Consider the following 57671-nt stretch of genomic DNA (forward strand, 5'->3'; position numbering starts at 1 on the left):
CGAGTCAGTACCTCCGGTCATCACCGGGAAGAATTCTTCTCTTCTGAGTTTGAAGTCAGTGGAGGGGCTCACCGTTTCGAATCTCGTCTTCGATGCTGCGGAGTGTCCGAGCGCGATCAGCATCGCTGGCTATTCGACCGGGACGACATTCAGGAATGTCACGGTTCGAAACATTGGCCAGCGGGGCATCCAGTGTTTCGGAGTGAGTGGACTCGCCCAGCAACCGGTGACTTTCGAGAATTGCCGATTTGTATCGGATCAGCAGCCGGTAGTTGCGATCCAATTCACATCGGAGTCGTCGATTGAAGCCAGCTTCTCCAGCACGCGACACGTCCGGATCAAGCAGTGCCGATTTCTTGGGCAGTTCGATTCGGATGTGCAGCTGAACGAAGACCTGGAAGACTTGATCGTCGAGCGATGCATTTTCCAAGGAGCTCAAGCTGCGATTCGGTTTGCAGGCAGCGAGCGATCCATCATGGGAGCTGTTATCAGCAACAACACCTTCTACCAATGTGCTCGGGGAATTGTGATTGAATCGGGACAGGTCGATCGGATCTCTGGCATGAGTTTCGTGCAGAATCTGTTTTTTGAGACCCCGGATGGCGAAGTGACCACCCGTTCACCCAATGTCTCGCTCGCCGAGATCGGAAAGAATGGCCCGCCCACTCGGTCGAACTGGTCGACGGGTTCCAAGCAATCCGCCTCAGAATGGCTGAACATCTTCGAAGATGCGGGGCGGCTCGATGTCGACGGTCTCGACTTTGTTTCGTTGGATCCAGAATCCGGCGATTTTCTGAAGCCGTCCAAACCCGATCTGCGGTCGCCGGTCGAGACTCCCTTCCGGGGAGCAAAGTTCATCGGGGCGGTCGAATCTCGCTAGACCCGCCTGATTTTGATCTGCTCGAGGCACGATGTCGTCGTGGATCAACATCGCTCTCTTGATCCCTGGTTTCGAGCGGCTTCTTCGAGGTGAAGTGCTGTCTGGGCTCGATGCTGATCTGATTACTCCATGACCCGGTGTGCATACTTTTCCAGCAAAATTCTTCTCAGAGAAACAGAGCTGCCCCTTCTATGACTGCTTCTTGAGGGGAGCGGCCAGAAAAAAGAGGAGACGCTTGTCCAGTTTTCGCGTTCTTGCAGAAATTACAAGAAATCCGCTTCTACACCCGACGACAGCAATTTTCAGGCAGCTTTTTGAGACGCGATCGAAGCGGGCACCCCGAATTTCAATCGCAACGTAGTCGTCAGCTCGGTCGGGGCGAAGGAACTTCCCCCTAAAATCAACGAGTCGGCATGGGACGTGCTAAATCGAAGGCGAAAGCATGGTAGGGCGCTCGCAATTCCTCGATCTGCCATCAAACGTTCCCCCATAAGAAACAGGGTCTTGGGTGAGTGAAGTGAATGCCAACATTGACTGTATTAACTCCGGTGATCTCGTAACACGCGTGAAATTGTCTCTCGGAAAGCTGAGCTATCATCAACTCGATGATGTGAGCTGCAGCATCGATGGAGGCAACCAAATCACGTTGTCAGGCAAGTTACGGTCCTATTACTTGAAGCAGATCGCCCAGACCATTGCCCAAAAAGTTCCGGGAGTTGCGTCCGTCCAAAATGACATTCTGGTTATGGATTGACGGCGTCGATTTCGCGAGGCTTGAAGAGCGAATCGTGCATTGAGTCGGAAGCAACCGCTTGGATATCAAAGAGGCTTCACTGATCTTCGTAGCCAAGGATGCGACGAGTTGGGCCCAAGACTTCGTCAGCGATTCCGAGAACTTTTGGATCCCGAAAGTTCTCGGAATTTCTCCAGACACCCGATTGCCCTGAACGGCGAAACTGAAGCTTTCCGGTCTTGGAGTAATTCTGGAAGTCATGTTTCTTGACGACTTCTTCAATCTCCGGATCTGCTCGTTCTGCAGAGATCAGTTCACAACACTTCTGCAATGATTGAACTGGTTCGGCCAGCAGTTCTTCATACGAAAGACGCAGTCGCTGCGTGCTCGGGAACCGATCGTAAGCTGAGGCAGCTGCTTCCATCGCATTCCGTATGTGTGACGCTGTCCGCCGCACATTGGCTTCCGACAGAGGATCTTCACTGTCGCCGAACTGTGTGTTCCAACTCCCCGGTTTTTGCAGATCGAGGTACGAGTCGAGAGTGTCGAACGGGTCGCGGACGAGGAAAATGAGTCGAGCAGTCGGAAAGAGTGGGTGAAGCCAGCCGAACAGCTCGGGAGTGTTCACTTCTTTTACGACGAGAGCGTGACGGCCAAAATCGGGATACCGATCCCCGACCATCTCGTAAAAAAGTTTCCGCAGCCCGCTGAGCCAGGTGCGCAGGTACTTTCGAGAAAAGAACGAGGCGTTTCGGTCGAGTTCTTCCGGCCTGTCCTGCAAGTGTTTCAGAAAGCGCCCGAAGTAAGGTTCGTGCCATCTGCGAATCCCAGGCAAATCTCCCAGCATCTCCGCGAGCCATGTGGAACCAGTTCGCCCGCTCCCGATAATCCAGGCCAAGCGGTGTTCTTGAGTTTCAGCGACATGAGCTTCGGAGAATTGCTCTCGCAAGCTGTTGATGAGTTGTTCCGCCCGATGGGTGTATAAGTCGGAGGAAGTCGTCTTTTCTTTAGCTCGAACAACGTTCGCGACCCTCGTCTCGGAATCTGTCACAAGTGAGTGAAAGTGTTGGACTCCTTCGTCTGGCGTTTCGAATTCAGCAACGCTCTCACCAAAGATCGAACCAACTTCGCTTCTCTTCGGCCCGCTCAGCAAAGCGGCGTGACCAAACGCTGTCACTTCGAATACCCTCGGATTCGGGGACTGTGCTGTTTCTGATGCTCGAAACAGGTTCAACACGACTTTGGAGTTGGCGTAGATTTCACACTTTTCAGCGAAGTCAATTGTTCCCGGACGCAGAGACACCATTTGAAACTTCGACAGTTCCTCATGCCCAGCGACGAACTTGCCAGCGATCAGAAAAGGAAGCCGGTGCTCTTCACAGTGTTCGGCAAATTGTATCAACCACGGGACACGGTCTTCGAACACAGTCCCAACAAATGAAAGGGCAAAGTGGGGATTCTCGAGTCGAGGCAGATCTGGAAACTCGGGTGATGCTGTCGGAAGGTATTGGACCCCGTCAACTGCACAAGTCCGTTCGTTCGAAAAGCGAACGCGGTAGACCTGCTCCGCCTGCGGAATCTCTTCGTAGGGATCGTCGGTTGCGACAAGCACCGTCGGAATTCCGGCATTCAGGATTGATCGCGGAACGCGGGCCCTCTTTCCTCGAAAATACAAACCGTCGATGAACACGACGCAATCAATTCGCTGATCGCAGTCCAAAGCCGTTCCAATGAGGTCCGAACAGACACCGTCCGGGCTGAGAACTTTCAGCATCGAAAATGTCGGATACGGGATGACTTCGATGCCCTGATACGACAAAGCAATTCGGTAGCCTTCCCAGACATCACGCGTCGAAAAATTCGCAGAGCCAGCAACGAGAAGTACTTTGGAAATTGCCACGTCGTGCGATCATTTCAGATTAGAAAAGTGGGCACCACTCGATTGACCGGTCACGAAGATTTTGAAGATTGCCTAAGGTGCCACATCGTTGTACGTGTAGGGAATGTGATTTCCGACGCCCCATTCTTGCAGTTGGGTCAACGTCTCAACCGGCTTGTCGATGGCATCTGTCTTGAGAGTCAGTCCATACAGCCCGGCGGCAGCCGTCGAGGTTAACGTCGTGTATTTGATGAAGTCACGTCGAGTCAATTCGGATGATTGAGCTTGGCCGCTGTCACTCTGTTGCGACTGTTCAGAGTTTGCGTCAGGTCGATCGGACGACTCTGAGTTCCGGTTTGCCATCGTTGCTGCCCTTCGTTCTTCAGACGCCTTCGAAGTGATCTCAAACCGGTTTCGAACTGAGAACTTGAACTCCTCAGATGAAATACAAATGGTTTGAGGACCCTTCCTCGATTGCGATGAAAGTTCCCGCTGATGCTCTCTGGCCGCAGTGATGATCGAGCAAGACATTCACTCAGGAAGAAAACATCGTCTTCAGAATGTCTTTCGAAGCATCAGAATTCAAGCGTAAGCGGCGAAATGGACTGATGCCTCCATCTCATTTCACGACCATTGTCAGAGTTGAGGCGAGCAAGACTGCGCTCACCAATCGAAGCTTCCCCCTAGGGAACGTCTACAGGATGAACTTACTCAAGTCTTCAAGCTGTGTGGCAGAAGCGAGCCGCTCGTTGACGTATTCGCGAGTCACGACAACCGTTTGCCCTTTCAAGTCCGGTGCATTGAAGCTGACATCTTCCAGCAATCGTTCCAGAACCGTATGCAGTCGACGAGCCCCAATGTTTTGGGTCGTCTGATTCATTTGGAAGGCGAGGTCAGCCAATGCGCTCAGGCCGTCTTCCTCGAAATTGACCTTCACCCCTTCGACTTCAAGCAGAGCGGTGTACTGCCGAGTCAGCGAACTCGCTGGTTCGGTAAGAATTCTCAGGAAGTCCTCTTTGGTCAGATCTTCCAATTCCACACGAATGGGGAATCGACCCTGAAGCTCCGGCATCAGATCGGAAGGCCGACTTCGATGAAAGGCCCCGGCTGCAATGAAGAGCATGTTGTCAGTCTTGACGTTGCCGTAGCGGGTTTGAACCGTTGTCCCCTCGACGATGGGGAGCAGATCTCTCTGAACACCTTGTCGACTGACGTCCGCATTCTTCGAGCCTTCCGAACCGCCAGCGACTTTGTCGATTTCGTCGATGAACACCATGCCGGAGTCTTCAGCGAGTCGGATGGCTTGTTCGTGAATCGCGTCAGGGTCCATCAACGCTTCGACTTCCTGATCGAGCAATAGCTCACGAGCTTCACGCACCGTCACACGCCGCTGCGACTGTTGCCGTGGCATGATCTTGTCAAACATGTTTTGAAGATTGACATCCATCTGTTCGGCGCCGAGATTCGAGAATACCTGGACGGGTGACTGTCGCTGTTCGAGGCGGATGTCGATTTCGCGATCTTCCATTTCTTTGGCAGCGAGCATTTCGCGAAACTTCTCGCGAGTCCGCTGATGACGTGCCTCCGCGTCGGCGTCTTCAGGCCAGTTTCGTTCGGTCGGCACCAGAAGGTCGAGAATTCGCTCTTCGACATTGGCTTTGGCACGTTTTAAGACAGCCTCACGTTTGTCGATTTTGACGAGCTGGATGGCCGATTCCACGAGATCGCGAATCATGCTCTCGACGTCCCGGCCGTAGTAGCCGACCTCGGTGTATTTGGTCGCTTCCACCTTGATAAATGGAGCCCCTGTGATACGAGCCAGACGGCGGGTGATTTCAGTCTTACCAACCCCGGTTGGTCCGATCATCATGATGTTCTTGGGGGTCACTTCCTTGCGAATTTCATCGGGAAGCCGTTTCCATCGCCAGCGATTGCGAAGTGCGATCGCGACAGCCCGTTTCGCGTCCGCTTGACCAACAATGTGTTCATCGAGTTTGGCGACGATCTCTTTAGGAGTGAATTCCAGCTGTTTTGAAATCTGTTCTGCTCGACTTAGCTCTGACACGTCAGTTCCTCAACAATTAACTCTTCATTTGTGTAGACATCGATCTCGGACGCGATCTTCAGCGACTCGCGAACGATCTCACCGGCTGCCAGGTCTGAATGTCGCAGCAGGGCGCGGGCAGCGGAAACTGCGTACGGGCCGCCTGATCCAATTCCAACAACACCATCAGTTGGGACGACCACATCCCCTTGTCCGGTGATCAGAAGTTGATGTTCTGAGCTGATCACAATGATCATCGCCTCAAGCTTCCGCAGCATTCTGTCCGTTCGCCAGTCACGCGCCAGTTCTGTCGCAGCACGCGGTAAGTTGCCAGGAAAGTCGCGAGCCTTTTCTTCGAACCGTTCCAACAGCGCGAAGGCATCTGCAGTCGATCCTGCGAAGCCGACAATCACCTCGTTGTTCAGGATTTTGCGAATCTTGCGGGTGTCGCGTTTGAGCACCATCTGTCCGTAGGTGACTTGACCGTCGCCCCCAATCGCAATCTTTCCGGCGTGCTTCACAGCCAGAATTGTTGTGGAATGAGTTTCAATTTTCTTCGACATGAACTCTTGTCCGGATTCAGAACTCGATGGGGCAATCAATGCTCAACCATAGAAAGGTACCACTCGCGCGGGAAGACATACGTCGCTGAGAATTTTCAGAAGCCGCACTCGCTAATTCGAGTTCTTTCAGAACGGCGATCTGAGGTTGACGGATCACTCGATTCGAAATAGAGAAAGAGACCGCGATCGAGAAATTGGAGTCAATGAGGATGTTTCGCCGACGTTTCTTGAGGTTTGAATTGCCGAATCGACTCCGTTGCGCCGTCGCTGTGCTTCCGATTCTGATTTGCACGAACCTGCCTGCCCAAATTCGAGAGTGGCCTCAATTCCGCGGACCAGCAGGGCAGGGAGTTGTGGACGATGTCTCGCTTCCGATTAAGTGGGATGAAGAAGATGGAGTCGTCTGGAAAGTCGACATCCCCGGTCTTGGTCACTCGTCGCCCGTGCACAACGGAGAGACGATCTGGGTCACCACCGCCACGGAAGATGGAAGAATTCTCGGTGCTGTCTCCATCAATGCTGCCACTGGATCGATCGAACAGAATCTGACGATCTTCGAACCGGATGCTGTTGAAGAGATTCACCACGACAACAGCTATGCCTCGCCGACTCCAGTACTGAGTGGAGACAGATTGTTCGCCCACTTCGGAACTTACGGGACAGCCTGTATTGATTGCCGTTCTGGAAGAAAACTCTGGGAGAGAACGGACCTTCCGGTGGAGCATCAGGGAGGGCCGGGGAGTTCTCCGGTGCTATACGAGGACCTGTTGATCATCACGTTGGATGGAGCACAGGAGCAGAAACTGGTTGCCTTGGACACGTCGGATGGATCGACTCGATGGACTCGAAACCGTTCTGCGCCCTTCCGGACAAATCCGATTACACATCGAGCGTTTTCAACTCCGCTCATCTGCGAATCAGGTGGCAAGCGACAATTGATCAGCACCGGGGCTGATCAATGTCATGCTTACTCACCGGACGACGGAAGTGAATTGTGGCATATCCGGTACACCGGATTTTCGAACGTGCCTCGCCCTGTCGTTATGGACGATACCGTCTTCATTTGCACCGGTTTCTTCCAACCGGAAATCTGGGCTGTCCCGACTAATGGCAGCGGCGAACTGGAAAGATCAAATCGTATTTGGAGTCATAAGAGTTCCGTGCCCGATACGCCGTCTCCTGTGGTGGTCGAATCCGATGACGCTGCCATTGTTGTGATGGTCTCCAATAAAGGAATCGTGACAGCTCTGGATGCGTCGACAGGGAAACAAGCATGGAAGCTCCGGATTGGGGGAAACTTTTCTTCGTCTCCAATTTCTGCAGGAGGCCTTCTGTACTTTTGCAGCGAAGAAGGTGTGACCAAAATTGTTGATCCACACCTCTCCAAACCGCGAATCATTCAAGCGAATCGATTGCCGGGCAGAATCATGGCTTCTCCCGTTGTGATTGATCAGGATCTCTTGATTCGAACCGAGAGCAGTCTCTACAGAATCTCGGATGAGGGAGATCGAAAGGACTGAGCAAAACGCGTCAGTTCAAAATCTTGACTCGCATCGATGGTGGACGTTCTTTAGCTGTTCGTTCGTAGGAAACAATAAAGCATCGATTCCCCAGAGATAACCGGTCGCCCGGCATCAAAGCTCCAGAAGTGACGCTGACATCATTCACGAGCACCTCTTGAAATTCGGTCGATGCCCGGACTTCGATTTGTCCTCCGATGTCATTCATTTCGCAAACGCTGTGAAACGATTCTTGATGTGTGCATGGGGCGCCTTCGGTGTCGATGCACAGGAGTGCTGGAAACTGGTCGAACCTCATGACTCTACCCGTCGAGTTCCCGCCGACTTCATAAAGCCTCAGTCTCATTTCTAAACCCCTTCAAACTTTGGTCGGTCGAGCACATTCAACGAGAATGCACATGCGGTGCCAAAACTGAATCGCTATGCCGAGAGTTCTTGCCTCGAACGGCATAGTTCATCTTTTCAAAGAGCTGGCAGAGCGGTCTGAAGATCAGAGTGCTTGAATCTCAGCCATGTTCGCCTGATGATGCGGCAATGCCCTTCTCACATCTTGATGGAAGCTTTAGGCTGCGACGGAATTCGTCCCGACAAGAGAGTGAAATCTCCAACTTGAATCACGAAAGACTGATGTGAAGATTTTCGCCCTGATGTTCGTGACGGCTGTTGCTGCGTTTGTGATTCCGGTCCAGGCCATCGTCAACGGTCGCCTCGGGGAATCCGTTCAGAATCCGTTTCTCGCCGCCGTGATTTCGTTCCTCGGTGGGACAATCGTGCTGACGTTTGCACTGTTGATCTGGTCGCGTGGACTTCCCACCGTTCCCAGCGAAGTGAGTATTCCCTGGTATCTCTACACCGGAGGGCTGCTCGGAGCGGTGTACGTGACGACAGTGCTCTGTGTTGTCCCAACGTTGGGGACTGCAAATGTCATCGCTGCTGCGATCGTCGGTCAATTGCTTATGTCGCTGTTTATTGACCAGCTAGGCATCCTGGGGGCTCCTCAAGAGCCGATTTCGCTCATGAAAGTCTGCGGTGCCGTTCTCTTGATCGTCGGAACACTTCTCATCCAACGAGGATGATCCTGAGCTCGCGAAAACAGAGCTTGAGGGAATTTTAGAATTCCGGATATATTCCGAAGCTGGACCAATCGTCGTCGGAATCATGGCGTCGATCTATTTTCGACTTGCTAGGGATGGCAATGAATCAGTCAGTGCGCGACGCAGGGATCATTCTCTTCGTAGCAGGAGTTGCGTTTCTCACCAACTTGGGAGGACCGCATCTCTGGGATCGAGATGAACCAAGAAACGCTGGCTGCGCTGCTGAAATGCTCGCTGCAAACGATTGGGTCAAACCTACTTTCAATGCAGAACTCCGAGAACACAAACCAGTGCTGACGTACTGGTTCATGATGATTTCGTATGCCATTTTCGGAGTGACGGAATTCTCCGCGCGACTTCCTTCCGCTTTGCTCGGCATCGGCAGCAGTCTGCTCACATGGCTGATCGGTCGAAGACTATTCGGAGCCCGCGCTGGTTTATGGGCGGGAGTGGCGATCGCAACAACGCTGATGTTTGGCGTGGCTTCGCGCGCAGCGACTCCGGATGCGCCGCTGATTTTCTTCTCGACATTAGCGATCGCGATTTACGTCGTCGGGACGACTTCAAAGACCGACTCGGAAACAGTTTTCGAAAAAGACTTTCCTGACTCATGGCCAGCAATTCTAGGGATGTATGCGGCCATGGGGATGGCGGTTCTCGCGAAGGGTCCGATCGGACTTGTGCTGCCGACCGCTGTGATTGGAATGTTCCTGCTGATTCGTCGACTCCCTGAAGGCTCATCCGATTCGCCTTCCACCTGGTCGGCAAGAATTCGAAAACTCGCAGCCCCGTTCGCCCCGGTTCACTTCTTGAAAACATGCTGGACGATGAAGCCCATCACCTGCCTGGCCTGCGTCGCAGCGATTGCACTTCCCTGGTACTTGTGGGTCCATTTCCGAACTGATGGCGAGTGGACTTACGGATTCTTCGTGAAGCACAACGTCGGTCGTGCGATGAACTCAATGGATGGGCATCGCGGAAACATCCTTTTCTACCCTGCGACACTGATTGTCGGATTCTTTCCGTGGTCAATCTTCTGGTTGATCACCTTGCTCGACGGATTGAAAGCGATTCGTCAGAACAATCGATATGCCGCCGGGTATCTGTTTGCGATTTGCTGGGTCGGGGTCTACGTGGCTCTGTTCAGCCTCGCGAAGACCAAACTGCCGAGCTACATCACGCCTTGTTATCCGGGCCTCGCGATTGCGACAGGAGCATTCATCGATCGATGGAATCGCGGCAGCTTCCAGATCGCACCTGTCTGGTCACGTCTGGCATTCGGTTCGGTGATGTTCGTCGGGACCGCAGTTCTGATCGGGATTCCGATTGCTTCAAGTCTGCTTGTTCCCGGCGAGATGGTTTTGGGGCTCCTTGGATTGATTCCACTCGTTGGCGGATTAGTCGCACTTCTTGCTTCAGAACGACAGCAAATTCAGCGAGCAACTTTCGCCACAGCAGTGACAGCGGTTTTGATGTCCCCAGCTGTGTTCGCATTTGCCGCGGACCGGATTGATCGACATCGCCGGGTCGATGAGATGGTCGATTCCCTTTACCAGAACGGATCTCCTGAGAGCGTGGATGTGATCAGTTTTCACAGCCCGGAATCGAGTTGGATTTTCTACGCGAAGCAACCGATCGAACGCTTTCGCGAACCGGAAGAAGCCCGCGATGCACTCTTCGGGAAAAACTCTCAGGGGCAGAGTCGTGTCCTGATGACAACGACCGACAAGCTGACTCAACTCCGCCCATATCTGCGTGAAAGTGAGATCGAGATCGACACAATGCCGTTCTTCCTGGAAGGGACGGATATCGCCATCGTTCGACCAATCGCGAAACCCGTTCAACAAGCTGGGGCCGAAGCCTCGACGATTCGGTAAGTTCGATTCTCGAATCGAATTATCAGCGCATGAAATAAGCAGGAGGACAAAATTCGTCCTCCTGCTTTTTCCGTTTTTCATCTACTGACCTGAGTCAGCTTTGATTCACAACTAGGAACGATCCGCCTGTGGAACATAGGCGTCGAGTTTCTGGCTGGCGAACATTTCTTTTCGAGTGTCCAGCTGCGAGAGTCGCAGTCGACCGTCGATCATAGGGACACTCACCCAGTTGTCACCGATGAGCGGACGGGCGTACTTCACAAAGTCATCTGTGACATCCGTTCCGCACTCGCTGATCCAGTTCGAAGGAAACTTTCGGTCCTTCTCTGCGACTTCGCTGAGCGGAGCTTTGTCGTATTTGACCTGGTAGTTGTCCCAGTCGGTCCGAAGAATTGTCGACATGTATCCGTGCTCTCTAGCACCAGCGAGAAGAGCAGCCTTTTGGCCGACATAGTACGACTCTTCAAGGTCAACGGTCGAGGCGTAGACCATGTCGTTTCTCTGGTGAGTCCCCGGAACGTTACACCGGGCAGCACCTTTGACAGCGAGGCCGCGATCGTTCAATGCGTTGGTGAGCATCTGTCCGACTGTAATCTTGCTTGAAGAGAATGTCGGATGCCCGAAGGAATCACGCACGATGAACTCTTCCGGAATTTCCAATCCAGTGATGGAAAGTCCTTCGCTGACGACCACGATTGCTCGACCGCGTTCTTTGAGAAGGTTGTTGACGTTCTCATGAATCTGGTCGATCGTGACTTCACGTTCTGCGAGATAAATCTGCAGAGGCATTTCACGATTTGGATCAGCCAGTCGCGCAGCTGCGGGGATGTACCCAATTTTGCGTCCCATGGCTTGCAGCACAAGCACAGGATCAGCGGGGCACGAGCCGCGATTTTCCTCGTTCGCCTGTTGAATGTAGTGAGCCCAGTATCGGGCAGTGGATCCGTACCCGGGGGTGTGGTCGACCAGTTTGAATTCGCTGTCACCGACATCGTTGTCGATTGTCTTTGGTCCCCCGAGTCCGCAGACATCGAGACCACGTTCGCGAGCCAGGTTGGCGACGGTGTAAGCGGTGTGCATCGAATCGTTTCCGCCGACGTAGCAGAAGTATCCAATGTCGTGAGCTTTGAAGACTTCCATGACGCGATCGAAGTCTTCGTCCTGTCCCGGCTTTAGTTTGTAGCGGCAGGTTCCGAATGACCCAGCTGCCGGAGTCGTCCGCAGCAAGGCGATTTCTTCGGCCGACTGCTTCGACAGGTCGAGCAGTTCTTCTTTGAGAACGCCTTCGATGCCGTGCCAGCCAGCGTAAACCGTTCCGATTTCGTCCATCTGTCGGGCAGTTTCAACAATTCCACGAACGGTATTGTTGATCACCGCCGACGGTCCGCCCGACTGGGCAACGATCATGTTCTTTGCCATGTTTTCTTTCCGTCTAGACCACTTTTATGGTTTCTGTGCATTCGCCTGAACTCAGTTTTTTCGATGAATTCTGCGTTTGCTCGTGCGAATCGCTGAAAACCAGAGATGAAGATGCTCGAGAGCACATTGCTCTTGCCTGTGCACTCGCCTGGACTGTTGAAGATGTTTTTCGTCCAGTTTGCTCGTGCGAAATTGCGCAGATCATTTCGAAAAATGCCCTGCCTCCGCATGCTCAGAGTCGTTGACTCCGGTTTTCACGAATCCTAACGAATGTCGAGACCGATGTGAAATGGACTCGATGTCTGTTCGAACGTGTTGGAATCATTGATGTTAACGCGACGGGTTGTGTCGATCGGGGAGGAGGATCAGTTCGAGTCGCATCAGGGAAACAGCGAGAGCGAGTCACTTTCACGGACTCACAAACTGATCGTAAAGTGTTCGATGGACTCATCGGCGTTTCTTGAATTGATCAATCACGACGGCCCCGAGGATCAGGAGTCCGAAGACGACTTTCTGTTCGTAGCTTTTGACTCCGGCCATATTGAGCCCGTTCTGGATGACGGCGATGATCATGGCACCGGTTAACGTTCCGAAGATTCGCCCTTCACCGCCGGCCAGACTGGTTCCACCGACGACTACTGCTGCGATGACTTGAAGCTCATAGAGTTCGCCAGCGTTCGGGCGTCCTCCTTCAAAACGTGACGCGTCGACCACTCCTCCAATTCCAGCCATCGTCGCGCAGATCGCATAGACTGCGATGAGAACCGCAGTCACCGGCACTCCGGAAAGTCGGGCTGCTTCCGCATTGCCTCCGACCGCGTACAAATACCGACCGAATGCGGTGTGACTCATGACATAGTGGGCGAGTGCATACAGCCCGAGCATCAACAGGATTGGAATCGGAATCGACAAGAACTCTCCGTTTCCCAATGTGGAGAACGACTGAGCTGTGATCTTGATCGCTTCCGGTGTGCCTTCGGTCGTGCCGCCACTCAGGTAGCTTTGATATCTCACCGCGAGGATCAGGGCGACGCCTCTCGCAATCATCATCGCTGCCAACGTCACGATGAAAGCTGGCACTCGAAAGAACGTGACCATCACTCCGTTGAACAGCCCGCAGAGCAGGCATGCGAAAACTCCAAGAAAGGCACAGAACGCCATCGTCATCACCGACGCGTTGGCCCCTCCAAGACTCTGCAATGCAATGGCAGTCACGACAGCCGAGACCGCCAGAATGCTTCCCACAGAGAGATCAATCCCGGCGGTAATGATCACCATCGTCATTCCAATGGCGATGATGGCAACGTCTGCGTTCTGATTGACAACGTTCAGAAGGTTTTCACGCGTCAAGAACGTCGGCCAGTAGTAACTCTTCGGAATGAAGACCTCGACGCCGGAGAGCGATGGGTAAGTCTCTTGCAGCTTGTCGAGGCTTTCTCTTCTGATCGGGCCAAACTGAGCGCCAGCATGATGAGTTGCGATCGCACCTAAGCTTTTTCCGGCAGCCCCGATCTCTTCCATCGCCTTGCGAAGGTCCGCTGGTGAACCAGACAGTGTGTCAAGAACTTCGACCTGATTCTTCTTCAACTGCTTCTCAAGAGCGGTCGCAAACTCGCGGTCGCCGACTGTGTTTCGAATGACGATCAGAACGTTCCCGCCCGGTCCGATCGAATCGGAAATCGTGTTACCAACTTCAACTCCAGCCGCTTCGGAAATCGGTTGCTGCTCCCCGTACGTCATGTAGCTGTAGTAAGCACACAGGAGAATCAGAACGAAAACGGACCCGTAGTTTGCCACGAAATTCGAGCGGAGCAGTCGATCCTGCATTTGTGAGAAAGCTTTCATCTTCTGAGGTCTTGCGAAGCAATTCCGATCAAATTTCTATCGAGGTCGGGGAAGGATTCTTTGAGCGAACGGGATTTCGAAACTCTTTGTTTCTGGATTGCAGCGATGAATTCATCAACTTGGTTTAACGTATTGCGAGATCCATAATCTGGACCTGTGTCGCGTTTTCGACATCAGAGATCTCTCCGGTCAGCCGCCCTTCGTGCATTACCAGAATCCTGTCAGCCATTCCGAGAACTTCAGGAAGTTCACTGCTGATCATGAGTATGGCTTTGCCTTCAGCGACAAGTTGATTCATGAGTTGATAGATTTCGTACTTGGCACCGACGTCGATTCCGCGAGTCGGCTCGTCGAAAATCACGACCTCGCTTTGCCGTTGAAGCCACTTCGCGAGAACGACCTTCTGCTGATTTCCGCCGGAGAGAGTACGGGCGGGCTGGTGAACGTCTGCGAGTCGAATATTCAGTTGCTCGCGATAGTTTTGAAAAGCACTTTCCTCACGGGCAGACTGGATTGCGGTCCATGCAGTCATTTCCCCCAGGTTCGGCAACGAAAAGTTATGCAAGACCGACTGGCTGACAACAAGCCCCTGTGACTTTCGGTCTTCCGTGAGCAGGCAAATTCCAGATGTGATCGCTTGTCGCGGATTGCGGATCGTAATCGGTTTGCCGTGAAGGGAGATTGTTCCCGCATCCAATGTGTCTGCACCGAAGAGCAAGCGGGCGACTTCTGTCCGCCCCGAGCCAATCAGCCCGGTGAGTGCGACGATCTCACCCTTTCGAATCGACAATGAGACTTCGTTGACTTTCGGGCGTCGCGTGAGCCCGGAAGCGGAAAGAGCGACATTGCCAATGTTTGATGTCCGCTTGGGAAACTCCTGATCGAGGGTTCGTCCGACCATTTGCTCGATCAGTCTCTCGCGTGACAATTGGGCTGTCGGCCCGGTCGAGACGTGTTTACCGTCGCGGAGAATCATGATTCGATCGCTGATTTCGAAGATCTCATTCAGCCGATGGCTGATGTAAATGACTGCGATCCCCTGATTCTTCAACTCGCGGATGACTCGAAAGAGTCCTTCGACTTCTTGGGGAGAGAGTGCCGCTGTCGGTTCATCCATGACGATCAGACGCGATTGAACCAGCAGTGCTTTTCCGATTTCGACGAGTTGCTGTTCCGCGATCGTCAGGTGCTTGCAGGGTGTTTCAAGCGGAATCTTTGCACCGAGTTGCTCGAAGACTTCTTGAGCGCGAGCGGTTTCCTGGCGTTGATTGATCCCCCCGAGGAGTGAAGGCTCTTGTCCGAGGAAGAGATTTTCGCGAACCGTCAGCGACGGAATGAGGTTGAATTCCTGATGGATCACCCGAATGCCCGCCTGAGCAGCAGCGGCGGGCTTTCCGGACTGCAACCGATTTCCATCGATGAAAATCGTTCCGGAGGTCGGGCTGTGAATCCCGCACAGAATTTTCATCAACGTGCTTTTGCCAGCCCCGTTCTCACCGAGCAGTGCGAGGATCTCTCCTTCAGCAAGATCAAGATTGACATCTTCCAACACTCTCACGGAGGCGAAGGACTTCGAAATGCCTTCCATCTTCAGTAGCGGAGAAGCGGACTTGTCGGCTTGTTTGGTCATGAATTCACTGGTGGAATCGACCACTTTCTTGGTTACTTAGTACTCGAGAGAACATGTTGTCGTTGACGTTCATCAACGCGGCTCAATTCTCTATTCAGATTCGTCCAGTGAATTTCGACAACGTCCACCCAGTGTTAATCGCTCCCCAATGGAGTTTCACAACCTGAAAACGGGATGAACACCCAATGATCAGTCCAGATCGGGATCAGCCTCGGCGTCTTTTTTCCGATATAATTCGGTTGGAATCAGTTGGACGCTTTCGAGCGTTTCGCCGTCAAAATACTTGATGACATTCTTGACGGTCACCTCTCCCATCTTCTCCGGGAACTGGATCGGGTCCGCGTAAATTCGACCCTCTTTGATCGCCTGCTTCCCTTCCTTCTGGCCATCAAAGCCAATCACCTTTACTTGGTCAGCTCGGTCGGACTGCTCGAGAGCAGTGCACGCGCCGAGCGCTGAGGGATCGTTGATGGCGAAGATTCCCGCCAGATTCGGATGCTGTTGAAGTGCGTCCAATGTCGCTGCATACCCTTCGTCGCGGAGTCCACCACCTTCAAGTTCCGCCACGACTTCAATTTTTCCATCCGTGCGATCGGTGTTGTATTCGTTGATTTCGTCAGTGAAGCCACGGACGCGCTCGACGCAGGAGTTTGCTTGTTTGAAGTGCAGGACGAGGACTTCACCACCATACTCACCGAGTGCTTCGATCATCGCTTGCCCAGCGAGTCGCCCTCCCTGGTAGTTGTCGGTGCCGATGTGGGCAGTGATGTCGACATCTTCAGCGACACACTGGAGATCACAGGTGAAGACCGGAATCCCCGCTTCATTCGCTTTCTTGATCGCTGGGCCAATCGCCACTCGATCAGCAGGATTGATGACAATCGCAGTGACGCCTTGGGCAATGTAGTTGTCGATGTGTTTGGACTGCGTGTTGACATCCCGCTCAGCATCGTTGACGAGGACAGTAAATCCATGCGATTTGCCAGCTTCGGTCATGCTGTCAGCGATGACTTTGAAAAACGGGTTCTTCAGAGTGAGTGCACTGAAGGCGATTGTCCCGCGAGACTCGCCCGGAACTCTGGCCGTCGTGTCGCCGTCGACAGTCTTTTCGGGAGTGGCAGCACGTTCTCCAGTACAGCCAATTGCCAGACACAAACAGAAGAGGGTGAAGACCAATGACCAACGGTGATTCATGAAATTCTGCTCCAGAAGCGCTCGGAATAACAGAATGACAAGATTAGATGAAAACCCTCAACGCATCCACCAACTTTGATTGTCTCATAGAGCGCACGAAGAAACCCCTGCCGGTTTTGCGTCCGACAGGGGTTTTTCACTGAGTAACACTTCGCATGCTGGAGTCGCGAAAACGCTGCTCCAACGATTATTCAAGCTTCGCTGACGATCAAGACCGTGAATCAGATTCCCTGATCGTTGAAATCGCTGCGAAACCGAATTTGCGATGCTTTAGACTTTTCCGAAGATGGTTTTGCCAACTGAGTGCAGGTCGTCGCACGCCTGAACGAGGCGCTGAGCGACTCCCTCTTCAGCCTTCTTCAGGTAAGAGCGAGGATCGTAGACTTTCTTGTTTCCAACTTCGCCGTCGATTTTGAGGACGCCTTCGTAGTTGGAGAACATGTGATCGACAACCGGACGGGTGAACGCGTACTGGGTGTCGGTATCGATGTTCATTTTGACCACGCCGTAGGCGAGGGTCTCTTCGAGTTCGTGACGAGGAGTTCCCGATCCGCCGTGGAAGACGAGGTCAAACTCTGCGTCTTTTCCGTATTTCGACATCACAGCTTCCTGACCACTTTTCAGGATGTCTGGACGCAAGCGGACTGAACCGGGCTTGTAGTGACCGTGAACGTTTCCGAAGGTCGCTGCGAACAGGAATCGGCCGATGGAGCTGAGTTCCTCGTGAACTTTCACCATGTCTTCTGGTGTGGTGTAAAGCTTGTCGTCGGGAACACTTTCCATGCTGGCCCCGGCAGCACCATCTTCTTCACCACCAACAACACCAGCTTCGACTTCGAGAATGATCTCGTTCTCAGCACAGAGTTTCAGCAACTCTTTGGAAAGCGCCATGTTTTCATCGAGAGGCAAGTTCGACGCATCGAGCATGTGCGATTGGAACAGGTTGCCATTTCCGGCAGCTCGACGATCTGCGGTTGCTTGGATCAATGGCTTCAGGAATGTGTCGACGGAATCTGGAGGACAGTGATCGGTGTGCAAAGCGACGAGAATATCGTATCGCTCAGCGAGTCGGTGACATGCTTCGGCGAGGACGATCGAACCCAGAACATTGTCGCCGACATTCAAGCCTGAGGCAAATTTTCCGCCGCCGGTGGACATCTGAATGATTCCATCCGACTTCGAATCCGCAAAGCCTTTGAGAGCAGCATTGAGGGTGACAAGCGAAGTAATGTTGACCGCTGGATAGGCATAATCACCTTCCTGGGCGGCGTCGAGCATCGCGGCATATTGTTGAGGTGTTGCGACAGGCATTGGTTTGGCTCCGAAGGGTTGAAATGAGTTGCGGTTCTGTCACAAACGACGTGAAACTCGCATTTGAAGTGGTCTTCATGATCAAGAACCCGATTGAAAAGTCACAAGAGTGAATGTTTCGTGCGGGGTGATTTGATCAGCTGAACGGCAATTGCAATTTGAAGCGACCGATTCTGAACCTCGAACTGTGGATACGGTTCGTCTTGGTCGCCCAAACCGCTATGTTAGTGACCCGAGACGACTGTCTCCAAGGATTTGACCGCATCAATCTTCTCAATCAAGCGAAATCCGATGCAATTAGGACTGATCAACTCCGCGTGGGCTCAAACCGGGCTCGAAACCGGCTGGGGAATCCGCAAAACGAAGGAGATTGGCTTCGACTGCATCGACATCTTCACCGATCCACTCGATATCGACCAGAAAGAACGCAAGCTCATTAAGTCAGAATGCGATCAGGTCGACCTGCCGATTCGCTCCATTTGCTGTGTCGCAACTGGCCTCATCGATTTCAATCCCAGCGTTCAGCAGTTTCATATCGACCGCTGCAAGAGCTTTCTCGAACTCGTCAGCGAATACGAAGCCGACAATTTGCTGCTTGTTCTGGGGGAATACATCTGGAATCAGGAAGTGATTCCGCCCGAAGAGCAGTGGCAGCTGGCGGTCGAAAGCTGTATGGAATTGGCCCACACAGCGGACGAGCTTGGAGTTCGGATTGCACTCGAGTTGGAACCGTTTCCGCTCTCGCTCCTCAATAGTGTCGACAGAATGGTTTCCTTCGTCGATGAGGTGGATCACCCTGCTGTCGGCGCCAATATCGATATCTCTCACATGCTCTTGGCTGGTGAGGAACCTGCTAAGTTGAGAAAACTCAAAGACAAGGCAATTCACGTCCATATTTCAGATTGTGACGGCAAGAAACATGGAGACCTGCCGCCCGGACATGGAGTTGTCGACTTCATTCCCTATCTCGAAGAGATTCGAGGGTTGGAAATCGATGGGGCGATCTCGATCGAACTGGAGTATTCGCCTGAGCCGGATAAAATTGAAGAGTGGGTTCGAGAAGCCTACGAAGCGACAGATCGCTTGATGCAGCAGGTAGGATTGAGAACAGAAAAATCGTGACAAAGGAACACTGAATCGTCTACACGTCTCGTTGTGAAAAACTCACGTAGATCGGATTGACTGAGGCTTTGACAAGCCCTGATCAAGTCGACTTGTGAGTGCTCACCAACGAGCAGCGTCGGTTCAGTCCTTCCGACACATCAATCACTGACATATTGCGGTAAAGACTTTCGAGTCAAAACATAAAGACCAAGGCATGCACAGCATCAAAAAAATTCTGGTTGGTGTCGACTTCAACGAGCAAACCGGGGAACTTCCGTTGCCGACACGGGAAGCCATCTCGAAGTCGATTCGGATCGCTGCAGAGACCGGTGCTGAGTTGACATTCATGTCTGTGCTGTCGGAAGACACGAAGTCGAGTGACCTCGTCATCGAAGAGTTGAGCGAACTCGACCCTCATCAGGTCGTGAGAGAACAACTCAAGCCATATCTTGAACAGTGCGAGTCGAAAAACGTTCAGTGCCGAACGAAAAACTGCCTGGGTCGCGCCTGGCAGGAGCTGATTAAAGAAGTTCTTCGCGAGGACACCGATCTGCTCATCATCGGGACACGAGAGAAAACGAGCGCACAAAGCATGCTTTATGGAAGCACTGCTTTGAAGGTGTTGCGTAAGTGCCCGTGCCCGGTTTGGGTCACGCGACCAGATGTCACTCCATTCGACGACTTCATCATTCTCGCAGCTGATGATCTCGGTGAGACAGGTAAGAGAGTTTTGGAAACATCCGTGGCGATTGGCCAGCTGATGAGTGCTCGCCTGGTAGTTGTCCACTCGGTCGATTTCCCACTGGAAGGAGCATTGAAGCGAACCGAAATCAGTGTGGAAGAAGTCGACAAGTATAAAGAGAAAGTTCGTACCGAAGCGGAAAAATCTGTGAACGAACGACTTGCTCAGACCGACTACCGCACTCTGGAAGCTGGAACTCGTGTCGTGATTCGATCTGGCCCGGCCGACACCATCATCGATCAGGTGGCGGAAGAAGAAGGTGCCGATCTTCTCGTGATGGGAACAGTTGGTCGCGGAGGAATTCCAGGATTTCTCATTGGCAACACTGCCGAGCGACTTCTGCGGGAACTTCAATGTTCGCTTCTGGCGATCAAACCGGACGGATTTGTCTGTCCTGTGAGCAAAGATTGATTAAGTTTTCAGAATTGTTTTCGTCGGTTCGAATCGCTGTTCATGAAGTCTGAACGGCGATTCTGGATTTAGATGTGAATCCGATTTGTCGGACGGCTTCGTGTCCTGTTCTGGTGCTAAGTCGTTTCGAGATAACGATCTCAGAGACGGAGGAATTCAGTCCAAGTTTTCTCTGAAATTGTGTGGGCAGGTTCTTGAATTTTCTGCGGAGTTTTGCAGGAGTTTCGCTCGAAACCGGACGCATCGTGCGCAACCGTTTGCGAACGGATCGATCCATCAAAAAGTTCATGAGAAGCGTTGCCCCGGGCCAGACCCAAAGCTAGGATCGAAGTGTTGGATCCATGATCTAACTCCCTCTGCGGTGTTCGATACCGGACAGTATTTTGTAGACCCGACTTCCAATCCGCAGGGAACCGCAACGGAGTGGCTGATTGTATCTCCTGGCTCTGTGAAAACAGAGGACTGGATCACATGACCCGTTCCTGTGGTGCCCACCTAAAACTGCGGGTCTGGACAAATCCAGTCCGCCGGCACATGTGGAGGGTTTCTCTTTTCTCTCGCGGGCTCTCGAAAAGCATCAGTCCCCACTTGCGAGACGTTCTTCCCTCGCGAACGCATTCGACTCTTGCTCATTCGCTCGAATCGACGCTGTAGATCGTCGCGTTCGGTCTGTCATTCAACAGTTCTCCCGTTATGATACATGCACGTCCTCGGTCAGAGAGAAAAGTGTGTTGGTGAACACCCAATTCGTCCGCTGAGGTCAGCGTTCTCGCTTCTGCAGAATCAAGGTTGATAACCGTGCAAGACAGATCACTTCCTCGCAATCCGACTCGAGCAGTTCGAATTGGTTCAATCGTCATCGGGGATGGTCACCCCATCGCTGTCCAGAGCATGACAGCGACACACACTAAAGACATCGATGCCACGGTCGAACAGATTTCCGCACTGGTCGAAGCAGGAGCGGACGTTGTTCGTGTCGCGGTTGATAGCTCAAAAGACGCTGAAGCCCTGGCCGAAATTAGCCGGCAGGTCACTGCAAATCTGGCGGTCGACCTTCAGGAAAACTATCGTCTGGCCGAAGTGATCGCTCCGTTCGTTTCCAAACTCCGCTATAACCCCGGACATCTTTACCATCACGAGCGGGACAAGCCCTGGCAAGAGAAGGTCCAGTATCTTGCAGACGTGGCGAAAGAACACGATTGCGCGATGCGAGTCGGGGTGAACTGTGGGTCCGTCGACCCTGCCAAGAAAGAGCGGTACGACGAAGATGATTCGATCTCGCCGATGCTTGAAAGTGCCTTGGATCACTGCGGATTTCTCGATGACATCGGCTTTACTCGTTACTGCGTTTCACTGAAAGATTCGGACCCGAAGAAGGTCATCGAGGTCAACACCCGCTTTGCTTCTTCTCGACCTGATATTCCCCTTCACTTGGGTGTCACCGAAGCTGGCATGCCTCCTGATGGTGTGATCAAAACACGAATTGCTTTCGAACAGCTCATCAGCAAAGGGATCGGCGATACAATCCGAGTCTCTTTGACCGTTCCCAACTCACGCAAGCCGGAAGAGATCGCAGCTGGTCGCCAGATTCTGTCAGACATCGCAGCTGGTCGCGTAAGAAGTGTTGTCGATTTCGGGCTGGAGAGCCTGAACATCATCAGTTGTCCGAGTTGCTCGCGAGTTGAAAACGAAGCGTTTATCGATCTCGCGCAACAGGTCAAGGAGATGACCAAATACGCGCAAGATCATGCGGTGACAATCGCCGTGATGGGATGTCGCGTCAACGGGCCCGGAGAAACGGATGATGCCGATCTCGGCCTGTGGTGTGGTCCAAAGTTCGTCAATCTGAAAAAGGGACCGAAAGAACTCGGAGCCTATTCTTACGACACAATTCTCGATCGCCTCCGCGAAGAACTCGATGCGATCATCGAAGAAAAAGCGACGGCCAGCGTCGACTAGAGCGAGTTGCTCTTTCATAACGTCAAACGCTCTGTTTGCTCGTGCGAGAGAGTGCAAACCGAATCTAAGGATGCTTTAGAACTCGCCCTGAAACTCCTTTTGACAGAAGTTCAAGCTCATGGCTGATCGAACGCTGATTCGCAACGCTCAATGTGTTTTGCCGCAGGGCACAGGCAAGCATGACGTCCTCATCGAGAACGGAAAAATTCTCGCCATCGATCCTCCGAAGACAGCATCCGCTGACGAAACAGTTGATGCTGAAGGTCTCTATTTGTTGCCGGGCGCGATTGATGATCAGGTGCACTTCCGCGATCCGGGACTGACTCATAAGGAAGATCTGCACACCGGATCAGTGGCCTGTGCCAAAGGGGGGATCACGACTTTTCTGGAGATGCCGAACACCAATCCAACGACAACCTCTCTGGAGGCGTTGGATGCTAAACTTGATCTGGCCGCTGGCAAGTGCGTCGTCAACTTTGGTTTCTACGTCGGTGCAACGCCGGAGAACATCGATGTTCTCAAAGCAGCGGAACGAACACCGGGGATCAAGATTTTCATCGGTTCCAGCACTGGCAATTTGCTGGTCGATGGGCAGGATGCACTCGAAAGAATCTTCGCTGAAACGACACTTCCAATCTGTGCCCATTGTGAAGATGAAGCGACCGTCCGAGCGAATCGTGAGAGAGTGAACGGCGGAACGTCGATTCATGATCACTCGAAAATTCGCGATCACGAAGCAGCCATCATTTCGACCCGACGAGCGGTTGATCTTGCGACGCGGCATCAGCATCAATTTCATGTCTTGCATGTTTCGACCGCTCAGGAGGCTGAGTTTCTGAAGGATCGTCCAAGCTGGGTGACTGCCGAAGCTTGTCCGCATCACCTGTTCTTCAATATCGATGACTACGATCGACTCGGTTCACGAGTGCAGATGAATCCGTCCATCAAAACAGCTGAAGACAATCGGGCACTCTGGAACGCATTGCGAGACGGAGTCATTGAAGTCATCGCGACGGACCATGCTCCTCATACGCTCGAAGAGAAAGACCGCCCTTATCCGGAGTCGCCATCCGGGTTGCCGGCCGTCGAGAACTCGATGGCTCTCATGCTCGATGCAGTCAATCGCGGGCAGTGTACGCTTGAGCAAGTCGTCTCGTGGATGTGCGCAGCCCCCGCTCGAATCTGGAAGATCGCCAACAAGGGAGAAATTCGGGAAGGATTCGATGCAGATCTGGTCCTCGTGGATCTGTCTCGACAGGAGACAATTCGAGATGAAAACCAACTGACCAAATCGAAGTGGAGCCCGTGGCACGGCGTCGAATTGACCGGCTGGCCGGTCCGGACCTGGGTGAATGGTCAGACCGTTTTTCAGGACGGAAAAGTCGACGAAACAGCTCGTGGGCGCGAAGCGATTTTCCGCAAAAATTCCTGATCAAATCAACGCGTGATGATCTGTTGCTCTTGCAACTGGCAATCCTTACCGAACCGTTGACACCGTCATTGTCTGCGCAGTATCTCTAAACTGAAAGATGTGTCATCTTTTTTCGGAGTCGAGACAACTCCGGTATTTTCGCCAGGATGGCAAATTCTACAGTTGGGGTACTGAGAAACGTTTCTCGGCCAACTGCGATAACGAGGAGGGAATTGAAGTGAAGAATGTACTGATTGTTGCTGTCCTGCTGGGAGCTACCACGATCGCTGACGGTCGTGAGCCAATTTTGGTTCCCCAGGAAACTTTGGCGATGGCCTACTCGGCCGATTACGCCCCAACTCCGGCAGGAGAAACTGCGTCGATTCAGCCTGTTCCAGCCGGAACTGTTGTTCCAGGCACAGTGATCTGCGATTCCTGCGACAACCCAGGGATCGAATTGTACAACTGCGTGAAAGTGATTCAGGCTCGCAAGATCGCTCCATGTGCGGTTCCAAAGATCGTTTCGGTTCCAAACCCATGTTACGATCCTTGCAAACCATGTTGCGAACCGAAGTGCGTTTTCGTTCAGATCTGCGTTCCACCATGTGCGTGTGAAGACGTCATCTGCCGCAAAGGCGGAGATCGCATGATCTTCAGCTACGGAAAATACGCAGTGAAAGTCACCGCTCGTGGTGACACACTCGTGGTCAACTACGATCACTAAGACGTTTTCACCGAGATATAATCGATGAAAATTGACGAGCGGGAAATCGTTCGTCAGGACTGATCAAGAAAGAGGTCACCGTAATGCACGGTGGCCTCTTTTTTTGTGTGAGTGAATCGCTTCTTCCGATTGATTCGGACACCAGTTCAGAAAGCCGCGAAGCTCTTCTACTTCAGTTTCCCTTGAATGCGATGCAGCTCCTGAAGAGCGGCCAGCGGAGTCATTTCATCGAGCTTGAGACCTTGTAGCTCACTGAGGACCGGGTGAGGTTCCGGTTCGAAGAGCGTGAGTTGACGAGCCCCTTTGGTCTCGCGAGCGGGGATGGTGACCTGCCCGTGATCGTCCTGATGATCTTCTTCAAGCGTCTGCAAAATCACTGCCGACCGCTGGATGACTTCTCGCGGAATGCCAGCCAGTCGAGCGACATGAATTCCGTAGCTTCGATCAGCTGCGCCGGGAACAATTTTGTGCAGGAAGACAACGTCGCCATCCTGCTCGTGCACAGCCACGTTCCAGTTACAGACTTGCCGTAATGTTTTCGAGAGTTCTGTCAGCTCGTGATAGTGAGTCGCGAAAAGCGTTCGGCATTCGATGTGATCATGAAGAAATTCAGTGATCGCCCAGGCGAGTGAGATTCCGTCGTAGGTGCTGGTTCCACGGCCGATTTCGTCGAGGATTACCAGGCTCTTGGAAGTCGCTGTGTTCAGGATGCGGGCAGTCTCGGTCATCTCAACCATGAAGGTCGATTGCCCTTTGCCTAACTCATCGCTGGCTCCGACGCGAGCGAAGATGCGATCAGCAATCCCGATTCTCGCGGACTTTGCAGGAACGAACGATCCCATCTGAGCCATGATCGTCAACAAAGCTGCCTGCCGAATGTAGGTGCTCTTTCCCGCCATGTTGGGGCCGGTGATTAGAGCGATGAGATCGCGTCGATCCGGGGACGATTGTTCGTTGTCACCGTCTTTGGATGGCTGATCCTTGCCTGCTTCACTGAGGCCGAGCATCACGTCGTTCGGGACGAACTCTCCCGATGGCTGCATCTGATCAAGAACAGGATGCCGACCGTCGACGACTTCCAGAACCGGTTCGGTCGTGATCTCCGGTCGCTGATAATTCGATTGGACAGCGACTGTCGCGAGATTCGACAGCACATCGATTTCCGCGAGTGTCTCTGCGGTTCGTTGCAGTCGCTGGCATTCGTCCGCAACACGATCGCGCAGGCTTTGGAACAGCTCCGCTTCGAGTGCTTTCGATTGATCTTCTGCTCTCAGAACTTTCTCTTCGTATTCCTTCAGCTGCGGCGTGATGTACCGTTCCTGGTTTTTGAGAGTTTGTTTGCGGATGTAGTCTTCAGGAACTTTGCTCAGATGCGCAGCTGTGACTTCGAGGTAATAACCGAAGACCTTGTTGAATCCTACTTTGAGCGACGGGATTCCAGTTCGTTCGATTTCCTCGGCTTGATACTTGGCAATCCAGGTCTTTCCTCCGCGAGCAAGATCGCGAAGTTCGTCCAGCTTGGAGTCGTATCCTTCGCGGATGATTCCGCCTTCGGTCGTTGAGATCGGAAGTTCGTCTGCGAGGTTGGATTCGATGTCAGCCCGAATGTCTTCGCACAATTCGATCCGTTGTTCGAGTGTCTGCAACAGATCGGACGATCGGCCCGCGAGTCGAGCTTTGACAGCTGGGAGCAGTGTGAGAGTTTTCCCCAGCGCACCGAGATCGCGTGGCGATGCTCGACGCGTGGCAACGCGGGCAGCGAGTCGTTGGAGGTCGTAGCTGTCGCTCAGCTTTTCTCGAATGTCTCGGCAGAGTTTTGAATCTTGTGTCAGTTCGTGGACAGCGTCGAGTCGTCGTTCGATCGCCTGCTTGTCGGTCAACGGGTTTGAGAGCCAGTCGAGGAGCAGCCTCGCACCCATCGGGGTTTTTGTCTGGTCGAGAACACTAATGAGCGAACCGGTCCGTTTTCCTTCTCTCTGTGTTCGGGTCAGTTCAAGCGAGCGACGAGTTGTTTCGTCGATGAGAAGGCTTGTTCCCCGGCGATACGGTTCCAGTCGAGAGAGATGGCCGAGCGACGACTTCTGAGTTTCCTGAACGTACTCCAGCAAGGCACCAGCAGCGGTGATTCCGGCCGAGTCTTCTTCAGTGAGGTCGAAACCTTCGAGGGTAGCTGTCCCGAAGTGTTTGAGAAGAATCTCGCGACACTGGTTCGCAGCGAATGACCAGGTTGGTCGTTCGGTCAAAACCGTTTGGCCATACTCGATCAGCTGCTTGTGGATGTCGTCACTCTTGCAGTTCTCCGGAATGAGGCACTCAGCCGGATGGATGCGAGCGACTTCGTCGATCAGAGCTGAAGAGCTTCCCAGCTGTGGCGGAAGCTCTCCGTTTTCGCGAGAGACCTCCATGCAGTAGAACCGTCCGGTGGACAACTCCAGCCATGCGAGGCCAATCGAGTCATTTGTCGGACAAATCGATGCGAGGTAGTTGCTTTCCTTCGGGTCGAGTAACGCATCGTCAGTGAGTGTGCCCGGAGTGACGATTTGGGTCACTTCTCGACGGACGAGTCCTTTGGCAGCTTTAGGGTCTTCGACCTGATCGCAGATGGAAACTTTGTGCCCGGCAGAAATGAGTTTATGCAGATAACCTTCGAGAGAATGGTACGGAAACCCCGCCATGGGAATCGGATTCGACGAAGACTTGTCGCGGCTGGTGAGCGTCAGTCCCAGAATTTTCGCGGCGATCTCTGCGTCGTCGTGAAACAGCTCGTAAAAATCCCCCATGCGAAACAAGAGAATCGTGCCTGGGGTCTCTGATTTGACTTCCATGTAGCGCTGCATCATGGGAGTCAATTTGCTGGATTTTTTGCCGGCCATTTTCAGTTCAGATTCGAGATCAGGAGAGTCGACGAAGGGAATTCAGCAAGGCGGTGTCGATCTGCGGCGGGTCTCATCAACTGTGATTGAAGATCCGCCGCATTCAACTGCTGGCCGGGTTATGAACCGTAAAGAATGCGGCCCATGTTGTTCTTGTAAGCTTCAACTCCCGGCTGGCCGTAAGGGTTGATCCCGATCAAACGGCCTTCGATCGTTGTTGCCAGCATGAACAACTGCAGCAGTTGTCCCATTGCGTAGGCGTCAATCTTGGAGAGCTTCAGATCGGTCGTCGGGCGTTGATCTTCTGCGTAAGCCTGATTCGTTCCCTCGATGGCCGCATCAAGAAGTTCCGGAATTGTCTTGCCTGCGATTCGATTGAGCAGGTCCTGATCGAGATCGTCGGAGGATTTTGGCAGCGAGATCGGAGACGAGGCAGGGACACCCGGGATGATGTTGTTGATGACTCGGTCTCGTTTGCCTTCCTGGTGTTGTTGGCCCCGACTGTGCAAGTCGCGAGTGTTGACGACGGTCAGTGGAGTCGCGCCTCGTTCGTGTTTTCCGAGGCTTTCAGCGAGAAGCTGGTCGTACCAGAGTCCGGTCGATTCGAGTCGATTCCCCCATGTCGAGAGAACTCGGATATCCATTCCGTGATCACGTTCGAGAAGATGGCAGGTGGCGACGTAATCGAGAACAGGATTCTCTCCTGCGGGCTTCGTTCGACACCGCTCGGTCATGTCGGCTGCTCCTTGCAGGAGTGCGCGAACGTCGATGCCGAGGACCGCCGCCGGGAAGAGTCCGACAGCTGTGAAGACGGAGAATCTTCCACCGACGCCGTCAGGGATCGGGAATGTCTGCTGATAGCCGCGTTTGTTGGAAAGGTCGCGAAGCTTACCTGTTTCTCCGGTGACTGGGACGACGAGTTCCGTCGCTTCCGGAGAGTCAGGGCCGTAATACTCTTCGAGGGCTTCCCGGAAAATGCGGAACGCTGCGGCCGTTTCGAGGGTTCCGCCCGACTTGCTGATGACTACGATTCCCCATCGCTCTGCCAGCTCTTTTGGATCGACGCATTGAGTCTTCAGGAGATTCAGCAGAGAACTCATCGAGTCGTTGTCGAGGTTGTTTCCCTCGAAATACAGGCGGGGATTTCCTCCCCTCGCTTCGCGTGAAAGTTCGTTGTGGTAGGGATCGCAGAGCGCTTCGAAGAGTGCCCGAAGCCCCATGTACGACCCGCCAATTCCGAGTACGACCATGCGATCGATTTGATCGCGAAGCGTTTTCGCTGAAGATTCGATGCTCTCCAGAAGACCGTCTTCTCCCTTGAGCAGTCTTTCGGGAAGGTCAATGAATCCGCTATCGAGAGGCTGTTTGGCTTCCGGGATTTCTTCTCCCGAAGTTCTCAATGCAACGTCGGCAAAGGCTTCGTCTCGTGCTGCGTGCAGATGTTCCGTGAGCATCGAATACTGTTTTTCGATGAGAAATCCGGCAGCTTGAGGTGAAAAGGAAATGGAGTTTGGCATTCCGATGTCCTTGTTGGTTCGAATGGAGATGCGAAGCGCTGTCGATGTAGATTGAAAGGTGACGAGAGCGTTGATTGGAGTGAAAACGCTCATCCTCGCACAAGTGAGCACAGCGAAAAGCTGAAGCAGACTCTTCAAGCGAGTACAGGCTGAACTGTCACTCAGGGAATTCAGTCAGATGTTGCAGCTGAGATGTGTCCCGAATTTGTGAGCCGACCGAAGAACTACGATGGCTCAGGTGGTGTGATTCCGAAGTCTTCGATGGTCAGCAGCGATTGGAAGTCGAAGCCGAGTTCGCGAAAGCGGTTGGCTCCCCCTTCCATGCGATCGATGATGGAGAGGACTTGTTTGACTTCGCAGCCAAACTCCTGAACCCGTTCGATGGCCAAGAGCGAACTGCCCCCTGTTGTGACGACATCTTCAACGATGGCGACTTTCATTCCGGGTTGTACGGGACCTTCGACGAATTTGTTGGTTCCGTGACCTTTGGATTCTTTTCGAACGAGAAAGCCAAGCAGGTCGGACTGTTTGCTCGCCGCCGCTGAGAGAATGCCCGCGACAATCGGGTCGGCTCCGATCGACATTCCACCGACGGCATCAATGCTCGGATCGAGAAGATCGAGAAAACCTTGGCTGACGAGGCTGAGGCCCCGCGCGTGAAGAGTCACCTGCTTACCGTCGAGGTAGTACTTGGCCTTTTTCCCAGAGGCTAGCGTGAAATCGCCGAACTTCAGTGCTCGCTCTCGGAACAAATCCATCAATTCTTGTTTGTTGTACATCTTCAAATGTCCCGGAACTGTATTGTGTTGAGGGCGTTTTCTCTGAGCGCCGCCGCAAGAATTCTCATGCTATCGGGAATAGCTGGAATTGAAAGCGGACCGGCTGCGGCAAGTTTCATTCGATTGAGTTTCACGCATAGATGGTCCAGCCAAAACTCACCTGAGAAGCGAATGTCGAAATCCAGCCGGATCCTCACGCTTGAACTAGAAAACTTGTGCAGATTGTAAATCTTACAGCGACGAGGATTGGGTGTCGGCAAATCGGAGAATCATCTTGACCCAAATTCGAAATTTTCGGTAAATCGTCGAATTCAGTACCTGAAAACTTGTGATGTTATCGCAACTCCCTAACGAAACACTTTCACGGACGGAGTATTTGCAATGAGTGAACGGAATCACTCCCCGGAGAATTCAGCGGTGCCGACGCAGTCGAGTCGGACAAAAAAACAACATTGGCTGACCTATGTGATTGGAACGGTCGTTCTGGTCGTCGTCGCAGCGGTTGGTTTTCAGTTCATTCAGCCGAGCCCGGCTGCATCGCAGACAACAAATGATGCGACTGGTCAGGTGCAGTTGCAGCAGAACTCAACGCGAGTTCTGGCGAAAGTCAACAACCAGGCAATCACCTACGATGTGGTCGCTCAGGAGTGTGTGTCTCGCCACGGCGAAGATGTGCTCGATACCCTGATCAACCGACTTGTCATTCAACAAGCCTGTCAGGCCGCTGGCGTATCCGTCACCGCCGCAGAAGTGCAGGAAGAAGTCGCAGCGAATGCGAAGAAGTTCAATCTTCCGCTCGATACCTGGTACCAGATGCTGCAGGCAGAGCGTGGTTTGACGAAGGAACAGTATCACGACGACGTGATCTGGCCGATGATCGCTCTCAAGAAACTTGCTGGTCAAGATGTGGACGTCACCGAGCAGGATATGCAGGACGGATTCGAACGCGATTACGGTCCTCGCGTGAAAGCCCGAATGATTGTCGTCGACGGAAGTATTCGTCAGGCAAATCAGATTTGGGAGAAGTGTAAAGCAGCCCCGAATGACTTCGATCGTCTGGCGATGGAGTTTTCTTCAGACCCCAACAGCCGTCCGCTTGGCGGTTCGATTCCTCCAATTCGGAAACATGGAGTCGAAAAAGTGGTTGAAGATGCTGCCTTCAAATTGCAGCCTGGAGAAATCTCAGGTGTGATTCAAGTAGCACAAAGCCGCTACGTGATCTTGAAGTGCGAAGGTCAGACTGAGCCAGTCGTCACCGATATCCGTGAAGTCTGGAATGACCTGTTCAAACAGCTTAAAGAAGAGAAGACACAAATCGCCGTCGCGAAGGTCTTCGACAAAATCAAGAACGACGCACGCGTCGACAACTTCCTGACTCGAACCACAACTGGTCCACGTCCAGGACAGCAGATTCGCCAAGTTTCCGGAAGCACACCCGCTGGTGCCGGACAATAGAATCGAAACTGCTTGAATCTTCACAACCCGTCTCTGAGTTCTCTCAGGGCGGGTTGTTTTGTGCGCGGTGGGGAAAACTGACAATCAATCAATCTTCTCTTCTGAACGTGTGTCGAGCAAAACTCAATTCGAACGCAATGCAGTTCGCGACCCTGCAATTCCGTTCGGGGCGGTTTCGAGTTACGATCCGAACATTGAAATTCCTTCAGTGCCTGCGATTGACGAGTTGTTATGCCTGATCTCGACCCATCGAAAATCAATGTCATTCTTGCCACAGATTGCGGAAGCACGACGACGAAGGCAATTTTGATTGAGAAGGTCGACGGTCATTATCGACAAACATTCCGAGGCGAGGCGCCGACCACCGTTGAAGAACCAGTCGCGGACGTGACCGTTGGAGTTCGCAATGCAGCTGCCGAAGTGGCGGAGCTCTCGGGACGTCGTCTACTTGATGATGACGGAAATCTGATTCGACCGGCTCAGGGGAATGACGGCTGCGACATTTACATTTCCACGTCAAGTGCCGGCGGAGGGCTTCAGGTTCTCGTGACTGGTGTCGTACGTGAGATGTCGGCGGCCAGCGCAGAGCGAGCGGCATTGGGGGCAGGGGCGATCGTCTTAGACTTGATTGCTTCCAACGATCGACGAAGACCGCACGATCAAATCAAACGCATTCGTGACTTGCGACCCGACATGGTCGTCATGGCTGGCGGCACCGACGGAGGGACGAAGAAGCACGTCGTGCAGATTGCTGAACTGATTGCTCCAGCCAAACCGAAACCGCGATTCGGAAGCAATTACCGGATGCCCGTGATCTTCGCAGGCAATAAGGAAGCAGCCTCTGAAGTTTCCGAGACATTTGACGAGTCGGTGACGCTGTCTGTCGTCGACAATGTGCGGCCCGAATTGGAATTCGAGAATCTCGCCCCAGCGAGAGACTGCATTCACGACCTGTTTCTCGAACATGTGATGGCACACGCGCCGGGTTACGATCGGCTCATGAAGCTGACGGACACGCCCATCATGCCAACTCCCGGGGCTGTCGGCGATATTCTGCAACAGATCGCCCGCGCACGGCAGATCAACTGCGTCGGCGTCGATATTGGCGGAGCGACGACGGATGTCTTTAGCGTTTTCGAAGGGGCGGACGGTTCTCCAACATTCAACCGGACCGTGAGTGCGAATCTGGGGATGAGTTATTCCATCTCCAATGTTTGCTCGGAAGCGGGCATGGAGAATGTCTTGAGATGGGCTGACCAAACGATGGACGAGCGCGAGCTTCGCAACCGCGTGAAGAATAAAATGATTCGCCCGACGACGATTCCGCAAACGGCAGAAGCTCTTGTCTTCGAACAAGCAGTCGCGCGCGAGGCTCTTCGATTGGCGTATCAACAGCACAAAGAGTTTGCCACGACGTTGAAGGGAGTTCAGCAGCAGCGAACGGTTGGAGACACGTTCGTTCAGGAAGGGGGAGGTCGTTCAATTGTCGACAACATGAAGCTCGATCTCCTCGTTGCCTCGGGCGGAGTTCTCTCGCATGCCCCGGAAATGTTGCAGACAGCTCAGATGATGATCGATGCGTTCGAGCCCGAAGGGTTCACGGAACTGGCCAAAGACAGCATTTTCATGATGCCGCATCTCGGTGTTCTCGCAGCTGTGCATCCGGAAGCAGCCTTGGAAGTCTTCGAGAAGGATTGTTTGATTTCATTGGGAACGGTCATCGCACCCAAGGGAGTGACGAAGCTGGGACGGGTTGCGATGAGTTATCGCATTTCCGGTTCGACTCTCTCGGAAGAAGGCGAGATCTACTTCGGAGAACAGGTCATTTTTCCGCTGGAAGGGGGAGAGACTGCGGACGTCACAATCACTCCGGGACGAGGGCTCGACGTTGGTGCTGGGAAAGGCAAGAGTGTCTCGAGAACCGTAAAGGGGGGAACGGTCGGGCTGATTCTCGATGGTCGCGGGCGTCCACTCTGGCCGGACGATTAGAGCAAGTTCCTCTTTCCTGTGGACTCTCTTGCGCTGTTTCACAAGTTAAAAGGCTGTGCTTGCTCGTGCGAAATTGTGTACACCAAATCAAAAAATGCTCTAACGAACAGGTCTGTTTCTCGAGTTGATCCACCTTCGGTGAAAATATCGCTTCCAATCGATCTCAATTCATTTGAGAATAATTTCCCGTCGGCCTTTTTGATCGAAGCCACCCCGACGCGAATCAATTTCCAGCGAAACTCGCGAACCTTCTGACGTCGGAACCGCTCAAAACAGGGACGTTTCTTCCCGACGAGATCGTGTTTTGTCAGTCTGTCAACGACAAAACCCTTGTTCTTGTAGTGACTTATCGAATTCGGAAAAAGGTGGCTGAAGTGCTTTCCAACGACAAAACTACGGGATAAAATCTATGAATCGATGGCAAGGGAATGAGTGAGGATTATCACACTCAAACACCTTCAGCACCAATCTGCTGAGAGTTGATTCTGCCATTCAAATACCTGATGGGCAGGCTCTTCGGAATGAGCCAGCTCATTGATTCATCAGTGGAGCAAGATCACGTCAATTCGATCGCCTCGTTGGCCTGGATTCAATCGGCGGAATAGTCCGGGGTCAAATTTGAAGCAAGAGCCCGCCGATCGCTCTGTCAGAGGTTTTGCCGTCTCCACAGACCGCTGTATGGCGATTTTCTTAACCCAGGGTCGATCCGCGCAGACGCTCAGCATGTTGCTAACCACGTGCTCTAACGTAATGGCACGAGCCGTTTCTTTCAGAACGAACCGGTGATTCTGACGACCCGGGCACCCATCTGCAGTTCAGACACAATTCTGTTGGCTTTGGTGAATGACAACAACATCCTCCACAATTTCTCTGCTATACCCAGACGAAGCACGCTTGCTCTTCGGACCAAGCGATAGCCACGTTCGGCGCCTGCGCGACGCTTACGGAACAGCGATCGTGCTCCGCGGGGATTCGATCGTCGTCGAAGGGGAAAGCGACGCTGTTGAGTCAACGATCAAGGCTTTCGAGCAACTGCGCGAGATCATCAAACGCGACGGAATCGCTCACGATGCGGTCGTCGATCGGTTGGTTTCCAATCGCACAGAAGATCAACCTTCATCAGAGCAGGTGATCGACCTCTTTGAGAAGGCTAAGCGAATTCAGCCTCGTACGGCTGGCCAGGCAAAATACGTAGAAGCTATTCGGAATCACGACCTGGTATTCTGCAAAGGCCCTGCTGGTTGCGGAAAGACTTATCTCGCAGTGGCGATGGCAGTCAATGCACTGCGGTCGGAGAAGGTCCGAAGAATTGTTCTCGTTCGTCCAGCAGTCGAAGCAGGAGAGAAGCTCGGATTTCTGCCCGGGGACATGCTCGCGAAGGTCAATCCATTCCTTAGGCCGCTCTTGGATTCGATGAACGATATGCTGAACTTCGAGCAAGTTCGGCTCTATATGGAAAATGATGTGGTCGAAATCGTCCCGCTGGCTTTCATGCGTGGACGAACTTTGAACGACACGTTCATCATTCTCGATGAAGCACAAAACACGACGATCACGCAGATGAAGATGTTCCTGACTCGTATGGGTGAGGGCTCGACGATTGTCGTGACGGGGGATGCAACACAAACAGACTTGCCAGATAACGTCACATCTGGATTTAATGATGCGATTCGGCGTCTCGGGAAAATCAAGGGAGTTCAAGTCGTCGAACTGACAGGAGAGGATATCGTTCGCCATCGTTTGGTACGTGAGATCGTCAAGGCGTATGACGATCAAGGAACTCGTCCCACGCGAAATCGTTACGCAGCGACAGAAGTTGCTGCTGCGTCGATGGAGAAGTCCTGACAACCATGTTTAGATTCGGACATAAACGGAGCCGGGTTTCGAAATCAGCGGGAATCCGCCGTCCTGACACAGCCATCAAACGGTTTCTAAAATCACTGCGCGATCGTCGACTGCAGATTCGCATCGGTGTCTCGTTTGTGGCGATCGTGCTGCTTGTCGTTGCGCTGCAAAGCTGGAAGTCCCCGTTCCAATATCGTCGCGGGGATTACATCGAGCATGGCGTCGCTGCGAAGATTGAATTCGAACGCATCGATGTCGAGCAGACGCAGATCGCGCGGGAACGTGCTGCGGAATCGGTTCCGTGGATCTTTCGACTGAATTCAACTCCTCTCGTTTCGCTACCTGAAGAGTTGCGGGCAGCACTTGGAGAAATTGCTGCTGCTCAGAACCTCGAACTTGTTCCGCTGACGACTCGCCAGAACTTTGGTCTGACTCAACAGTCGTCGAGTGAACTGGGTGGGAAGATCGTCGGAGACTGGTTTCATGCTGGTTCCCCGGCTGAACGGTTCGCCGTGCTTCGATCAGCAATCGTCGGCCCCGATATGACTCGGGCCGAGCAGCGAATCGAGGCGATGGTCGAAGAGTTTCGTGAGTTCATTCAACCGATTCTGGAAACAGGAATTATCGGAAGCGATTTCGCTCAACGTCAGAATCGAAATCTGACGCCCGATCGCCGGCTGCTTATTGTCAACAACGGCGACGGACTCGAAACCGGTCGAATAGTGTTGTTGCCGCGTGTTCGTTTGCAGGATCAGCTCAACGAAGCCGGGCAGCTTGGCTACTCATGGGACACCTTCGAAGCCCTCTCGCCCGATATTCGTCGGCCGATCATCCACTGGCTCATCGAGCGTGCAACGCCGACGTTGATCTTCGATCAATCTGCGACAGCTGCGGAAATCGCAGCTGCGCGCGAGCAAGTCGATCCGCGAATGGAACGCTACCTGAAGGGGGACTTGCTGGTCGAACCGCAACAGTTTCTCGACCAGTCTCATCTCAGCTTGCTGCTCGATGAGTACAACGCGGCTGAGTCCACGATTCACGAGGGGGCACGATTCAGTCGGATGCTTGTGGCGTTCGTCATGGTCGCTGTGCTGACCATCCTGAATGGTTTTTACATCGCTAAAAACGAACCCCGAATTGCGAACAACCTCAACTACTTAATCACATTCTGGGTTGCGATTATCGCGACGGCATTCATCGGCAGAATTGTCTCACTTGATCCGCTTCGTGCTGAGATTGTGCCTCTTCTCACAACGGTTTTGCTGTTGTCCGTGGCATTCAATCAAGTGCTGGCAACGATGACTGCATTTTCACTTTCGTTGCTGTTGACGATGGCTACGACGGGGCAGTTCAATCACTTCCTGGTTCTCATGGCGACGGCGACGTCTGCGATTATTCCCTTAAAGAGAGTCTCGACTCGTGCGACGTTGATTAAGACCAGTTTCATTTCTGCGATCACCTTCTTCACTGTCGGCTGTGGCATTGCCATTATCGAAACGCAGTCAGTCACAGAAGTGATGCAGGACACTCAACTGCTCGTGATGAATGCCAAAGGGGCGGCTCTTTGCCTCGTCGCAGGCTTCCTGGTCGCGGGAAGTTTGCCGTTTATCGAGAGTGCCTTCGGCGTTGTCACGGACATGACGCTTCTCGAGTTGAGTGATCCCTCGCACCCACTGCTCCAAGATCTGGTGCGACTGGCACCGGGGACATACAACCACTCCATTGCGGTTTCCAGCATTGCCGAAACGGCTGCTGAGCGTATCGGCGGAAACGGACTCTTAGCGCGTGTCGGAGCCTATTTCCACGACATTGGGAAAATGCTCAAACCACAGTATTTCATCGAGAATCTTCAGGATGCGTCGAGCAGTCGGCACCAGCAGCTCAATCCGGCGATGAGTACGCTGATCATCATCGGGCATGTGAAAGACGGTGTGGAACTGGCTGAGCAGTATGGCCTGCCGCAACCGATCATCGACTTCATCGAACAACACCACGGCACGACTCTCGTCGAGTATTTCTACCGAGAGGCCGCCAAGCTGGCGGAATGCAAACCGGATCACAAAACCGACGCGGAAGAGTCGTCGTTTCGGTATCCCGGCCCAAAGCCGCAGACTCGCGAAACGGGCGTGATGATGATCGCTGATGCCTGCGAGAGTGCCTGTCGGTCTCTTACGGAACCGACTCCGAAGCGGATTGAAACTCTCGTGAACGATATCGTGATGCGTCGACTTCTCGATGGGCAGTTCGACGAATGTGATCTGAAGATGTCTGATATTCGCACAATTCAAGATTCTGTGACAAAGTCTTTGATTGGAATTTATCACGGTCGAATACGTTACCCCGATGCGCAGGACGGGAAAAAAAAGAGTGAAGTACACGATTCATCTGTCAAACAACCAGCGGCAAATTGAAGTCGATGAAGCTTTTGTTTGTGAGACGATCGAGGCTGTTCTGAAAGCAGAGCAGATTCCTCGAGCAGAAATTGTTGTTGCGCTGGTGGATGATCCCACGATTCATCAAGTGAACCGCGACCATCTGCAACATGACTATCCGACCGATGTGATCAGTTTTCGATATGACGATTCAGAATTCGAAGAAACTAGCTCAGAGTCACAACAACTCGATGGAGAGTTGGTGGTGAGTACCGACACAGCTCATCGTGAAGCAGCCGAATTTGGATGGGATCCGAAACACGAACTTAGATTGTATCTCATTCACGGAACACTCCATCTGTGTGGATACGAAGACAGCACAGATGAAGAAAAACAGCAGATGCGGGGCCGAGAAACAGCGGTCCTGAAGAACTGGAATCTGATTCCGAACTACGCCACGTAAAATGATGTAAGAACGTTTCGAACAATCCCAGCGAGTGAAAACGGAAGTACGTTTTGCGTTGGAGATGAACCTTCCAAACTCAGTGAAAAAATGAATCGTTTTAAGCACAATTCGTTCGCTGGTTTTGAGGGCACTTCATCGAAGACCTTTCAGATCGATTCAGCCCTTTTACCAGAATACCCGTCGTGAACATTTTCACTCTTGCCGTTTGCTGTTTTCTGCTGAGCGCTTTCTATGCGACCGTCAGCGACAGCTTGCGAAACTTCTTTCGAAGCCGATTGGCATTCGTCTGCAGGCAGAAAAATAACGAGGCCCGGTTCGGAGTCATTCTCAAAGACGATGAGCAGGCGCTGCAGGCGACTGAGTTCGTCCGGACTTCAATGCTCACTCTGGCCATCCTGTTGGCAGGCTATGCCAGGTATTCGCAGATCGAAGCATTAAGCGGCTTTCAACTGGTGGGAGACCTGTTGGTCGCGACGGCACTTTGTTGGATATTCATCGGTCTCATTCCGTGGACGCTGTCGCATGTGCTGGCAGAACATCTGCTGTTTTATACGTGGCCGGTCATCGATCTGACGATGCGAGTCTGCTCACCCATTACCATTTTTTCGAACGCGGTCGACAAGTTCTTTCATCGGTTGTTCGGACTGAAAGAACCGACTCCGGAATCGGTCGAAACCTTCACCGAAGAAATTCAGAGCGTCGTCGATGAAGGTGAACGCGAGGGAGTTCTGGAATCCAAAGCTGGGAAAATGCTCCATCGAATGATGGAATTGCGGCAAGAAGATATTCGTGCCGTGATGACACCGCGGACGGACATTATCTCCATTCAGCTCGACAAAACTCTTGAGGAAGCACGCCTGGAACTGCTGGATGCAGGGCATTCGCGAATTCCCGTCGTAAATGGTTCAGCGGATCAGATCGCTGGAATTCTCTACGCCCGAGATCTGCTCGAGCAACTCGGAAAAGATCACTCGAACGTCACTCTCGGAGACATTGTTCGGGAGGCTTTTTACGTTCCAGAGACCAGCACCATCGAAGCGCTTTTGAACCAAATGAAGCAGAAGCGGTTACACCTTGCCATCGTTTTGGACGAATACGGCGGAGTGACTGGGCTGGTCACGCTTGAAGACATTCTCGAAGAGATCGTGGGGGATATCGCTGACGAGTTCGACGAGGACGAAGAAGAAGGTGTGGAGTGGATTGATCAACACACCGTGGCAGTCGACGCGAGACTTCGTATCGATGAGATGAACGATCTGCTCGAGATCGAACTTCCCGACAGCAACAGCTACGACACGCTCGGCGGATTTGTTTTCTCGACTCTCGAACGCATTCCTAAGGAAGGCGAGTATTTCGATTGGAACCAGATTCAGATTCAGGTTCTCGAAGCGACGGAACGGAAGATCAGCAAGATCCAGCTCTACAACCCGGTTCCGTGGCCACGTTACAGCGAGCGTCTGATCGGAGAAGAAGCCGCTTCAGACACCACAACTCCGAACTTGAGAATTGTTCAGGGTGCTCTGAATCAGTCTGAAGAACAGGCGGGTTGACGGAATTCGGTCCGCTTTCATTGCAATGTCGCGGCACGCGACATTGTTCGTGCAGCATCACAAAACAAAAACGCTCAGAACAAACTCACTTTGTTCTGAGCGTCCGAAGGCAATGACACGAGAAGTCTTACGTGCTTCGAAAAGGTGTCTACGATGACTTCAGGGCTGCGATCACTTCGTCAGTGATGGCTTTCACGAGTGCGTCCATATTTCCGCCCGCTGCTTCAGCTGGTGATGAAGATGGAACTTTCATGTAGCCAGGATATGACGGAGGTGGATCGAAGGCTTTGGTGTGCGGAGCAGGGACGTTGTTCTCGCGATACCCTTCCTGAAAGGCAGTGTTGCCACACAGGTCGCAATCTTCCATGTGGAATCGCGGATCGTCGAATCCGAGCCGTTGCTTGAGATCCAGCAGCTCGCGTGACTTCTGCTCGTTAAGATAGGTGATTCCACCGATCTGTTTCGCGAGGATTAGAATTCGACAGTAAGCGTCCAGAATCTCAGTCTTCCAGTAAGCTTCTTCGAGAGTCTTTCCGAAGCTGACAGTTCCGTGATTCGTCAAGATGATTGTGTTGGTCGCTTTGAGGAATGGAACAACGGTGTCTGCGAATTCCTGTCCCCCGGGAGTTTCGTAAGGGGCCAGTGGGACTTCTCCCATAAAGACTTCGATTTCTGGCAAAACGCACTGTGGAATCGCTTCCCGGGCGACTGCGAATGCAGTTGCGTGCGGTGGATGGCAGTGCACGACAGCTTTGACGTCTGGGCGATGCTTCATGATTGCCAGGTGCAGCAGGATTTCGCTAGTCCGTTTTTTGGTTCCAGCGAGTTGCTTTCCTTCCAGATCGACCATGCAGATGTCTTCCGGCTTCATGAAGCCTTTGCAGATCATCGTTGGGCTGCAAAGCACTTCATTCTCTCCGACTCGGTGAGAGATATTTCCGTCGTTGGCTGCGGCGAAGCCTTTGTCGTAGACACGACGACCGATTTCGCAGATCTGATTTTTGATTTCCGGATTGTTGAAGAGTGGGTGGTACATCGTTCTTGTCTCAATTCGGGTTGAAAATTCCGGGCATCAAGGACAGTTCCTGATGCAGTGTCTTGAGTGGTCTATGTCTTACGAGAAGTCGGTGCCTTCTCTGATATCGACGACATCGAGCAGCGCTGTGCAGTAAGCATCAAGTGGTTTCGGATTTGGATGAAATGGAGCCGCTGCTTCTGCTCCTTCGCTCACCGCAATCAGGGAACCGTTGCCTGAGCCGATTTCGTCGAACACGACGAACGGTTCGCCTCGGCCTGACTCACTTCCCTGCAATGCGGGTAGATCGAGCGGAACGACAACTCTCCAGCTTCCTCCCTGAATGGAGGGATGGCAGCGAGAGAGCGTGACACTTCCGATGACTTCGCCGATGATCATGAAGGGGACCTCCCGGATTCGGTGATCATCTTGAGGACGTTTTTCAATTCGTAGTAGCTGCGATCCGTGGGATCGAGGCACCAGACGTTTGCTCGAAGTTGTTTTCGGATTTGCTGAACGTCGCTTGCATCGCGAACGACGACCGCCTTCACTCGTTCATTACGATTCGCGAGGCATGCTGCTCGATGCTGTTGCTCCGCGAAGATAAGCATCGTGTTGACACCATTGCGACTGATCTCGCTGATGGCTTGTTTCGCGGCATCGTCTGGACAACTCACCAACTCGCGTGACTTCAGCTTCAACTCTTCCAGGGCACTGTCGAGCGCCGAGCTGTGGCGAACGATGGCTGCTCCGAGCGTTGATGTTGAGTTTGAGGCGGATGGAGCCTTGCCGGAGCTTGATTGAGTGGATGCGGCAGTTTGTGATTCGAGTCGACGTTCAATCATCAGCTTCGCCTGACGAACAATATCGTCAGCTGCGGGTGTGATGATGGCACGGGGTTTTACAATGACTTGTGAACCATCTGGAATCCGGTGAAGGGTTTCCGCAGTGATGACAGAGTCACTGATTTGCACTTCACTGCGTGAAGGCTCTGATTCTGGTGCAACAGGCTCTGCTGGGGGCGCGTTCGGTCTTGATTCGGCAGATGAAATCCCGGTGGGTTTCGTGCTGGCAATCTGCGCCGCCTTCGGTGTGCTGAATTGATTCAGCACATTAGCGACGATGCGGTCGATTGCTTCAGCGGAAAGGTTCATCGTGTCGATTCTAGAGCAGGTTGCTCTTTCCTGTGCACTCGCTTGTGCTGTTACACTAAGTAAGTGGCTGTGCTTGTTCGTACGAGAGAGTGAAGACGAAATCCGAAGTGCGCTAAGTTCTCTGCGGTCTCTGCTGTTTTGAACGAAGTCAGGTCGAGGTGCTGTCTCTAAGACTGGTTGTCGGGTTGGGCGATGACCATCCATCGCACCGGTGTGTTCTTTGACCCCATCGATTCGGAAACGTACTTTCCGTCGGAAGTCAAAATGACGTCCTGACCAGCTCGACTTCCGAGTTCGTCGATCGCAATAAAGGGAACTCCGTCGCGAGAGCCATCAGACTTCAACGGCTGAACGAGCAACATTCTCCAGCCGTTGAGAGAAGGATGCTTCACCGTGGATGTGGCATGCCCGATGACTTTTGCGTGCAACATGTTGGTTTGTCCGCGAGGCAGTTCTGATCAATTAAACAACTCGAAGTTCATCGACCATCACACAGCGTCGTGTGCGTGTGAAGGTCCCTGGATTGGTCACACCTTCGCCGGTTGGTGTGGCGACGCTGAAGGAGAGATAACCTTCTCCTCCCAATCCGAGACCCGCCATTGATGGGCCGTTTTTCACGAACAGCGTGGTGTTCATGAGTCGTCCCATCACGGTCATGGCATGGACGTTTCGAGAGTGAATGATCGCGGTGTGTCCGAAGCCGTGCTCGAACTCGTAGGCGAGTTCAATCGCATGCATCGTGTCTCGTGCTCTTACGAACGGGATGAATGGCATCATCTGTTCTTCAGGCACGAATGGGTTTGTTGTGTCCGTTTCGCCGAAGAGAATCTCGGTGTTCGCAGGAACAGAAACTCCAATCTGCTGAGCGAGGTAGGCTGCATCTTTTCCAATGAAATCACGGTTGAGAACGGGATGACCGCCCGCTTCTTTGGGAGGAGAGAATGCCAGTTTTGTCAACGCGTCCACCTGTGAGCTGTTGAGGAGGAAACCACCATTCTTGGAGACGGCTTCCAGCAGGCGATCAAAGATCGACTGCACAGCGAAGACTTCTTTCTCTCCAATGCAGAGTAGGTTGTTGTCGAAGGCTGCTCCCGCGACGATCGACTTTGCGGCGTTTTCGAGGTCAGCAGTTTCGTCGACCACGACTGGAGGGTTTCCAGGCCCAGCGACAACAGCTCGTTTTTTCGCTCCGAGTGCTGCTCGTCCGACGGCAGGTCCTCCCGTGACGCAAAGCATGCGAACTTTGCGGTGATGGAAGATCTCATTCGCCGACTCGATCGTCGGTGTCCCAATGATCGTGATGAGGTTTTGAATTCCGGTCTTTTCGAAGATCGCTTTGTTGAAAGCCTGCACGCCCTCGCATGCGATTTTGGCTCCGGAAGGATGCGGGTTGAAGATGATGCTGTTCCCAGCAGCGACCATGTTGACGATGTTTCCCGCTAGAGTCGGGAGCGAGTGTGTCACGGGAGTGATCGCTCCGATGACACCAAACGGGGCTTGTTCTTCGAGCGAAATTCCGTGATCACCGCTGAAGCAATTCGGCTTCAGCCATTCAGTGCCGGGTACTTGTTTGATGATTTTCAGCTTGGCGATTTTGTGATCGAGGCGGCCGATTTTCGTTTCTTCGAATTCTTTGCGGCCCCATTCTTCGGCCCGTTGTTCGCACATCGTTTTGACGATGTTCACGACAATGTTGCGATTTTCAACCGTCGATTTAGACAACTGCTGAAACGCAGCATCAGCCGCAGCGATGGCTGCGTCGACCGATTGAAAGACCCCCAAGTCTCCGCTGTTCGGTGAAGACCCCATTACGGAGCTTGAAGATTGTCCAGCGACGGCGCCACTTGAGACAACACGAATGCCGCTTGGGTCAGCAGCAGGTTTGAAGTGCGGGGCTGCTCCGTTGACTTGTTTTGGAGTCTTCCCAAGTTCGGCCAGCACTTCTTCGACAACGGTACGAATCGCGGATTCGGTGGCTTGCATCGTCATTCCTCACTTCGCTGGTTGGTATCGAAACTCTGACTCTGTCGCTGGAAAGCCTAAGACGGCTTCAGCATCAGGGATCAGTCAGAGGATGTGATTATGATTTTGAATGAAAGTCAGTGTGCAGTTTTCGCGGTTTGTGTCGCACCGCGTGAGTTGTTTGTTGTACGTCTTGCCTTGGTATGGGGCTGATAAAACTCGACAGTCAAACGGTCGTGGTCGTATGTGCCGTGATGAAGTTGTCGAGTTTGGTCTGAGTCGGAAACGTGGCGATCATGACTGCAACGAGAAAGCCAGTAATCGCCAGTGACCAGACGCTTTGTTCAAGGATGAATGCAATCACGTTGAAAAGGGCTGCTCCTTCGAGGGGAGCTTTCGTCAGGAGGTTGCGAGCCATGAACACCTTCAGGAGTTCTGGCTCATCGGCGTTCTCCGCAATCGGAATCTTTTTCGAACCAGCCATCACTGCGATGGAGATTGCGATTGCGAAACCACCAGCGACTGCGATGAGGATTCCACCGAAGTCCGCTCCTTCAAAACTTCCGAATTCAGTGAGAACAATGGCCACAAGAACGAACATGACAACGCCCATAATGAGAGCTCCTGCGATGATCTGACACTTTCGCAAGACCTTCTTTCTGTCGCTGAAGTCCATCCTGTTCACGAGTCGCTGCCCTCCGAATAGATCGCGTGTGATCCGACTCGGACGTTGTCCACAATCCCAATGATGGCACAGTCGATGGGGAGGGTTTTGGTGTCATCGGTGAATCGTGCACTCGAACCCTGCACGATCAGAACGACTTCTCCTTCTCCGGCGCCAACGGTGTCGACCGCGATAAACGTGCGACCGGTACTTTTAAGGCTGTCCTGGTTTTGTTCATCGACTCGAAGCGGTTCCACGATGAACAGCTTCTGGCCAACCATGGCCTGCACTTTGTGTGTTGATGTCACGTTGCCTGTGATCTTGGCGAGAAACATTTCACTCTCCCTTGACCACTTGGGCTGTTTGCCGGGCGACAACGATTTCTTCGTTGGTCGGCACAATCCAGATCTGAACTTTGCTCTGCTCGGTAGAAATGATTCCCTCTTCGCGAGCGCTTTGATTCTTCTGTTCGTCGAGTTCGATGCCAGCGTAGGTCATGTTGCTGCAGACCTGTTGGCGGACGATGTCACTGTTCTCACCAATTCCGCCAGTGAACACGAGAGCATCGGCACCATTGAGAACCGCGAGATACTGACCGACGTATCGTTTGATGTCGGCACAGTAAATGTCGATGGCGAGTTGGGCTCTCTTGTCGCCCCCTTCAGCAGCTTTTTCGATGTCTCGCAGATCATTCGAAATTCCACTGATTCCCAGAAGTCCCCCTTCGGAAGAGAGTTCGTCGAGCAGCTCATCGTACGACTTGCCTGTCAGTCGTTTGACGAGTCTGAGAGCGAACGGATCGAAATCTCCGACACGGTTATTCTGTGGCAATCCTGATTGAGGAGTCATGCCCATCGAGGTTGATTGAGATTTGCCTCCCCGCATGGCACAGACAGAACTGCTTCCGCCAAGATGGCACGAAATCACTTTCGCGTCGCTGGAACCGAGGAGAGACTCCATCTTGGTTCCGATGAATCGGTGACTCGCTCCATGGAATCCCCAGCGGCGGACTTCGTATTCCTGGGCCCAGTGATAGGGGACAGCGTACGTTCGCAGCGGTTCTGGAATCGTGTCGTGGAATGCGGTTTCGAGGGCAGCGACCAAGGGAATCTCGGGGAATGAAGCCTGCAGCTGACGCATGGCTTTCACATATGGCGGATTGTGTGCTGGTGCAACATCCGCCAATGATTCCATGGCTTTGAGCAGGTCATTGTTGACGAGATGAATTCCGCTCAGTTTGCCTGCGAAGACAGCTTTGAATCCGATCGCCGAAACTTCCTCGACGCTCTGCAGGCAGCCTGACTCGGGGTTGGTCAACTGATCCAGGCACATCTGCACAGCTGCAGCATGGTCTGCAATGCGTTGACTGGCCTCGATTCGATTGGAACCGATTTCAGCGACACACGTTGAGTCTGCGCCTTCGCCGATCCGATCGATTCCTCCACGCGCCAGCTGTTCTTCACTTTCCATGTCGAACAGTCGGTACTTGAAACTCGTCGAACCGAGATTCGCCACCAGAACTTTCACCGCTTCCTCCGTTTTGCAGAAACCAATCTTTAACGTCGATCGTTTTGCGGTGAGTCCTAGAAGTTTTCCATCAGTCCTGTAGCAGGACGTGGGAGGATGTGAGCTCCCACCAAGTCGCCGACTTTCGAAGCTGCAGCAGCTCCGGCATCGACAGCGGCTCGCACTGAGCCAACGTCACCGCGAATGATCGTAGTGACGAATCCACCACCGATTTGCACTTGCTTGACGAGTGTCACGTTGGCTGATTTGAGCATCGCGTCCGATCCTTCGATCGTGGCGGTCAGCCCTTTCGTTTCGATCATCCCAATCGCTTCGTTCATGTTGATCCCTTGATCAAAGAGTGTTAGATGTCGCCGGAAACCGGCGGAGGAATCTGTTTCAGATGAAAGCCCCGAGTCGGGGAATTACTTGCTGGCAGTGGTTTTCTTGGCTGGCAGAATGGTTGCCAGTTCTTCGTGTGGTCGTGGAATGACCTGCACGCTGACAACTTCACCGATCTTGCTGGCGGCACCAGCTCCGGCATCGACGGCTGCTTTGACGGCAGCAACGTCTCCGGTCAGGAAGATCGTGACGAGTCCGCTTCCGACTTTTTCCCAGCCGACCATTTCGACGTTTGCAGCTTTCAGGGCAGAGTCTGCAGCTTCGATCAGGCAGATGAGCCCTTTTGTTTCAATCATTCCAAGTGCTTCTGAAACCTTGGCCATGTGTCTTACTCTCCGATTTCACAGATTGAGGATGGGATTAACCCGGTAGGGTTGAGCTTTGAAAAAACGTCTCCGGAAGCGTTTTCCGGATCAGTTGGTTTCATCGACGAAACTACGTGTGACAGCCACACGAGCTGTCATTTGCTTTGAGAAGTTGAACGTGTGTGGCATTCGGCAAGTTGATTGCGTTGCCTTCGTCCGTGTCGAGATGCACTTCCAGTTTGATCTTGTCGTCTCCACCGCGAACGGAAACGTTCTCCAGAGTGGTTGAACATCCCGGAGATTCAACTTTTAGTTGCATCAGGTCTTTGTCTTTAACGCCATAAGCAGCCATGTCGGACGGTGACATGTGCACGTGTCTCATGGCACGAATGACTCCTTCGTGGAGTTCGAGGCTTCCTTTGGGACCGACGATCAGGCAGCCTGGAGTTCCAGCGACGTCACCACTGATGCGAACGGGGATATCGAGTCCGAGTGAGATCGCGTCCGTGAAAGCGAGTTCGACTTGAGAAGCACCTCGCGAAGGGCCGAGAACTCGCACTTCTGGAAGCATGCGGCGTCGTGGGCCGACGATGGCGACGGTCTCTTCGGCAGCGTAGTAGCCGTCTTGATAGAGCCACTTGATCGGGTTGAGTTTGTGACCTTTGCCGAACAGGATTTCGATGTGTTCGTCAGTCAAGTGGCAATGACGTGCTGAGATGTTAACGACGAGCGGGTTCGGCTTGCCGGAAGAAGTTGGCGTCGCGGGTGCTGCAGGCGACTGGCCAAACTGTCGACTCAAAACGGAACGTACAACCCGTTCCACATCTTCTCGAGTCACCTGATTACTTGCCGCCGACATGTCTTTGATTCCTTATGAGCTTCCAACAGTAATGGAGGTGATCCATCCTCAGGCGATCGTGAGTTCGATCCCCTGGTCCACGATTTTCTGTCTCCACTCATTGGAGATCTTTTCATCGACAACAATTCGATCCACTTTGGAGAGTGGTCCCAGGCAGACCAGTTCCGAATGGCCGAGTTTGCTGGAATCGGTCACGACGATGATTTCATCGGCTGATTCCATCATTTGCCTCTCAGTTTCCGCGAGGAGAGAGTTTGTATTGAACAAACCCTCTTCAGTGATCCCCCCAACACTCATGATCAGCCTGCGGGCATGAACCCGCTTGAGTGATTCAATCGTCAACTCTCCAAGAGCTACCCCAGTTTTCGGGTAGAGGTAGCCACCCAGGAAAACAACTTCGGTGTCGGAGCTTCCCACGAGGTGATTCACAACGGGCAGGGAGTTCGTCACGACCTGCAGTCCAAGCCCCGACAGAAGCTTGGCGACTTCCAGTGTGGTGGTTCCTCCGTCGAGAATGATTGTCTCTTGGGGAGAGATCAGTCGAACCACTGCTTTGGCGATGGCGTGCTTTTCGTCAGCAGCCAGATGTCGTCGTTCTTCGAACCCGGTGAGGGATTCTCCGACGTAAGCTGCGCCTCCACGAGTGCGTCGAACTTGTCCACTTCTTTCAAGATGTTCCAAATCTCTTCGGATAGTAGACTGGCTTGCATCAACTTCGTTTGCGAGTTCGCAAAGTGACGCAAATCCTTTTCTCTCAATGATTTCAAGAATTCCAATTCTTCGTTGATCGAGCAGCACGTGATTTCATCCCTTCTCTCTGCTGATCTTTTCGGTGGAATTCTTGCTCGTGTTTGCACTGAAATCAATCAGGAATGATTGATATTGTTCAAAATGTTTCAATTTCTTCCAATTGGCTTCACGGGACGTTCAAGCTCCGCTCATTTTCCCATTCATGATCAGGGTCGGCGGGGAGTCCGCTTTCCATCACAGGATTCCGTTGAAAACAGGTGGAGTGACTGGAGGTGCGAAATTGAGATCGGTAACCTTGTCGCGACCGGTACAGCCTGAAAAGTCGCTATCACTTGACGGTGCACGCATCGGCTCGACTATTCCCCCAACCTAATGCGTTGAAAGTGTCCCATTCCGATGTCAGGTGGAACTGCGAGCGTCGATCAAGCACAGAAGCTCGACACGCTTCGACGGAATCTTTGTAAAGTCATTCGCGGCAAAGATGAGACCATTGAGATTCTTCTGATCTCGCTGTTTGCTGGGGGCTCGGTCTTGATGGAAGACGTTCCCGGGGTCGGGAAGACAACTCTCGCGAAGGCATTGGCCCGGTCGTTGGACGCACAGTTTCGCCGCGTGCAATTTACTCCCGATCTTCTCCCTTCGGATATTCTGGGCTCATCGATTTATTCGCCGAAGACTGGAGTTTTTGAATTCCGCCAAGGGCCAATCTTTTGCAGTATTCTCCTCGCGGATGAAATTAATCGGGCCAGTCCGAGAACTCAGTCCGCTCTGCTGGAGTCCATGAGCGAAGGGCAAGCGACGATTGAGGGTGTGCGGCACTTTCTTCCCAAGCCGTTTCTTGTGCTGGCGACTCAGAACCCGGTCGACTTCCACGGAACGTATCCGCTCCCCGAAGCACAACTCGACCGTTTTCTGGTACAATTGCAAGTCGGTTATCCGGACCGCGAAATGGAAATCGCGATGCTTTACGACCGGGCCATTACATTGCCCATCGACAGCATCGAACCAGTCATGACGATGGAAGAAGTGGCGGATATTCAGCAGACCGTTCGTGAGATTGACCTCGATCGAAGCGTGGCTGGCTATCTGGTCGATATCGTGGCACGGACTAGAAATCATCCACTGATTCGCCTCGGCGTGAGCCCACGTGGAAGTTTGATGTTTTTCCGAGCGGTGCAGTCCGCGGCGTTTCTCTCTCATCGCGATTTTGTGACTCCCGATGATGTTCAGCGGATGGCAATTCACGTCCTTCCGCACCGATTGAGTTTGATGCCGAAAGCACGTTACGGAAGCATGACTAAAGCCCAGGTGATCCAAGAAATTCTGAGTGAACTGCCCGTTCCGGCATGAAGCGACAACAACCCTTCCTGGTCCGATTGACGAAGTTTCTGGTGGGATTCAAGCTGACACCCATCGGCCGGGTTGCGGTGTTGGGAATCTTTCTGAGTGCAATCGGGGCAGTGACCGTCGAAGTCCCGATCTATCAGATTTTTTGCGGTTTCGTAGTCTTCTTCGGGCTGATCGAGCTGACCGGAATCCTTCTGCGGCCGAAGGTAGACGTGAAGGCTTGGCTTCCGGATCGAGTGACTGCTGGCGAGTCAGTTACGGGTTACCTGACTGTGACAAACCGAGGGTGGTTGCCCGCCTGCGATATCATGTGTGTGATGTTTGGGCTTCCCGGGGGATTGCGGCACCTCGACCCCGATCGTTCAGTCCAGTGGATTGGGGCAGGCGAAACAGAGACCTTGCCGTTCACGATCGAAGCCAAATCGCGAGGCGAATATCTCCTCCCAGAAATCAGAGTGCATAGCACGTTCCCCTTCAATTTAATGCGGTTCGGCAAAGCGAAAGCCCCACAACTGGAGTTGCTGGTAGTTCCAGCGTTCGAGCCGATCGGAAGATATTCTCTGCCGTTCTCTCGCAAGTTTCAGGTGGGGGGGGTCACGGTCGATTCGCAGATCGGGCAGTCGACTGAGTTTGTTGGGAATCGCGAATACGTTCCGGGAGAACCGGCTCGGAAGTTGGACTTTAAAGCTTGGGCGCGAGTCGGGCATCCGGTTGTCCGTGAGTTTCAGGATGAAGTGACATCCGACGTCGCACTGATTCTGGACGTCTTTCGACCGACTGAGTGGCGGCGATTCGGGATGGCTTCGAAGCAGTTGGAAATGGCGGTTTCTCTCACCGCTGCCATCGCCCATTCGCTCGATCAGCACCAGTCGTCGGTCGAGGTCTTCGGCTGTGGTCCGGATTTGTATCTCTTTCAGCCTTCTGCTCAGGGGAGCCACTTCGAAAGCATTTTGCAGATTCTCGCAATGACTCAGCGAAATCGGTACGACAGCTTCTCACAACTGACAGAAGCGATGACCGAACCATTAGAGTCGACTGCCGTCGCCATTTGTGTATTCCTGACATGGAATCCAGAGCGCGAACACTTTGTGCGCATGATGATTGAGTCCGGAGTTGGCGTTCGATGTTATTTGATCGTTGATTCACGAGATGAAATCGGGCTCCCGAACGATTTGGACATCGCGGTCATTGATCCTCGAAATCCATCGGCATTGGAAGGGATCGAGCAATGATCGAGGCTCCTTCTGATGCCCGAGGAATGTTGACTCAGCAGCGAATTGCAGCCATCGGGATTGTTTCAGTTCAGGCGATCACTCTGGGTGCACTGATGGATGCGCCAGGGCTGGCTGGGTTTGCGGTGCTGTTGGCATTGGTCAATTTTCCCGTGGTCCGACGCGGACGACTGATCTCGATCCGGACGAAGCACTGGGTGGCGATGGTCGGCGTCCTCTTCTTTCTGAAGTACTCGTTTGCTCCTCGAGAATTCGAGTTTCGCTTCGCATTCTTGATGACCGAACTGGCTTACGAAGTGGCCACGTTTTGTTTAGTTGTAGAACTGATTTCCTTATACCGATTACAAAATCGATCGCGGCTGCCGCTGAACTTTCTCGCATTTGCGGTCGTTGGGATGATTTTCACGGGCAATGTGCGATTGAGCCCGAATCGTCGACTGGCGATGTTGATTCTCGTCCAGCTGTTTGTAATTTTCTGGGCTTGGTTTGCGACCTCGAGTCGGCGACAAATTCGAAACTCTTCGGCCAGGAGTTCATGGTTTCGGACTGGAGTCATCACAACGCTTTTGGTGCTTGCGCTCGTGGGGGGGACTGCGTGTTCTGTGTTGCTGCATCGCAACGAGCGGCGTCTGGAAGATTTGATCTCGACATTTCTGGAGCTCAATCAGGAAGGTCCAGCTCGCGCGGGGTTCTCCGGTCGTGGCAGCCTGGCAGATATCACCAACTGGAAGCAGTCGGAAGAAAACGAGTTAGCGCTTTCGATTCACTCGCCGATCATGCCGGGGTATATGCGAGGGCGGGTGTTCGATTATTTCGAAAGGGACAGATGGACAGTCACTCAGCAAGCGAGACGACTGTTCCAGTCAGAGGTCCCCGATGAAATGACTCTGCAGCATGCGTCGGATCAGTTGTACCTGCCCAAGGGGGAGATCAAAGGTCAATTCTCTGAAATGAAGATCTGGCCTGTTGATCGAAGCACCGCCGGTCATTGTTTCGGAACGCTCGACACAGTCGGGCTCGTGTGTCGAGCATATTCTGTTTACGTCGATCGAAGCGGAATCCTGACACGCCCGGACGATGATCTTGTTTCTCCATACATGCTTTTCCGGCAGCCATCTCGAACGCCCTCGCGACTCCCGGTTTCGAGTGATTTTCTACAGCTTCCGGAATCAATCGATGAGCGTGTCTTTTCGGTTGCAGAGACAATCTTCGATGATGAGTCCCGACCGGGTGAGAAAATCCGCGGCGTCAAAGAGTTTTTCTTGGAGAACTTTCAGTACCAACTCGGATTTAATGCACCGCCAGGGGAAGACCGACTTGGTTACTTTTTGTCGGAGCGAGTTCCGGCCCACTGTGAGTACTTCGCGACAGCGACTGCGGTTCTTCTGAGGATTGGCGGTGTTCCGTCGAGGTATGTTACAGGCTATCTCGCTCAGGAAAAGAACTCCGTTGATGGTCAATGGAATGCAAGGCGAAAGGATGCTCACGCCTGGGTGGAAGCTTACGACGCTGATCTCGGACGTTGGGTGATTGTGGAGTCCACTCCCGCTGAAGGAGTTCCGAGTCCGACGTCAGTCTCGGTCTGGACTCAACGACGTGAAGCATTCAACCAATATGTTCGATCCATGCAGGAAGCTGCCCGACGCGGCCAATATGCTTCTCTGGCAATGATGTTTGTACAGCCAGTGTTGTGGGGCATTGCCGGTCTCATTGCCTTGAGTGCCATTGGGGTCGCACTTCAGCGATTGCTCAGCGTCTCGCTGCGACGGACTGCGAAGACTGAAGCGGTGACTGCGCTCTCTCAGGAGCGAGTGCGAATGGACTTATTCGTGGCGAAGTATGGACTCATCAGGTCTCCCAGCGAAACATTGTTGGCCTTCGCTAATCGGGTTGAAACGGACCCGACAGTGATCAATCGGGAGCGCGTAGCGGACTGGTATCGAAGCTATTCCACATTCCGGTTTCGTCCTCGTCAGCCCGATGTAGACCTGACAGCGTTACAGTCGGAAGGTGAACGAATCATCGCGTCCGGGGTGGGGAAGTCTGCGACTCAAAAAACGGAAGTTGAAAATGTTTGATGACTTGCTCGGGAAGACAATCGTTCTGGATATGGCCAGCCCGTACGTGTTCATCGGGACACTACAAGCTGCCGACGACTTGTTTCTCGTATTGGTCGATGTGGATGTCCACGATCTGCGAGACAGTAGCACGAATCGTGAAACCTACGTTCATGAAGCGAGAGTGCATGGTGTCACGCCGAACCGTTCTCGAACCCTCGTTTACCGCAATCAAATTGTCAGCATGTCGCTGTTAGACAATGTCCATGCGGAATAGGGTTGTTTCAAATGCAATGAAGCTGATGTGAACGGGGCGAAGCAGTGATCAAGGAAAAATCGTGACCGTGCGAGTCCGGAGTGTGTCGAATTTTGAGCGATCTGTTCAGGTTTGAGAGTCGTCGAAGTTGATGTGAGCAGAGATTCGGCGGAAATCATGGAGACGTAAAACCCAGTCCTTTTCCGAGTAGAAACAGTCTGATACAACACTCGAAACTCTTTCTGCGTGAGACAAAGACAATGACTGAATTGGCGAAATTAGCGCTCTCTGATGGGACAGTCTTTACTGGACGGCGTTTCGGTGCTGAAGGCGAACACTTCGGTGAAGTCGTTTTCAACACGAGCATGACTGGCTATCAGGAGATTCTGACTGATCCTTCGTACAACGGCCAAATTGTCACGATGACTTACCCGATGATCGGGAATTATGGCGTCAACCGGGACGACGTCGAACGTGACCGACTTGCCCTGAAGGGGTTTGTGGTCAAGGAGTTGTGCCGCGAACCGAGCAGCTACCGGATGACAATGTCTCTCGACGACTACTTGCGCGAGAACGGAGTCATCGGGATTGAAGGTGTTGATACCAGAGCTCTCGTCCGTCGAATTCGAAGCGACGGAGCCATGACCGGCGTGCTTTCAACAATCGATCTCGATGATCAATCGTTGATCCAGAAGGCCCAGCAAAGCCCGCATCTGGTGGGGCAAGATCTCGTTAAGGAAGTCATGCCCGGTGCGAAAAGCGAATGGAGCGATGGTCTCCACGAGATTTCGCAATCAGAGTTCACGCCTCAAGCTTCGACAGAAGCGTGCGACAAGGCTTATCACGTTGTGGCTGTCGACTACGGAATGAAGTGGAACATTCCACGCCATCTCAAAGAGATGGGTTGCCGTGTCACAATCGTTCCCGGGAATGCAACCGCAGAGGAAATCCTGGCTCTTGAGCCGGATGGGGTGTTCCTGTCGAACGGTCCCGGAGATCCTCGTCCATTGCTTTACGCTGTCGAAGCGATTCGTGGACTCCTCGGTAAGAAACCGGTCTTCGGAATCTGCCTCGGGCAACAACTCCTGGGAATGGCCCTCGGTGGCGAAATCTACAAGCTGAAGTTCGGACATCGCGGAGCCAATCAGCCAGTTCTGAACAAAGAGACCGGACGCGTTGAAATTACATCACAGAACCACGGATTTGCTCTCGATATCAATACGCTTCCTGAGGGAACAGAAATCACTCACGTCAACCTGAACGATCAGACGGTCGAGGGAATTCGCCATCGCGATCTGAAGGCGTTTGGTGTGCAGTACCACCCCGAAGCTTCGGCTGGACCACACGACAGTGCCTATCTCTTCGGTGAGTTCCGCAAGATGATGGCGAACTGAAGTTGTTCGCTTTCGATGGCTTAGACTTTTGAGCTTTCATTTATACCGCATTGTCGGGGCACGAGAGTTTCGTCAAGCAGGTGAAAGCAATCCCGGAATTTGATGCCTCGAGTACAGATATCTTTCAATGAATGGCCCTGACTTGGGCGCAACAATTGTGAACCAATTCTAGAACTCAGCGGAAACAACACATGGCACTTGAAAAATCTCTCATCCTGCTCAAGCCGGATGCTGTTCAACGTCGTCTTTGCGGGGAAATCATCTCCCGACTTGAGAAAAAAGGTCTCAAACTCGTCGGGATGAGGATGCTCGTCGTGACGAAAGAGCTTGCTGCCAAGCACTACGAAGAACACGTTGAGAAGCCTTTCTATCCACTCCTCGAAGAATTCATCACTTCCGGGCCAGTGGTGGCCATTGTCGTTCAGGGACCAGAAGCGGTTTCTGTTGTGCGTGGAATGATGGGTAAGACAAACGGTCGCGAATCTGCGCCAGGAACAATCCGTGGAGACTTTGGACTGTCACGGCAGGTGAATCTGATTCACGGAAGCGATAGCCCCGAAGCTGCCGATCGCGAAACTGCGATTTATTTCCAGCCAGAAGAGCTGGTTGAGTATGCCCCATCGCTGGATAGCTGGGTGTGTGCCAGCGACGAGCTCTAAGCATTGCCGCTTTCGACTTTTGAGCGACATTTGCTGATGACGTTGATGGTGAACGACAAGTTCAAACAGCTGTGAGTGACAAAGAAAAACGGCGGTCAGAAAGTTCTGACCGCCGTTTCTTTTTATTGCGTTGAAGTCTGTGCTTGATTGGAGTGGGTGACAAGTCTGTCAGCAAGTCCATTCAAGGCACAGTCGGCAGAGCTTGCCTTAGACTTCTTTCGAGTCGATCCAGCTCATCATGCTGCGAAGTTCGCGACCGACTTTTTCGATCATGTGGTCACGCTCACGTCGACGAGTTGCATGGAATCCCGGGCAGTTGGCTTTGTTTTCGAGAAGCCAGTTGCGGGCGAAGGTTCCGTTCTGGATTTCTTCCAGAACTCGCTTCATTTCCTTCTTGGTTTCTTCAGTCACGATACGAGGGCCGCTGGAGTAGTCTCCGTATTCAGCTGTGTTCGAAACACTGTACCGCATGTAGTTGAGGCCACCTTCGTAGAAGAGGTCGACGATCAACTTGAGTTCGTGCATGCACTCAAAGTAGGCCATTTCAGGCTGGTAGCCTGCTTCGACGAGCGTTTCGAAACCAGCTTTGACGAGTGCGCTGACACCGCCGCAAAGAACAACCTGTTCACCGAAGAGGTCGGTTTCGGTTTCTTCTGCGAATGTGGTTTCGATGACGCCACCACGAGTTCCGCCGATCCCTTTCGCGTAGGCCAGAGCGAGGCCGCGTGATGTTTCGGAAGATCCGGGGTACATCGCGATCAGAGACGGAACACCGCCACCTTTGACGTACTCGCTGCGAACGAGGTGTCCTGGGCCTTTAGGGGCCACGAGACCAGCGTCAACACCTTCTGGTGGAATCACTTGGCCGAAGTGAATGTTGAATCCGTGTGAGCAGAGGAGCAGGTTGCCCGGTGAGAGATTGTCTTTGACGTAGTTGCGAAAGATGTCGCCCTGAACTTCGTCTGGCAGCAGCATGTTGACGAGGTCGCCGGCAGCAGCAGCTTCGTCAACTGGAAGCGGATCGAAACCGTGGCTGACAGCCAGGTCGTAGTTCGCACTTCCTTTACGTTGACCGATGACGACGTTGCAGCCGCTATCTCGCAGGTTTTGTGCTTGAGCGTGCCCCTGGCTTCCGTAGCCCAAAATGGCAATCGTTTTGCCTTTGAGCAGTGAGAGGTCCGCATCGTCATCGTAGTAAACTTTGGCTGCCATGTTATCGCCTTAGGTCAAAGAGTTTGTGTAAAGAAGATGCCGTCTGAACAGAGAGTTTCTGTTCGCTCGACAAGATGCCGATGAAAACGGCAAATCATTTGTGTGGAGCACTCGAGGGTGCGTGAGCCACTTTGGGGCCAGGTTATACAGCCTGGTCAACGTTGTCGCTGGAGTGAGTTGGATCTCCAACTTCAATCGCCGACGACATCGAATTCGAACGGGACAGAGCAATTCGGCCTGTTCGAGCCATTTCGAGGATCCCGAAGGGACGCACCGCTTCGATGAACGCTTCGATCTTTCGTTCCTGTCCGGAGATTTCGATCATCACATGCTTGGCACTGACGTCGACAATGCTTCCCCGGAAGATGTCAACAAGTTCCTTCAGTTCGCTGCGTTCCAGTCGAGTCTTGGTTTCGACTTTGATCAACATCAGATCACGTTCGACGTGCTCTTCCTGGATGTAATCGACGACTCGAACAACGGTGACAATTTTCTCGAGTTGTTTTCGAACCTGATCGAGAACGCGGTCGTCGCCTTTGACAACGAAGGTCATTCGCGAAAACTTTTCGTTTTCGGTGGGGCCGACAGCGAGGCTGTCGATGTTGTAAGCGCGAGAGGCCAGCATTCCTGAGATGTGGGCCAATACACCGGGCTGGTTCATGACCAGTGCTGAGAGGACGTGCCGCATGAGATTGATTCCGTGGATAACTGAATTGAAGTTCTGACTATTGCTTTGACCTCGCCTCACATTCAATGGCTCGGGGACTTCTGGCACTCGGGTCGAGTGACTCTGCTGAGTTGAAGTGCCTCTGCTCAGAAACGTGAGGGATCAGGCGGTGAGAACTCCATCGCCCGCCTGGACAAGACGGACCCATTCACCTGAAGATGGTTCGCGAACCTCAAGCAGAACGTTCGTCCCTGTTTTCCCGCTTGAAGACAGTTCCGGGCTGATGAACCCATGGTCGAGGAGTCTATCTGACCGCGTATAAGACGACAACTCAGGCGACTTTCATTTGGCGAGAAGCAGCCAGATGGTCCTGTGCAATCGTTCTGTGAGAGTCAAGAAAGTGCGGGAATCTGCTTCAAGGTCGATACGAGAGGTGTTTCCGGTGAGAAAAGTGTGCGAATTTCCTCGATTCAGTAATTGCATAAAAACGATGACTTGCCAATAATAATGTTCTCTTGTTCACCAGTTTTTGCAGGACAGCTTGATTATGGCCAAAGCGAGGGCTTCGAAAAAATCTCCTTCGGATTCGCGATCAGAGTCGAACGGTGTTCTGAAGAATGCTCTGGGACAGATTGAGAAATCGTTCGGCGAAGGCGCGATCATGCGTCTCTCTGATTCGCCTGACGGGACTGTCGACGGAATTTCAACCGGCTCACTTTCACTCGATCTTGCACTGGGCGGATCTGGATTTCCGCGAGGACGGATCATCGAACTGTTCGGTCCGGAGTCGAGCGGAAAAACGACTCTCGCCCTCCATGCTGTCGCCAGTGCTCAAAAGAGCGGTGGAATTGCTGCGTTCATCGACGCTGAACATGCACTCGATCCCGCCTGGGCTCGAAAGCTGGGTGTCAATCTGGAGGAACTTCTCGTTAGTCAGCCGACTTACGGTGAGGAAGGGCTACAGATTGCGGAGATGCTCATTAAATCGAACGCCGTCGATGTGATCGTCGTCGACTCTGTGGCGGCCCTTGTCCCGAAGGCTGA

The 57671-nt window shown here is 52.9% G+C and carries 50 protein-coding genes and 1 other RNA gene (2 of these 51 running past the window's edge); 24 read left to right on the plus strand and 27 right to left on the minus strand.

Annotated elements, in window-relative coordinates:
- Both AB1L42_RS09065 and AB1L42_RS09070 read left to right on the plus strand, forming a co-directional pair.
- Positions 1–880 carry the end of a protein kinase gene (locus AB1L42_RS09065; protein ID WP_367053543.1) on the plus strand. It extends 1724 nt beyond the left edge of the window, so only the last 880 of its 2604 coding nucleotides appear in the window; its start codon lies off the left edge, out of view; it ends in the stop codon at positions 878–880.
- Positions 881–1388: 508 nt separating this feature from the next.
- Complete coding sequence (locus AB1L42_RS09070; protein WP_367053545.1) at positions 1389–1634, plus strand: BON domain-containing protein; 246 nt, start codon at positions 1389–1391, stop codon at positions 1632–1634.
- Between the two features lie 76 nt (positions 1635–1710).
- Here AB1L42_RS09070 and AB1L42_RS09075 read toward each other — a convergent pair whose 3' ends face one another.
- The 4 genes from AB1L42_RS09075 to hslV all read right to left on the minus strand — a co-directional run bounded on the left by AB1L42_RS09075 (position 1711) and on the right by hslV (position 6099).
- The gene (locus tag AB1L42_RS09075) at positions 1711–3513 is read right to left on the minus strand and encodes a sulfotransferase (RefSeq protein WP_367053547.1); all 1803 of its coding nucleotides are present in this window, start codon (positions 3511–3513) and stop codon (positions 1711–1713) included.
- Positions 3514–3585: 72 nt separating this feature from the next.
- A complete protein-coding gene (locus AB1L42_RS09080) occupies positions 3586–3855 on the minus strand; it encodes a twin-arginine translocation signal domain-containing protein (RefSeq protein ID WP_367053549.1) in 270 nt (89 codons plus the stop codon).
- A gap of 331 nt (positions 3856–4186) precedes the next feature.
- The gene (hslU, locus tag AB1L42_RS09085) at positions 4187–5557 is read right to left on the minus strand and encodes an ATP-dependent protease ATPase subunit HslU (RefSeq protein WP_367053551.1); all 1371 of its coding nucleotides are present in this window, start codon (positions 5555–5557) and stop codon (positions 4187–4189) included.
- On the minus strand, positions 5545–6099 hold the full coding sequence (gene hslV / locus AB1L42_RS09090; protein WP_367053553.1) for an ATP-dependent protease subunit HslV: 555 nt from the start codon (positions 6097–6099) through the stop codon (positions 5545–5547). Before hslV ends, hslU begins: the two co-directional genes overlap by 13 nt.
- A 209-nt stretch (positions 6100–6308) precedes the next feature.
- Between hslV and AB1L42_RS09095 the strand changes: the two genes are divergently transcribed.
- Positions 6309–7619, plus strand: a complete 1311-nt coding sequence (locus AB1L42_RS09095; protein WP_367053555.1) for a PQQ-binding-like beta-propeller repeat protein — start codon at positions 6309–6311, stop codon at positions 7617–7619.
- A 10-nt stretch (positions 7620–7629) separates the two neighbouring features.
- Here the strand turns inward: AB1L42_RS09095 and AB1L42_RS09100 are convergent, their stop codons facing one another.
- A complete protein-coding gene (locus AB1L42_RS09100; RefSeq protein ID WP_367053557.1) occupies positions 7630–7965 on the minus strand; it encodes a hypothetical protein in 336 nt (111 codons plus the stop codon).
- Between the two features lie 283 nt (positions 7966–8248).
- Here AB1L42_RS09100 and AB1L42_RS09105 point away from each other — a divergent pair, with 283 nt between their 5' ends.
- A complete protein-coding gene (locus AB1L42_RS09105) occupies positions 8249–8695 on the plus strand; it encodes a DMT family transporter (RefSeq protein WP_367053559.1) in 447 nt (148 codons plus the stop codon).
- A 119-nt stretch (positions 8696–8814) separates the two neighbouring features.
- Positions 8815–10590 (plus strand): glycosyltransferase family 39 protein, encoded by a 1776-nt coding sequence (locus tag AB1L42_RS09110; RefSeq protein WP_367053562.1) that lies wholly within the window; start codon positions 8815–8817, stop codon positions 10588–10590.
- 111 nt (positions 10591–10701) lie between these two features.
- Here AB1L42_RS09110 and AB1L42_RS09115 read toward each other — a convergent pair whose 3' ends face one another.
- From AB1L42_RS09115 to fbaA, 5 genes are all read right to left on the minus strand, one after another.
- Positions 10702–12009 carry a diphosphate--fructose-6-phosphate 1-phosphotransferase gene (locus tag AB1L42_RS09115; protein ID WP_367053564.1) on the minus strand — a complete coding sequence of 436 codons (1308 nt, stop codon included), beginning with the start codon at positions 12007–12009 and terminating at the stop codon, positions 10702–10704.
- A gap of 447 nt (positions 12010–12456) precedes the next feature.
- The gene (locus tag AB1L42_RS09120; RefSeq protein ID WP_367053566.1) at positions 12457–13854 is read right to left on the minus strand and encodes an ABC transporter permease; all 1398 of its coding nucleotides are present in this window, start codon (positions 13852–13854) and stop codon (positions 12457–12459) included.
- A 124-nt stretch (positions 13855–13978) separates the two neighbouring features.
- Positions 13979–15484, minus strand: a complete 1506-nt coding sequence (locus AB1L42_RS09125; protein ID WP_367053568.1) for a sugar ABC transporter ATP-binding protein — start codon at positions 15482–15484, stop codon at positions 13979–13981.
- A gap of 189 nt (positions 15485–15673) precedes the next feature.
- A complete protein-coding gene (locus tag AB1L42_RS09130) occupies positions 15674–16678 on the minus strand; it encodes a substrate-binding domain-containing protein (RefSeq protein WP_367053570.1) in 1005 nt (334 codons plus the stop codon).
- A 270-nt stretch (positions 16679–16948) separates the two neighbouring features.
- Positions 16949–17989 carry a class II fructose-bisphosphate aldolase gene (fbaA, locus tag AB1L42_RS09135; protein ID WP_367053572.1) on the minus strand — a complete coding sequence of 347 codons (1041 nt, stop codon included), beginning with the start codon at positions 17987–17989 and terminating at the stop codon, positions 16949–16951.
- Positions 17990–18280: 291 nt separating this feature from the next.
- On the opposite strand from fbaA, the gene AB1L42_RS09140 reads away from it, so the two are divergent.
- The 6 genes from AB1L42_RS09140 to AB1L42_RS09165 all read left to right on the plus strand — a co-directional run bounded on the left by AB1L42_RS09140 (position 18281) and on the right by AB1L42_RS09165 (position 24340).
- The gene (locus AB1L42_RS09140; RefSeq protein ID WP_367053574.1) at positions 18281–19111 is read left to right on the plus strand and encodes a sugar phosphate isomerase/epimerase; all 831 of its coding nucleotides are present in this window, start codon (positions 18281–18283) and stop codon (positions 19109–19111) included.
- Positions 19112–19307: 196 nt separating this feature from the next.
- Positions 19308–20246, plus strand: a complete 939-nt coding sequence (locus tag AB1L42_RS09145; protein ID WP_367053576.1) for a universal stress protein — start codon at positions 19308–19310, stop codon at positions 20244–20246.
- A 350-nt stretch (positions 20247–20596) separates the two neighbouring features.
- Positions 20597–20793: non-coding RNA, 6S RNA (gene ssrS, locus AB1L42_RS09150), on the plus strand.
- A 251-nt stretch (positions 20794–21044) separates the two neighbouring features.
- Positions 21045–22205 (plus strand): (E)-4-hydroxy-3-methylbut-2-enyl-diphosphate synthase, encoded by a 1161-nt coding sequence (gene ispG, locus AB1L42_RS09155; protein WP_367053578.1) that lies wholly within the window; start codon positions 21045–21047, stop codon positions 22203–22205.
- Between the two features lie 118 nt (positions 22206–22323).
- A complete protein-coding gene (locus tag AB1L42_RS09160; RefSeq protein WP_367053580.1) occupies positions 22324–23637 on the plus strand; it encodes a dihydroorotase in 1314 nt (437 codons plus the stop codon).
- Between the two features lie 217 nt (positions 23638–23854).
- Positions 23855–24340, plus strand: a complete 486-nt coding sequence (locus AB1L42_RS09165; protein WP_367053582.1) for a hypothetical protein — start codon at positions 23855–23857, stop codon at positions 24338–24340.
- 167 nt (positions 24341–24507) lie between these two features.
- Here AB1L42_RS09165 and mutS read toward each other — a convergent pair whose 3' ends face one another.
- The 3 genes from mutS to pyrE all read right to left on the minus strand — a co-directional run bounded on the left by mutS (position 24508) and on the right by pyrE (position 29509).
- Positions 24508–27213 (minus strand): DNA mismatch repair protein MutS, encoded by a 2706-nt coding sequence (gene mutS / locus AB1L42_RS09170; RefSeq protein WP_367053584.1) that lies wholly within the window; start codon positions 27211–27213, stop codon positions 24508–24510.
- A gap of 119 nt (positions 27214–27332) precedes the next feature.
- Positions 27333–28730, minus strand: coding sequence for a glucose-6-phosphate isomerase (locus tag AB1L42_RS09175; protein WP_367053586.1), 1398 nt, complete (start codon positions 28728–28730; stop codon positions 27333–27335).
- A 224-nt stretch (positions 28731–28954) separates the two neighbouring features.
- Entirely contained in the window at positions 28955–29509 is a 555-nt protein-coding gene (pyrE, locus tag AB1L42_RS09180; protein ID WP_367053588.1) for an orotate phosphoribosyltransferase, read from the minus strand.
- Positions 29510–29890: 381 nt separating this feature from the next.
- On the opposite strand from pyrE, the gene AB1L42_RS09185 reads away from it, so the two are divergent.
- The 6 genes from AB1L42_RS09185 (at position 29891) to AB1L42_RS09210 (ending at position 39186) form a co-directional block, all read left to right on the plus strand.
- Positions 29891–30964 (plus strand): peptidylprolyl isomerase, encoded by a 1074-nt coding sequence (locus AB1L42_RS09185; RefSeq protein WP_367053590.1) that lies wholly within the window; start codon positions 29891–29893, stop codon positions 30962–30964.
- Between the two features lie 231 nt (positions 30965–31195).
- Complete coding sequence (locus tag AB1L42_RS09190; RefSeq protein ID WP_367053592.1) at positions 31196–32953, plus strand: glutamate mutase L; 1758 nt, start codon at positions 31196–31198, stop codon at positions 32951–32953.
- Between the two features lie 843 nt (positions 32954–33796).
- Positions 33797–34798 (plus strand): PhoH family protein, encoded by a 1002-nt coding sequence (locus tag AB1L42_RS09195; protein WP_367053594.1) that lies wholly within the window; start codon positions 33797–33799, stop codon positions 34796–34798.
- 5 nt (positions 34799–34803) lie between these two features.
- The gene (locus AB1L42_RS09200) at positions 34804–37209 is read left to right on the plus strand and encodes an HDIG domain-containing metalloprotein (RefSeq protein ID WP_367053596.1); all 2406 of its coding nucleotides are present in this window, start codon (positions 34804–34806) and stop codon (positions 37207–37209) included.
- Positions 37166–37633 (plus strand): rRNA maturation RNase YbeY, encoded by a 468-nt coding sequence (gene ybeY, locus AB1L42_RS09205; protein WP_367053598.1) that lies wholly within the window; start codon positions 37166–37168, stop codon positions 37631–37633. Before AB1L42_RS09200 ends, ybeY begins: the two co-directional genes overlap by 44 nt.
- 185 nt (positions 37634–37818) lie before the next feature.
- Entirely contained in the window at positions 37819–39186 is a 1368-nt protein-coding gene (locus tag AB1L42_RS09210) for a hemolysin family protein (RefSeq protein ID WP_367053600.1), read from the plus strand.
- A 148-nt stretch (positions 39187–39334) separates the two neighbouring features.
- Here AB1L42_RS09210 and AB1L42_RS09215 read toward each other — a convergent pair whose 3' ends face one another.
- The 12 genes from AB1L42_RS09215 to AB1L42_RS09270 all read right to left on the minus strand — a co-directional run bounded on the left by AB1L42_RS09215 (position 39335) and on the right by AB1L42_RS09270 (position 47851).
- Positions 39335–40222 (minus strand): class II aldolase/adducin family protein, encoded by an 888-nt coding sequence (locus AB1L42_RS09215; protein WP_367053602.1) that lies wholly within the window; start codon positions 40220–40222, stop codon positions 39335–39337.
- Positions 40223–40300: 78 nt separating this feature from the next.
- Positions 40301–40600, minus strand: coding sequence for a EutN/CcmL family microcompartment protein (locus AB1L42_RS09220; protein WP_367053604.1), 300 nt, complete (start codon positions 40598–40600; stop codon positions 40301–40303).
- A complete protein-coding gene (locus AB1L42_RS09225) occupies positions 40597–41355 on the minus strand; it encodes a hypothetical protein (RefSeq protein ID WP_367053606.1) in 759 nt (252 codons plus the stop codon). Before AB1L42_RS09225 ends, AB1L42_RS09220 begins: the two co-directional genes overlap by 4 nt.
- Before the next feature lie 167 nt (positions 41356–41522).
- The gene (locus AB1L42_RS09230) at positions 41523–41786 is read right to left on the minus strand and encodes a EutN/CcmL family microcompartment protein (RefSeq protein ID WP_367053608.1); all 264 of its coding nucleotides are present in this window, start codon (positions 41784–41786) and stop codon (positions 41523–41525) included.
- A gap of 31 nt (positions 41787–41817) precedes the next feature.
- The gene (locus AB1L42_RS09235) at positions 41818–43338 is read right to left on the minus strand and encodes an aldehyde dehydrogenase family protein (protein ID WP_367053610.1); all 1521 of its coding nucleotides are present in this window, start codon (positions 43336–43338) and stop codon (positions 41818–41820) included.
- Positions 43339–43543: 205 nt separating this feature from the next.
- Entirely contained in the window at positions 43544–44002 is a 459-nt protein-coding gene (locus tag AB1L42_RS09240) for a hypothetical protein (RefSeq protein ID WP_367053612.1), read from the minus strand.
- Positions 43999–44316 carry a EutN/CcmL family microcompartment protein gene (locus tag AB1L42_RS09245; RefSeq protein ID WP_367053615.1) on the minus strand — a complete coding sequence of 106 codons (318 nt, stop codon included), beginning with the start codon at positions 44314–44316 and terminating at the stop codon, positions 43999–44001. The genes AB1L42_RS09240 and AB1L42_RS09245 overlap by 4 nt, the downstream gene beginning before the upstream one ends.
- 1 nt (position 44317) lies before the next feature.
- A complete protein-coding gene (locus AB1L42_RS09250) occupies positions 44318–45508 on the minus strand; it encodes an acetate/propionate family kinase (protein WP_367053617.1) in 1191 nt (396 codons plus the stop codon).
- Between the two features lie 56 nt (positions 45509–45564).
- A complete protein-coding gene (locus AB1L42_RS09255; RefSeq protein WP_367053619.1) occupies positions 45565–45828 on the minus strand; it encodes a BMC domain-containing protein in 264 nt (87 codons plus the stop codon).
- An 84-nt stretch (positions 45829–45912) separates the two neighbouring features.
- Positions 45913–46212: a BMC domain-containing protein gene (locus AB1L42_RS09260; protein ID WP_367053621.1), complete on the minus strand. Its 300-nt coding sequence runs from the start codon at positions 46210–46212 to the stop codon at positions 45913–45915.
- Between the two features lie 112 nt (positions 46213–46324).
- Positions 46325–47053 (minus strand): phosphate propanoyltransferase, encoded by a 729-nt coding sequence (locus tag AB1L42_RS09265; RefSeq protein ID WP_367053623.1) that lies wholly within the window; start codon positions 47051–47053, stop codon positions 46325–46327.
- Positions 47054–47101: 48 nt separating this feature from the next.
- Complete coding sequence (locus AB1L42_RS09270; protein ID WP_367053626.1) at positions 47102–47851, minus strand: DeoR/GlpR family DNA-binding transcription regulator; 750 nt, start codon at positions 47849–47851, stop codon at positions 47102–47104.
- 348 nt (positions 47852–48199) lie between these two features.
- Here AB1L42_RS09270 and AB1L42_RS09275 point away from each other — a divergent pair, with 348 nt between their 5' ends.
- The 6 genes from AB1L42_RS09275 to ndk all read left to right on the plus strand — a co-directional run bounded on the left by AB1L42_RS09275 (position 48200) and on the right by ndk (position 54748).
- Positions 48200–49153: a MoxR family ATPase gene (locus AB1L42_RS09275; RefSeq protein ID WP_367053628.1), complete on the plus strand. Its 954-nt coding sequence runs from the start codon at positions 48200–48202 to the stop codon at positions 49151–49153.
- Positions 49150–50382, plus strand: a complete 1233-nt coding sequence (locus AB1L42_RS09280) for a DUF58 domain-containing protein (protein ID WP_367053630.1) — start codon at positions 49150–49152, stop codon at positions 50380–50382. The genes AB1L42_RS09275 and AB1L42_RS09280 overlap by 4 nt, the downstream gene beginning before the upstream one ends.
- Positions 50379–52460: a transglutaminase domain-containing protein gene (locus AB1L42_RS09285; RefSeq protein WP_367053632.1), complete on the plus strand. Its 2082-nt coding sequence runs from the start codon at positions 50379–50381 to the stop codon at positions 52458–52460. The genes AB1L42_RS09280 and AB1L42_RS09285 overlap by 4 nt, the downstream gene beginning before the upstream one ends.
- The gene (locus AB1L42_RS09290) at positions 52453–52716 is read left to right on the plus strand and encodes a hypothetical protein (protein WP_367053634.1); all 264 of its coding nucleotides are present in this window, start codon (positions 52453–52455) and stop codon (positions 52714–52716) included. The genes AB1L42_RS09285 and AB1L42_RS09290 overlap by 8 nt, the downstream gene beginning before the upstream one ends.
- 239 nt (positions 52717–52955) lie before the next feature.
- Complete coding sequence (carA, locus tag AB1L42_RS09295; protein ID WP_367053636.1) at positions 52956–54089, plus strand: glutamine-hydrolyzing carbamoyl-phosphate synthase small subunit; 1134 nt, start codon at positions 52956–52958, stop codon at positions 54087–54089.
- A gap of 191 nt (positions 54090–54280) precedes the next feature.
- A complete protein-coding gene (gene ndk / locus AB1L42_RS09300; RefSeq protein ID WP_367053638.1) occupies positions 54281–54748 on the plus strand; it encodes a nucleoside-diphosphate kinase in 468 nt (155 codons plus the stop codon).
- Between the two features lie 207 nt (positions 54749–54955).
- Here the strand turns inward: ndk and ilvC are convergent, their stop codons facing one another.
- Positions 54956–55960, minus strand: coding sequence for a ketol-acid reductoisomerase (gene ilvC / locus AB1L42_RS09305; protein ID WP_367053640.1), 1005 nt, complete (start codon positions 55958–55960; stop codon positions 54956–54958).
- Between the two features lie 142 nt (positions 55961–56102).
- Positions 56103–56648, minus strand: coding sequence for an acetolactate synthase small subunit (gene ilvN, locus AB1L42_RS09310; protein WP_367053642.1), 546 nt, complete (start codon positions 56646–56648; stop codon positions 56103–56105).
- A gap of 526 nt (positions 56649–57174) precedes the next feature.
- On the opposite strand from ilvN, the gene recA reads away from it, so the two are divergent.
- Positions 57175–57671, plus strand: partial view of a recombinase RecA gene (recA, locus tag AB1L42_RS09315; protein ID WP_367053644.1) — the start only. It continues 574 nt past the right edge of the window; only the first 497 of its 1071 coding nucleotides appear in the window; its start codon is at positions 57175–57177; its stop codon lies beyond the right edge, outside the window.

Source organism: Thalassoglobus sp. JC818, from assembly GCF_040717535.1.
In the GTDB taxonomy this organism is placed as follows: Bacteria; Planctomycetota; Planctomycetia; order Planctomycetales; family Planctomycetaceae; genus Thalassoglobus.

Bases quoted from the DNA above. Each gene is read 5' to 3' on its own strand.
- AB1L42_RS09080 (WP_367053549.1), bottom strand. From the start codon at position 3,855: ATGGCAAACCGGAACTCAGAGTCGTCCGATCGACCTGACGCAAACTCT.
- hslV (WP_367053553.1), bottom strand. From the start codon at position 6,099: ATGTCGAAGAAAATTGAAACTCATTCCACAACAATTCTGGCTGTGAAG.
- AB1L42_RS09095 (WP_367053555.1), top strand. From the start codon at position 6,309: ATGTTTCGCCGACGTTTCTTGAGGTTTGAATTGCCGAATCGACTCCGT.
- AB1L42_RS09100 (WP_367053557.1), bottom strand. From the start codon at position 7,965: ATGAGACTGAGGCTTTATGAAGTCGGCGGGAACTCGACGGGTAGAGTC.
- AB1L42_RS09110 (WP_367053562.1), top strand. From the start codon at position 8,815: ATGAATCAGTCAGTGCGCGACGCAGGGATCATTCTCTTCGTAGCAGGA.
- AB1L42_RS09115 (WP_367053564.1), bottom strand. From the start codon at position 12,009: ATGGCAAAGAACATGATCGTTGCCCAGTCGGGCGGACCGTCGGCGGTG.
- AB1L42_RS09120 (WP_367053566.1), bottom strand. From the start codon at position 13,854: ATGAAAGCTTTCTCACAAATGCAGGATCGACTGCTCCGCTCGAATTTC.
- AB1L42_RS09125 (WP_367053568.1), bottom strand. From the start codon at position 15,484: ATGACCAAACAAGCCGACAAGTCCGCTTCTCCGCTACTGAAGATGGAA.
- AB1L42_RS09130 (WP_367053570.1), bottom strand. From the start codon at position 16,678: ATGAATCACCGTTGGTCATTGGTCTTCACCCTCTTCTGTTTGTGTCTG.
- fbaA (WP_367053572.1), bottom strand. From the start codon at position 17,989: ATGCCTGTCGCAACACCTCAACAATATGCCGCGATGCTCGACGCCGCC.
- AB1L42_RS09140 (WP_367053574.1), top strand. From the start codon at position 18,281: ATGCAATTAGGACTGATCAACTCCGCGTGGGCTCAAACCGGGCTCGAA.
- AB1L42_RS09145 (WP_367053576.1), top strand. From the start codon at position 19,308: ATGCACAGCATCAAAAAAATTCTGGTTGGTGTCGACTTCAACGAGCAA.
- AB1L42_RS09160 (WP_367053580.1), top strand. From the start codon at position 22,324: ATGGCTGATCGAACGCTGATTCGCAACGCTCAATGTGTTTTGCCGCAG.
- mutS (WP_367053584.1), bottom strand. From the start codon at position 27,213: ATGGCCGGCAAAAAATCCAGCAAATTGACTCCCATGATGCAGCGCTAC.
- AB1L42_RS09175 (WP_367053586.1), bottom strand. From the start codon at position 28,730: ATGCCAAACTCCATTTCCTTTTCACCTCAAGCTGCCGGATTTCTCATC.
- pyrE (WP_367053588.1), bottom strand. From the start codon at position 29,509: ATGTACAACAAACAAGAATTGATGGATTTGTTCCGAGAGCGAGCACTG.
- AB1L42_RS09185 (WP_367053590.1), top strand. From the start codon at position 29,891: ATGAGTGAACGGAATCACTCCCCGGAGAATTCAGCGGTGCCGACGCAG.
- AB1L42_RS09190 (WP_367053592.1), top strand. From the start codon at position 31,196: ATGCCTGATCTCGACCCATCGAAAATCAATGTCATTCTTGCCACAGAT.
- AB1L42_RS09195 (WP_367053594.1), top strand. From the start codon at position 33,797: ATGACAACAACATCCTCCACAATTTCTCTGCTATACCCAGACGAAGCA.
- AB1L42_RS09200 (WP_367053596.1), top strand. From the start codon at position 34,804: ATGTTTAGATTCGGACATAAACGGAGCCGGGTTTCGAAATCAGCGGGA.
- AB1L42_RS09215 (WP_367053602.1), bottom strand. From the start codon at position 40,222: ATGTACCACCCACTCTTCAACAATCCGGAAATCAAAAATCAGATCTGC.
- AB1L42_RS09220 (WP_367053604.1), bottom strand. From the start codon at position 40,600: ATGATCATCGGCGAAGTCATCGGAAGTGTCACGCTCTCTCGCTGCCAT.
- AB1L42_RS09225 (WP_367053606.1), bottom strand. From the start codon at position 41,355: ATGAACCTTTCCGCTGAAGCAATCGACCGCATCGTCGCTAATGTGCTG.
- AB1L42_RS09230 (WP_367053608.1), bottom strand. From the start codon at position 41,786: ATGTTGCACGCAAAAGTCATCGGGCATGCCACATCCACGGTGAAGCAT.
- AB1L42_RS09235 (WP_367053610.1), bottom strand. From the start codon at position 43,338: ATGCAAGCCACCGAATCCGCGATTCGTACCGTTGTCGAAGAAGTGCTG.
- AB1L42_RS09245 (WP_367053615.1), bottom strand. From the start codon at position 44,316: ATGTTTCTCGCCAAGATCACAGGCAACGTGACATCAACACACAAAGTG.
- AB1L42_RS09255 (WP_367053619.1), bottom strand. From the start codon at position 45,828: ATGAACGAAGCGATTGGGATGATCGAAACGAAAGGGCTGACCGCCACG.
- AB1L42_RS09260 (WP_367053621.1), bottom strand. From the start codon at position 46,212: ATGGCCAAGGTTTCAGAAGCACTTGGAATGATTGAAACAAAAGGGCTC.
- AB1L42_RS09265 (WP_367053623.1), bottom strand. From the start codon at position 47,053: ATGTCGGCGGCAAGTAATCAGGTGACTCGAGAAGATGTGGAACGGGTT.
- AB1L42_RS09275 (WP_367053628.1), top strand. From the start codon at position 48,200: ATGTCAGGTGGAACTGCGAGCGTCGATCAAGCACAGAAGCTCGACACG.
- AB1L42_RS09280 (WP_367053630.1), top strand. From the start codon at position 49,150: ATGAAGCGACAACAACCCTTCCTGGTCCGATTGACGAAGTTTCTGGTG.
- AB1L42_RS09285 (WP_367053632.1), top strand. From the start codon at position 50,379: ATGATCGAGGCTCCTTCTGATGCCCGAGGAATGTTGACTCAGCAGCGA.
- AB1L42_RS09290 (WP_367053634.1), top strand. From the start codon at position 52,453: ATGTTTGATGACTTGCTCGGGAAGACAATCGTTCTGGATATGGCCAGC.
- carA (WP_367053636.1), top strand. From the start codon at position 52,956: ATGACTGAATTGGCGAAATTAGCGCTCTCTGATGGGACAGTCTTTACT.
- ndk (WP_367053638.1), top strand. From the start codon at position 54,281: ATGGCACTTGAAAAATCTCTCATCCTGCTCAAGCCGGATGCTGTTCAA.
- ilvC (WP_367053640.1), bottom strand. From the start codon at position 55,960: ATGGCAGCCAAAGTTTACTACGATGACGATGCGGACCTCTCACTGCTC.
- ilvN (WP_367053642.1), bottom strand. From the start codon at position 56,648: ATGCGGCACGTCCTCTCAGCACTGGTCATGAACCAGCCCGGTGTATTG.